A 57671-nucleotide genomic window follows, 5' to 3' on the forward strand; every position below is an offset into this window, starting at 1 on the left:
CTTAGGACAGCCCGCTTTTCCAATTGGAAGCATCAAAGCAAACGAGAAAATCGTCATGTAAATATGCATTAAAAGTATGTATTTTTATTGTTGTACTGTTGTTGAAATCATTGAAATCCGTCTACGCGTCGGTAGCTCAGCTGGATAGAGCAATGCCCTTCTAAGGCATGGGTCGGGGGTTCGAGCCCCTCCCGACGCACCACTCTCGCATTACTCTTCTAAATAATAATCACGTTATTTATGATGTTGGTAAACACCACATCGTCAGTTTGTCTTTTCATTTCCATCTTTCTTCAAATATTATTTTTCTCGTTGAGAAATGCTTAAACGCAGTCGTATCGTTGCTCGCCCCCGCGATCCAATGAAGAGAAATATTTTGATACCAATTACCGTTATTTTTCCGAAAATCTTTGCTATCGCATTCGACAATAAATCTGATATCTGTCGTTATCCTGCCACATCTCAATAGCACCAAATATTGGTTTTTAGCTTATGTTTCGTGCTAGTTCCCCTTAGATGCAATTCGTTACAACATTCCAATTACAGAGAATAGTAATGCGAAGTATTCTTATTTACACTTTAATTTATGGGTGTTTAATATCGATTCAGGTCCATCCCGGACTGATTGCATAGCGACCAGGAAAGCCTTACGTAATGAGGAAATTACGCAACGCTGCGTCTGCTAAGAGTAGGTCCCACTGATCTGTCCCAAGTCCCACACGGAAAGTTGCTTGCATATGATTTACAGCAGTGAAATAGCTACTTCCCCTTCTGTAGTTAACCCTGTTGCATCGTTTAAGCTGGTCTCTGTTAGCCGATTTTTGATGAATCTCAGTTACGCCATCGCGGTATTGACGGCGTCGTCAGGTGCAGCACATGCCGCGCCGCCACCAATATCGATACCCGCAAGCGCCGATGAAACCTTGGCAGGTCCAGATGCGTCCGACGGTCCGTTAGGATTTCTCAATAGTATTGGCCGCAGCAACACATTGCTGGGCAATATGTGGGGCTTACGCACGGTGTTGAGCAGCCGCGGTATTTCACTGACGGTACAGGAGACTAGCGAGTATCTGGGCAATACCACTGGCGGATCTAAAAAAGGTTTTGTGTATGACGGTCTGACGCAAGCAGTGATGCAGGTCAATACACAGCGGGCATTCGGTCTGTACGGCGGCTTGTTTAATATCAGCGGCCTGCAAATTCACGGAAATAATTTAAGTGCGAGTAACCTGCAAAGCTTGCAAACGGCGAGCGGCATTGAGTCCGATCGCGCAACGCGGCTGTGGGAACTCTGGTACGACCAAAAATTCCTCGATGAAGATCGCCTCGATATCAAAGTCGGGCAACAGAGTCTCGATCAGGAATTTATGGTCAGCACCAACGCCTTGTATTTCGTCAACACCATGTTCGGCTGGCCAATGTTGCCATCGGCAGACTTGCCGGGCGGCGGTCCGGCCTATCCGTTGTCAGCGCTCGGTGGTCGTATCAGCGTGCGTCCGGTGGATGGCGTGACCATACTTGCAGGCGTATTTAACGGCAGTCCGGTCTCGAACAATAATGGCGACCCGCAATTGCAAAATCGCCATGGCACCAGCTTCCCTCTTGGTAACGGCACGATGGCTATCATTGAGGCGCAATTTTCCTATCCGGCAGTCGGCAGCATGGTGCAAGCAGGAGAGTCACCGCCGCTCGGGTGGACTTATCGCATCGGTGCCTGGTACAACAGCCAGTCGTTTGCAGATCAACAGTTGAGTCAAGACGGCCTGTCGTTAGCGGACACCAACAGTAACGGTCAGCCGCGTCAGCATCGTGGCGACTATGCGATCTATGCCGTTGCCGATCATTTAGTCTGGCGCAACCAGCGCGATCCTAATCGTACTGTGGCTTTGTTTGCACGCATCATGGGCACGCCGTTAAGCGACCGCAACGTGATCGATTTCAGTCTCAACGCCGGGCTGATTTTCCACAGTCCATTCATCTATCGGACAACCGATACCTTCGGCCTTGGCGTCGGTTATGCCCATGTCAGCAAAAAAACCGCTGCGTTGGATCGTGCGAATAATCTCTACAACGGCACCAGCGACCCGGTCCGTAGTAGCGAATCCTTCGTCGAAATGACCTATCAATATCAAGTCACACCGTGGCTGCAATTGCAGCCCGATATCCAGTATGTTTTCAACCCGGGGGCAGGCGTCGTCAATCAGTACGATCCACTGCGTCGGGTCAAGAATGAATTGGTCCTCGGCTTGCGCACCAATATTTCTTTTTGACAGAATCGACTACAGACTTTATGAAAATTCATCAACTACACGACACGCCGATTTTTGTTAGTAGCCAATATCGGCCAGCCCCTGGCGTCGTCAAAGCGATTAGTTGGCTCGCGGTTCTGCTCAGTCTCAGCATGGCCTATATGGCTTGCGCTGCAGCGGCCGAACCCAAAGGGATGCTAGAAACCATCCACCGCCACAAAATACTGACCTCCACCATTCCCGATAATGGCGATGTCAATCCCTACGCGATTGTGGTCGCTCCAGCCTCGGTCGGAAAGATTGAAAAAGGCGACGTGCTGGTCGATAACTTCAACAATATTTCGAATCTGCAAGGCACCGGTACCACCATCATCAGCTATCGCCCGAGCACCAGGCAGACCACACTGTTTGCGCAAGTCCCGCAAAACCTCAAGGACTGCCCGGGTGGCGTTGGACTGACTACCGCCATGACGATGCTAAAAAGCGGCTGGGTGATCGTCGGCAGCACTCCCAGCACCGACGGCACTACCCGCACCAAAGGCGATGGTTGTTTGTTAGTTTTCGATGCCAACGGTCAGCACGTCGCGACCTGGTCCGGCCCGACCATCAACGGCCCGTGGGGCAATATGGTCACCGTTGATCATGGTGACAGCGCGACCTTATTTATCAGCATGGCTGGCTTCGACATCCCCGGCCCTGAAGTGGTGGACCCGGCTACGCACTATCCAGTCACCATACGCAAAGCGACTGTATTACGCCTTGAACTGGCGATTCCAGAAGGCAAGCCGCCTGTGTTGCAGAGTCAAACGGTGGTGGGCGATGGCTTTGCGCAACGTGCCGATCGCGATAACTTTCTGTTTGGACCGACCGGGTTAGCGCTGGGTAGTGACGATACGCTGTACGTCACTGACGGTTTGGATAACGAGATTACCGCCATTTCAGAAGCCAGCACCCGCACCACCAGCGCTCAAAAAGGCCGACTTGTAACCAAAGATGGACTGCTCGGATGGCCATTGGCGATGGTGATGACCCCCGCCGGACATTTGGTGGTCGCCAACGGCAAAAACGGTCAGGCAGTAGAAATCGATCCTATCTCTGGCAAGCAAATCTACGCCCACTGGCTAGACTCCAATCAGGCCCAGTCGCCGCCCGGCAATGGCGACTTGTTTGGACTAGCACTAACCCCGGATAACACCGGTATTTATTACGTTGAAGATGACGTGAATGCTTTGGTGTTAGGTTCACCTTAAAGGTATCGAGTGAGCAATAAGAACAACACCAACCACAGCCCGACCCGGCGTCGATTTCTGACCCGGACCGCGCTGGTCGCGGCGGCAGCCCCGGTTGCCACTACTACGCTAGCGTCAACTCTGTCCAAAACTGCGCCAGCGCCAGTACCGACCGAGCCTTTTTTTGGCAAATATCAGGCCGGTATTGCCACGCCCATGCAGCGTCATAGTTATTTCATGTCCTTCGATGTGATTGCCACCAAGCGCGAAGAATTGATCGCCTTGCTACGCACCTGGACCGATGCCGCAGCGGCAATGACGCGCGGTCCTGTGCAAGGCAATCCCAACGCAAAGACAGACGCCGATAGCATTCCAACCGATTCAGGCGATATTGTGGGACTGCCAGCGGCACGTCTGACGATTACGTTCGGCTTTGGCCCGAGTTTGTTCGAAAGCGAAGGCAATGATCGCTTTGGCATCGCCAAACAACGTCCCGCAGCGCTGGCCGACTTGCCGCGCTTTACCGGCGATCAGTTGATTGCTGAACATACCGGCGGCGATATTTCAATACAAGCCTGCGCCGACGATCTGCAGGTGGCAGAGCATGCCATCCGCCGTTTAGTCGGCCTCGCTTACGGCATTGCTAATATTCGCTGGGCGCAAATTGGATTTTCACCGGGCACTAAAACCGGCGAAACACCACGTAATCAAATGGGCTTTAAAGACGGTACCATGAATGTCCCGGCCCAAAATCCTGCCGCCATGAAACTGTTTGTCTGGGTCGGCGACGAAGGCCCGCGCTGGATGCAAGACGGGACATATATGGTCATCCGCCCGACCCGGATTGCGTTGGAACACTGGGATCGGATGAAATTAAGTTTTCAGGAAGAAACGGTGGGACGGCATAAATATTCCGGCGCACCGATAGGCAAACAGCATGAATTCGATCCCCTTGATCTGGACGCCACTGATAAGGACGGTAATCTCCTCATTGCCGAGAATTCGCATGCAAGATTAGCCGCGCCGCAGAGTAACGACGGCGCTCAAATTCTGCGCCGAGCCTACGCCTACGATAACGGCGTAGCGAAGATCGCGGAACGCTGGCCGCCGTGGCATCAGGCAATGACGTTTGATGCTGGCTTGCTATTTCAATGCTATCAGCGCGATCCTCGCACCGGCTTCACGAAGATTTTTGAAAATATGGCGAAGTTCGACATGTTGAATCAATTCACGACCCATATCGGGAGTGGGTTGTTCGCCTGTCCGCCTGGCGCTAAACCGGGTGAGTTTATCGGTCAGCAATTGTTCGTTTAACGCAGTTAGCGGTTGCTTTGGTAACCGCTAACCGGTCAGATTACAACGCGCCAGGTTGCGTTGCCGGGCTATTCCATCCAAGTCGGTTATAAATCTGATTGCGCACAATACCGATGTATTCATGCAGCGCCACATCGGTGACGAAAAAGTTATAACTAGTCGGCAGCATTGCAGTTTTGGCCGACAAATAATCCGCACGCACCGGTATCGCCATCACGCCAGCCTGTGCAAAATACCGCAAACTTCTTCCCATATGTAGCCCCGACGTCACCAGCAATACGGTATCGATGTTGCGCTCTTTCAGTAACGGCCCGGTCAATTGTGCGTTTTGCCAGGTATTCATACTGCTACTTTCCAGCAACAGGTCGGTCTGCGCCACGCCCAACGTTTGCAGATACGCGCCATACACCGCGGCTTCCGAGATGCCGTGACGCTGAGGATCGCCGCCGCTCACAATCACGGTGCAGTGCGCGCCAGTTTGCTTACATACGCCGTACATTGCGGCAGTTTTGGCGACACGACCGTAGGCGAATGCGCCGACTTCAATACTTTCTGTCAGCGGCAACTTTTCAGTCCCTGCGCCTAACAAAACGATGGCATTTTGTTTACCCCAATGAATCGGGGAGGGCGTTGCATACGGCGACTGCACGTACGTTAATAACCAAGTCGGGGCCAAGCCGCATCCGATGAAGATGAACAGCAGAAAGGTCGCAAGGTAAAGCGTGCGGCTAAACCACGTCCATTGAATGAGTCTGAACCCGGTCGCAATGACGATGAGTACAAATAGAAGAATGAGTGTCATGTATTTACCTTCCTGAAGGACGTTAATCAATATGGGTATTGTTTTTTGGCAATATTCTATATCGCGTTAAGATCGTTCACGCTTTTTATTCTTTCAGAGTCAGTAAACGCAAATGGCGATCTGCACTTTGAAAGTGAGACCGCTCATTTTTGATGAAAATAAATCCCACAAACCACTAATTAGAGCATCGCGAACTCTGGTTTTAGCGTCGCGTACAGCCGCCGATAACGCGCAAGACGCTGCGGTAATAACGCACTCAATGCCGCATCGGGCGCGATCTCCTCAGCGATAGGCGGCATCGTGCAAACGCTTTCAGCCGACTCCCCCGTCACAGCAAGTCGCGCCAACCGTGCCGCTCCGTAAGCTCCGCCAAAATCGCCATCTTTATGACGCAGCAAAGTAATTCCGGTCGCCGATGCAATCAATCGTGCCCAGAAGCGGCTGCGCGAACCGCCGCCGACAAACGACGCGTGCGTCACCACCGTGCCGGTCGAACGCAAGGCTTCGTAACCATCGGCCATCGCAAAGGCGACGCCTTCCATGACGCTATACGCCAACGCCGCACGGTCGGTCGTGCCACGCATGCCGAAGAAAACACCGGATGCTTGTGCATCATTGTGAGGAGTGCGCTCGCCGCTCAGATACGGTAAGAAAATCGGTGCCTGCACCGGATCGGCGGTTTCCGCCAGTTGTGCCAGTGTGCTTGCATCTTCTGTTTGCGTCAGGCGTGCGGCCCATGCCAGACTAGACGCTGCCGACAAAATGACGCTCATTTGATGCCAGCGTTGCGGCAGACAATGGCAAAACGCATGCACGGCTTGCTCGGGATTGGGCATATAGCGGTCGTTGCAGACAAACAAAACGCCAGACGTGCCGAGCGACAAAAATGCATTACCGGGTGCAATCGCACCGATGCCAATGGCGGTTGCCGCATTGTCGCCAGCGCCACCGGCGACCATCACCGGATTGCTCAAGCCCCAGTCATTGGCCAGAGCGCTGCGTAATTGCCCGGCAATCTGCGTACCCTCGATCAGCCGCGGCATATTGTCGCGGCTCAGCCCGGTGGCGGCCAGCATCACATCAGACCAATCCCGGTTTGCTACATCGAGCCACAAAGTCCCGGCTGCGTCCGACATATCGGAGGTGAACTCACCGATCAACAGATGCGCAATGTAATCCTTGGGCAGCAGCACTTTGTCGATTTTTTCAAATAGCGCCGGTTCATTTTTTCGTAGCCAAAGTAGTTTCGGAGCGGTAAAGCCGGGCATGGCCAGATTGCCGGTAATGGCGCGGCTCTCTGGTACCAGCGCTTCCAGTTCCAGGCACTCAGCATGGGCGCGCGTGTCGTTCCAAAGGATGGCCGGACGCAACACCTTGTGCGCGCTATCGAGCAGCGTAGCGCCATGCATCTGGCCCGATAAACCGATCCCGCGCAGCATGGCAAAAGTTGCCGGAGCAGCAGCGCGAACCTGACCGATCGCTTCCAGCGTGGCCCGCCACCAATCCTCAGGGTTTTGCTCTGACCAGAGCGGATGCGGATTGGACGCATTGAGCTTGATGCTCGCCGTCGCTAAAATCTGTTGCGCAGCATCAACCAGCGTGGCTTTTACTTCCGATGTGCCTAAATCGATTCCGAGATATGTCATTATTTTTTTCTGTAAAAAACCGTGTTATTCGCCACCGAATCGTGCTTCGGACTGCGCCCTGAATTCTTTCGGCGTGATGCCTTTTATATCCAAAAACCGACGATTAAAATTTGCCACGTTATTGAACCCGACTTCATAGCAAATATTGGTCACGTATTGATCTGAATTCATCAGCAACTGACAAGCTTTATTGACCCGAATCTGGTTCACAAAGTCAGTAAAACTATTACCCGTTGCTTTGCGAAAAAATCGTGAAAATTTGGCCGGTGACATATTCAATCTGGTCGCCAGTAAATCGGCAGAAATCGGCGTACGGTAATGCTCGGTGATGTAATTGAAGACCGTATTAATTTGCGCTAACGACGCATCGTCCTCAAACGATTGCATTTGCGAACTTGATAGCAGGCGATAAGTATTATTTTTCGCCAGCACGCCCAGCAAGTTTAAAAATTCGGCAAAGCGATTGACATCTTTTGCATCGCGGATACGATAAAAATCCTGCTCTGCCTGTTCGCTGATGTTGAAGAATTCAATGCCGTATTTGGCCCGTTCCAGCAGCGGCATGATTTCGCGCATTTCCGGAATATATTTGGCCGCCAATTCCAGCGGTGCGTGCGCAAACTGGATCGCCATATCGCGTGCATGGATACCTTCTTTAGGCACGTCGGTCGAAATCCAGTTATGCGGCAAACGCGGCCCGGTGAGGACCAGATTGCCGGGGCCGAATTCGCCGATATAGTCGCCTACGAACAGTTTTCCACTACTTTTGATAATGAAATGCAATTCGTAGACATCGTGGTAATGCCAGCGGATCAAAGGGTGCGGCACGCCATGTTCCAGAAACCGCAGAAATTCATTGAACTCGTGGTATTCAAGCTCGGGCGTGCGCAGGGGAAGTTTAGTAGCCAAGATCGTCTCTTCTATTGTGAATCCAAGAGTCAGGCAGACTCCCGCATTAACTCATTACATTACCGCCATCGACATTGAGCGTCTGGGCCGTAATATACGCAGATTCTGCACTGGCAAGAAAAATAGCTGCGCCAGCGACTTCATCCGGATGGCCCATGCGGCCTAGCGGCACGGCTTTACCGACGGCGATTTTTTTCTCACCCGGTTGCAACCCTTCATAGCGCGCAAACAAACTATCAACATGGGCCCACATCGGCGTGTCAACGACGCCCGGTGAAATGGCGTTGATACGGATGCCATGCGGAGCCATCGCCAGTGCTGCTGATTGGGTATAGCTGATCACAGCGGCTTTGGTCGCGCAATAGTGCGCAACTAACGCCTCGCCCCGACGTCCGGCTTGCGAGGCCATATTGATGATCGCGCCACGCGTGCCGCTGCTGACCATTTGCGCCAGCACTTTTTGCATGGTGAAGAACATCCCTTTGACGTTGACATCAAACATGCGCTGATACATGGTCTCGTCGCACTCGAGCAATGGAGCCATATCAAATATGGCAGCATTGTTAAAGAGAACATCGACCGGACCAAAGGCATGACTGGCCTGCTCAATGAGTGCTGCCACAGAGGCCGACTGGGTCACATCGGTCGGCACGTAGATCAGCGTATCTGGATGGCGCGCCATCAATGCCGCCAATTCTGTCGATGGAACAGCCGCGATATCGGCGACGCTACAACGCGCACCTTCATTCAGATACGCCGCCGCAACAGCTAAGCCGATACCACCATTTGCGCCAGTCAGGATGGCGTGTTTGTCTTGCAAGCGAGTCAGGCTGGTCATTACATAGTTCCTTTGAGTGAGAGGTAGACCCGGCGAATGGTCGCCTCAAGCGTTGGGTTGCCAGCGAGTGCGCCCCACAAAATGGCGCAAGCGCAAAAAGCCTGCACGCTGTCGACAGCGCTCAGAATGCCCTGGACCACGGCCACATCCATGGCCTGATCTCTATAAATAAACGCGATTTTTCCAGCAGCGCGGTGTTCCAGAAAATGCAGAAACAACGCAGGCAGCACGGCTGTGCTGTCAAACGGTTGCTGGACAGCTAGCCGCTCGGCGATAGTCGGCGCAATAAATCCGGGTATTTTGGCAAAGCCGTCGGCAGCAACGCGTTCGATGGTGTCTTTGATATACGGATTACTAAAGCGGTCCAATACCGTATCGCGATACTGTGCCAGATCAACGATGCTCGGCGACAAGCAAGGAATCACATCATCGGTGACGTAGGCTCTGCTCATTTTCTCGATGGCTTTGTCGGCTAATGCTTCATCGATGGTGTGGTAGCCCTTGATCGCTCCAGCCCATGAGATGCAGCTATGAGTGGCATTGAGGATGCGGATTTTTGCTTCTTCGTAGGGCAAGACGGAAGACGTCATTTCGACGCCGACTTTTTCCCATGCCGGGCGACCATTACAGAAATGATCTTCCAGCACCCATTGGCAGAAATCCTCGCCCATGATGGCGCAGGGATCATCGATACCGGTGGCGGCTAGTACGCGGCCTCGTACTTCGGCTGGCGGTTTAGGCGTGATGCGGTCCACCATGCCGTTAGGGCAGGTGGTGTTTTCTTTGACCCAAAGCAGTAATCCAGCGTCACCACGACGTTCCAGAAAATCGATCAGACCGGTTCTGAAATGATCGCCGTTGCTGCGGATGTTATCGCAGCACAGCAGCGTGACCGGACCGGCATCGTCGGCCATTCTGGCGCGCAAGATGTTGCCTATCGCGCCGTAAATCGTCAATGGCGTACCTTGCTTCAGATCGGAGTGCAAATCGGTAAAAGTGTCATCGAGTTGCTGATGCTCATTGAGGTAATAACCGGCTTCGGTGACGGTAAAGGAAATGATGCGCGTGTCCGGATGTCGGCCCGTTGCAATGACCGCATCCAATGCTGGCGTCCACGGCAGGATTTCGCTGATGGCGCGTATCCGTTCGTAAGAAAAGACGCCCGCCGGGGTCACGGTTTCTAGTGTGTATTGCCCGCCTTGTGCGCTCAGATCGCTTAACAGTTGAGGCATGTCCGGGCGGATATTACCGGCCGCCAGCGTCCATTTAGTGTCGCCACTGTCGATGATGCGATTGAGATACATAGCTTGATGCGCACGATGAAATGCGCCTAAGCCCAGATGCAAAATACGCTTGGTGGTTGCTGGATTGGTATGGGACATAAGACAGTTATCAGGTTGCTGTTGCATGAACTTTTCCTGCGCGATCAAAAATATGCATGTGTTGTGGATGTAAGAGCAGACTGACCCGGTCGCCGGGATTGAGTGCGCTGCGCTCATTGCGTCTGGCGACGATTTGCACGCCGTTTTCCATGGTCGAATAGATCAGCGTTTCTGCGCCCAGTGCTTCGACCACATCGACGGTAGCCTTGTAGCCCTCAGCCGACGCGCTGCCGAGTTCCACGTATTCCGGGCGAATGCCAACGAAGCCACCCTCCGGCAACGTCAAACCGGCAGGCGGATGCGGCAAGCCGGACAGCGGAATCACATTCATGCTCGGCGTGCCGATAAATTGGGCGACGAACTGATTGGCCGGGCGGTCGTAGAGTTCGAGTGGTGTGCCGACTTGTTCGATCAAACCGTCACGCAGAACCACGACGCGGTCTGCCAATGTCATCGCCTCAACTTGATCGTGCGTAACGTAAATGGTGGTCGCGCCCAGCTCTCGGTGCAGGCGGGCGATTTCGATGCGTGTTTGTCCGCGCAAGGCAGCATCCAGATTCGATAGCGGCTCATCGAACAAAAATACCTTAGGCGCACGCACGATGGCGCGGCCAATGGCGACGCGTTGACGCTGTCCGCCCGACAGTGCTTTGGGTGTGCGTTGCAGATACTCGGTCAGGTTCAGGATGCTGGCCGCTTTGTTGACCTTCTCCGCAATGATGGCCTTATCGACGCCAGCCAGTTTTAATGCAAATGACATGTTTTCAAACACGGTCATGTGCGGATACAGCGCATACGATTGAAACACCATCGCCAGATCGCGCTTGGAGGAGGGCAGGTTGGTGATGTCTTTGCCGTCCAGTGTCAGGCTGCCGCCATTGACCGGCTCCAGACCGGCGATCAGGCGTAGCAGGGTCGATTTGCCGCAACCGGAAGGGCCGACAAAGACGACGAATTCGCCTTTCTGAATTTCCAGATTAATGCCTTTAATGGCGTGGTGCGCGTCGAAATATTTATCGATTTTATTGAGTGTCAGGAATGCCATGATTGTGTCCTTAGAATTTTTTATTTGACCGCACCGAAGGTCAAGCCTTGCACCAATTGCTTCTGGCAGAACCAGCCAAAGACGATGATGGGCGCAATCGCCATCAAGGACGCAGCAGAGAGCTTGGACCAGAACAATCCTTCCGGGCTGGAATACGAAGCGATCAGCGACGCCAGCGTGCCGGCATTGGCTGCGCCCAGATTGAGCGACCAGAACGATTCGTTCCAGGACAGCACCAGACACAGCAAGGCGGTTGACGCCAGACCGCCCAGGCCCAAAGGCATGACGACGTAGCGGAACTCCTTCAAGATACTGGCACCGTCCATGCGTGCTGCTTCTAAAATTTCACGCGGGATTTCTTTGAAATACGAATACAGCATCCAGACCATGATAGGCAGGTTGGAAAACGTAAAAATGAGCGTGATACCCCAACGCGTATCGAGCAGGCCGAATTTTTGATACAGCACATAAATTGGCACTAGCACGCCAACTGCTGGCAGCATCTTGGTCGATAACATCCAGACCAAAATATCTTTAGAGCGCTTGGTCGGCGAGAACGCCATCGAATACGCCGCCGGTGCTGCAATGAGCAAACCAAGAATGGTCGAGCCGACGCTGGTAATGATCGAGTTCATCGCGTAGAGCAGGTAATTGCTGCGTGCCTGGACTTCGACGAAGTTCTCCAGTGTGGGTGAAAAGAACAGTTGCGCCGGTACGGCGATAGCCTGTAATTCCGTTTTAAATGCGGTTAATCCCAGCCAGAAAATCGGGAAAAACAGCAGTAAAGCCAGCACCCACGCCAGTCCTGAACGACCAATCAGGGCCAGTTTGAAGGCGGTGGTTTGCGTTACTTTCGGGACCGCAGGGGTTGCCGTTTTAGTGATTGTTTGCATGTCCGTCTCCTATTTTTCTAAGTTTTTGCCGATTAAGCGGATGAAGAAAATCGCAGCAATATTCGCCAGCAACACCGCAAACAAACCGCCAGCCGAGGCCACGCCGACATCAAAACTCGCCAGCGCTTGTCTGAAGATCAGGAAGGCGACGTTCGTGGTCTCGAAACCCGGACCGCCGCCGGTGGTGGTAAATATTTCCGCAAATACCGACAGCAGAAAAATCATCTCAATCATGATCACAACCGCAATTGAGCGTCCCAAATGCGGGATGTACAGATAGCGCAACTGTTGCAGATAGTTAGCGCCATCCATGCGTGCTGCTTCGAGTTGTTCGCGGTCCATCGATTGCAGGGCAGTCATAAAGATCAGACAGGCGAACGGCAGCCATTGCCAGGCGATCATCAAAATGATGGAGAACAGCGGGTATTCGGAGAGCCAGTCGATCGGCGTAAAACCCAGAAAATGACTGATCTGCGCAAACAGGCCGTAGATCGGATTCATCATCATGTTTTTCCACATCAGCGCGTTCACCGCTGGCATGACGAAGAAGGGCGACACCAGCAAGATGCGAACAAAGGCGCGGCCCGGGAATGGCTCGTTGATGAGTAACGCTAAACCAATACCGACCACCACCGTGATGCCCATCACTGAAAACAGGAGGACTAAGGTATTTTTTACCGCAGGCAAAAACGCCTCGTCGGTAAAGAAGTAAACATAATTATCAATCCCGGCAAACGCATGCGCGCCCGGTTCAAGCAGGTTGTAACGTAATAGGGAAAAATAAATCGTCATGACCAGCGGGACGATCATCCAGACGAACAGGGTCGCCATCGCAGGCGTAAGCAGCAACCGCGCTGTGAGTCGTTTCATGGTGTACTCGGGTAGAAAGGGTAGGGAAGTCGGAAGCAGGCGTTGAATTGCTTTGCCTGCTTCCTGCGGGCTATCGATAAACGTTTAAATATTTTTAAAAGTTTATTAGGACGTATCGACATTTGAGCTTAAGAAACTCCCCGTTCGTACTGAGTAGCCCATAGGGCGTATCGAAGTAGTTGCATGCATCGGCACATCTTCGATACGGCACTTTGTGCCTACTCAGTCCGAACGGTCTTTATGGTGCTTCACAAACTTTATATGTCTATACACCCTGGCAGTACTACCAAATTACTTGTAATAACCAGCCTTGCGCATTTCACGGTCCGCCGCTTGCTGTGAGATTTCCAGCGCCTTGTCGACAGTAACCTTGCCCAGCAATGCTGCGCTCATTTGTTGACCGACAGCTGCACCAATCGACTGGAACTCTGGAATTGCTGCGAACTGCACACCGACGTACGGAGATTTTGGCAAGGTGCTGTTGTTAGGGTCAGCAGAGTAAATCGCTTTTTGCTCAGCAGCGGCAAATTTAGCAACCTTCTGGAACTCTGGATTGGCGTAAGTCGATTTGCGTGTACCAGTCGGAACATTTGCCCAACCAGTTTCTTTAGCGACCAAGGCAATATATTCTTTCGAGGTTGCCCAACGAATGAACTTCTGTGCCGCTTCAGCGTGCTTTGAGCTCTTCGGAATTGCCAGCGCCCATGACCATAACCAGTTCGCACCACGGTCAGTGACTGCAACCGGGGATTGGGCGAAAGCCACTTTGTCAGCGACTGTGCTTTGTTTAGGATCGGTAATGAAGGAAGCCGCGATCGTGGCGTCAATCCAGATACCGCATTTACCTTGATTAAACAAAGCCAAAATTTCGTTAAAGCTGTTTGACGATGATCCCGGAGGACCGTAGTTTTTCAACAGATCGACGTAAAAGTTAACCGCCTTCTTCCATGGTTCGCTGGTGAATTGCGGTTTCCATTGCATATCAAACAGTTGACCGCCAAACGAGTTAGCCATGGTCGTGATGAAGGCCATGTTATCGCCCCAGCCCGGCTTGCCGCGCAAGCAAATACCATAGACGCCATTCGCAGGATCGTTGATCTTAGCGGCGACTTCGCGGATGTGCTCCCATGTCGGACGATCTTCAATCGTCATCCCGGCCTTCTTCACCAGATCGGACCGATACATAATCATCGAGCTCTCGCCATAAAACGGCGCGGCGTACAGCGTTTTGCCAACCGACAATCCGGCGCGGATCGATGGCAGCAGATCGTCAACATCGTAAGCCGCATCCGGCTTAAGCGGAATCAGCCAATCTTTCTTGCCCCAGATCGGCGCTTCATACATACCAATCGTCATGACATCGAACTGACCGCTGCCGGTTGCTATATCGGTGGTCACACGTGAACGCAAGACCGCCTCTTCCAGGGTGACCCATTTCAGTTTGATATCAGGATTGTCTTGTTCGAAGAATTTACTCAGTTTAGCCATTTCGATCATGTGACCGTTATTGACTGTAGCGACGACCAGATCGGTAGCGGCGAATGCGTTACCTGCGAATGCTGCGAATGCTGCGAGTATGCCGAGGCACAACGCACTTTTAGCGATGAGTTTCATACTTGTTTGTCTCCGTTAGATTTATTTTTTGACTACAGAGTCGATACTAGCATTGGGTTTTAATACTCTCTGATACTTTGGGGTCAAACTTCGATACTATTTTTCGATTATTAATATCGGGATGGGGGGATTGGTGGTTTTTGGGAGGTATTCATATCTGTCAGCGGACAATGTGTTTAGTTTGGTACATCCTCGGCTTGAAGTTGACTGACGTCTCATTTTGGCTGGAGTATTGAATATTGTTATTTATTTACATTGGAATTTCTACATGATTCGTCCCGAACGACTAACTGCTGAAATGGATGGCGATTTTGTAGTCTTTATGATTGGCATGCGCATCAATAAAATATGGAAAATTCACAAATGGCTTCCGGTAGTGCGGGCGATGCCTCGCATGCTGCGAGAACTCATGACTACGCCAGACTCAGGCTTGTTGTCCTACGAAATGTGGTTCGGACGTACGACCATCATGGTGCAATATTGGCGTTCGACTGAGCAATTGCTTGACTACGCAACCAACAAAGATGCAGAGCATCTTCCGGCGTGGAAGACGTTTAACCAATTGGTAGGCACGGACGGCGATGTCGGTATCTGGCATGAAACATACAAAATTTCGCCAGGCGCATTCGAAAATGTGTATGTGAATATGCCAGCTTTCGGACTGGGCAATGCCGGAACCTTATATCCAGCGTCAGGCAAAAGATCTGGTGCCAGAGACCGATTTCGAAGCGATGGATTATCCTGATTACATGTTCGCGAACAGTGTACGAAATGCGAAAATACATTCGAGAGTTTTACTCGCATATTTTGGTTTTATCAGGCTAATCTAATGTTGTGTATGACCCTGTTTTACTTGATCCAATAATAATTTTCGGTAATTACAAAATTCTTTTGCCCACCACGATACTTCCGTGTACTATGCGGGTCTTCGGAGTGTAGCGCAGCCCGGTAGCGCACCTGGTTTGGGACCAGGGGGTCCAAGGTTCGAATCCTTGTACTCCGACCATATTGAACAAAAACGGCCTGTCTTTTGACAGGCCGTTTTTGTTTTTACGGTCATATTTTTCATCCCTAATTCAATCTGCAATTTAAGTGACTGTTGAAAATAAACAGACCGCTGTTTTTCTCGCCAAATAAAAAGGCCGCGCAATTTTCATATAGAAAATTGCGCGGCCTTTTTTTAAATCAACTTACACCAATCGCTTAACGACCCCGACCGCCTGAGCGATGCGGTGCAGCAGGACGTGGCTGCGAAGTGCCGCCACCGCTTCTGGCTGGACCTGTGTTCGGCTTGGCAGGCGCTTTGCCTGCTGTGCGTTGGCCTTGTGAACGACCGCCGCCTCCGCCACCACCACGATTGCCACCACCACCACCACCGCCAGCACTGCGCAGTTGTATCGGTTGTGCACGTGCATTTGGGTCCGGTTCGAAACCGGCGATGATCTCTTTTGGTAATTCGCGCTTGATGAGTTTTTCGATGTCTTTCAACATTTGATGTTCATCTACGCACACGAGTGAAACCGCTTCACCGGTTGCGCCTGCGCGGCCTGTGCGGCCGATGCGGTGGACGTAGTCTTCTGGAATGTTAGGCAAGTCGTAGTTGACGACGTGCGGCAGTTGATCGATGTCGATGCCGCGTGCTGCGATGTCGGTTGCGACTAAGACTTGCAAGCTGCCGTCTTTGAATTCAGCCAGGGCTTTGGTGCGTGCCGACTGGCTTTTGTTGCCGTGGATCGCCATGCCGGTGATGCCGTCTTTGCCGAGCTGCTCGACCAATTTGTTGGCACCGTGTTTGGTGCGGGTAAACACCAATACTTGCGGCCATGAATGGGTCTTGATGAGATGCGCTAACAAGGGATGCTTGCGATCACGATCAACGGGATGGATTTTTTGCTGGATGACTTCGACGGTCGAGTTGCGACGCGCGACTTCGATCATGGCCGGTGAGTTCAGCAAGTTGTCGGCGAGGATTTTGATGTCGTCTGAGAAGGTGGCTGAGAACAATAAGTTCTGGCGTTTTTTCGGCAGGACGGCGAGGATTTTTTTGATGTCGCGGATAAAGCCCATGTCGAGCATGCGGTCGGCTTCATCCAAAATCAAAATCTCGACATGCGTGAGATTGACAGTGCCTTGTTGCATGTGGTCAAGCAGACGGCCCGGTGTGCAGACCAGAATGTCGACGCCATGCTTGAGAATTTTGATTTGCGGGTTGATGCCGACACCGCCAAAAATAACGGCGGAAGTGAGTGGCAAATACTTGCCGTACAAACGCACGCTTTCTTCGACTTGCGCGGCGAGTTCACGCGTCGGGGTCAGGATCAGAGCGCGTATCGGGCGCTGGGAGCCGGTTGGGTTGGTCGATGAGGTGGATAAGCGGTGCAGCACTGGCAGCGTGAAGCCAGCTGTTTTGCCGGTGCCGGTCTGCGCGCCTGCGAGCAAATCGCCGCCGGCGAGCACGGCAGGAATTGCCTGTGCTTGAATGGGGGTAGGGGTGGTATAGCCGTGTTCAGTGACAGCACGAACGATGGCTTCGGACAGGCCGAGTTCAGAAAATAACATGGTGGCTTTATAGAAAAAATATCGGCCTGTCGCCGCAAGGGCGCCAGTCGCAGGCAAACGGATTGGAGAATTCAGGAGTTGGTTAGGTTTGAAGTGAGGCACGTACTGCGATTTGCGCTCAATCAACTTAGCTTCCTTGCGGCGGAATTTGACTGGTGAAGACCGCGCTGCCGGAGTATAGCAGCGATAAGTAAGGCCGCGTAAGCGTTTACACGTCGTTACATCTACTTGGCTTGGGATTTCAGGAATTGGTTTTAATACAAAACGGCACCCTATTTTTATAGGATGCCGTTTGATGTTTGTTACTCGCTACTTGTTACTTATTTGCGTAAGGCGATAAAAAGCTGACCAATTGCGCAAAAATTTTAGGATTGCCAGCCAGAATATCGCCCTTGTAGAGGTAATCGGATTCGCCCGAAAAGTCACCGACGATGCCGCCTGATTCCGTAATTAGCAATGTACCGGCAGCGATGTCCCAAGGCTTCAGACCTTTTTCAAAGAAGCCATCAAGGCGACCGGCGGCGACATAGGCCAGATCAAGTGCGGCTGAACCGGGACGGCGCAGACCGGCGCAGTTTTGGGTCATGACGCGGAACATTTTGATGTATTCGTCCATGACCGGGCCATCAGTGACGCGGAACGGGAAACCAGTGCCGATCAGACAGTCAGCCACGCGCACGCGCTTGCCGACGCGGATACGCTTGTCATTGAGATACGCACCAGCGCCTTTGATGGCGGTGAACATGTCGTTGCGGGTGGGGTCGTAAATAACGGCCTCGGTGATCTGGCCGCGATATTGTCGCGCAATGGATACGCAGTATTGGGGAAAACCGTGGATGAAATTGGTGGTGCCGTCTAGTGGGTCGATGATCCAGACGTTTTCGTTATCGTCGTGCAGATTGGCAGAGGCGCCGGACTCTTCGGCCAGAATCGCGTGATCCGGATAGGCATTCTTCAGAATGTCGATGATGGCGTCTTCGGCAGCGCGGTCGACTTGGGTGACGAAGTCGTTATGGGCTTTTTTGCCGACTTCAAGCAAATCGAGGTCAAAGGAAGCGCGAGAAATAACTGCGGCACCGCGACGGGCGGCCTTGATGGCCGTGTTGAGGAAGGGGCTATTCGGATGCATATCTGGATTCGGTTCCGTTAAAATGGCGGCACTGCGCTTGGGAGTCAGAGAGACTCCGACAACAAAACCACCTAAATTGTTAATAATGAGCGATGCAGGCTGTCTTTGACGGTGCTCAATATCAGCTTTTCCCGAAAATTACCTGCGAATGGCGCTATTTTAAATGAACATGACACAAACCAACACGTCTCTTTTCAATCGCTTGCGCTTTGTGCTGGTGGACACCAGTAGTCCTGGCAATGTCGGCGCTGCTGCGCGTGCTATTAAAACGATGGGATTTTCTGAGCTGGTACTGGTTAATCCGCGTTATCCCGATGTGTTGCAACGTGACGAGGCCATTGCATTGGCGAGCGGGGCGCAGGATGTTTTGGCGTCTGCACGTATCGTCGAGACGGTTGAGCAGGCGTTGATTGGCTGCAATTTTGCTGCGGCGTTGAGTGCGCGTTTGCGTGAGTTCTCCCCGCCGGTGATCGCGCCACGGGCGTTGGCGACGCAACTTGCCGGGGACGCTACTCTTACGGGGGCTGTTTTATTTGGTAGCGAACGTTACGGTTTGCCGAATGAAATTGTTGAAAAATGTAATGTATTAATTAATATTCCCGCTAATCCGGATTATTCATCGTTGAATTTATCGCAAGCAGTGCAGGTGTTAGCTTATGAGTGTCGTGTTGCTGCTGGTGTAGAAAATCTTTCGGATGGGAGTAGTGAGATAGGTTTTCACGGCGATGCGGCCAATCTGGTTGAGATTGAGGGCATGTTTGCCCATCTCGAACAGGCGCTCATCGAAATCGAATTTCTTGACCCCGCACATCCGAAAAAACTGATGCCGCGTTTGAAACGTTTGTTTTCCCGGGCCGGGCTGGAGACCGAAGAGGTCAATATCCTGCGTGGGATAGCCAGTCAGATTTTGACCAAGCGGCGACGTCTTGATCGAGACGGAAAATAATGCGCAAAATTCCTGCACTCTATATGCGCGGTGGCACCTCGAAAGGGGTGTTTTTTCATGCCGATGATTTGCCGGACGATCCACGTCAGCGCGATGCGTTGTTATTGCGCGTCATCGGAAGCCCCGATCCGTATGGCAAGCATTCGGATGGCATGGGCGGAGCGACCTCTAGCACGAGTAAAGTCGTTGTGCTGTCACGCTCGCAACGGACGGGTATTGACGTTGAGTATTTGTTTGGCGCGGTGGCGATTGATGCGCCGTTAATTGATTGGTCAGGTAACTGCGGCAATTTATCTGCTGCGGTGGGGCCCGCAGCGTTGTACATGGGCTTGGTGCCACAGAATGGTCATTCTGATCAAAACTTCGCCACGATACGTATCTGGCAGCAAAATATAGGGCAGTTAATCGTGGCCCGGATGCCGATTCTCAGCGGACTGCCAGATGAGGGTGGCAACTTTCAAGAGGACGGAGTGGCGTTTGGCGGCGCTGAAATCTCGCTTGAATTCATTGAGAGTGACGAGCCAGTCATTTCTTTATTACCGACGACTAATATTGTTGACGTTCTCAATGTTCCTGAATTTGGCTGTATCGAAGCCACACTGTTGACGGCAGGCAATCCGACGGTGTTTGTTGATGCCTGCGCACTTGGTTTGACTGGACGGGAGTTGCCGGACGAAATCAATGCAAACACAGCCCTGCTAATGCGTTGCGAGGCTATCCGGGCGCATGCTGCGGTAGTGATGGGGGTGGCAGAGTGTGCCGAAAGTGCAACGCGGAATCGACCGGCTACGCCAAAATTGGCGTGGGTGTCGCCGCCAGCATCGTATGTCAGCAGTGCGGGTGTGACGATTCATGACGATCAGATTGATGTAGTGGGGCGCATTTTGTCGATGGGGAAACTGCATCACGCATTTACTGGTACCGGGGCAATTGCCCTGGCCGTTGCGGCGGCGCTGCCAGATTCAGTGGTTGCGCGCAATTTAGGTACGGGAAACGAAGATGAGAAACAGGCCCTGATTCGGATCGGGCATGTTTCTGGCAGGCTTATGCTGGGTGCTACCGTGAGACAGGAAGGGCGCAAGTGGCAAATGGAAAAAGCCATTTTGTCGCGTAGCGCCCGGTTGATTATGTCGGGCCAGGTACATCTTCCGTGATCGACTGTTTACATCCAGTTGCGTAATAACCCGACGACTAAGCCCTCTAGCGCAAAGTCATCCTTATCTTCGTCGATAATGATGGGTTCGAAATCAGGGTTTTCGGGTAAAAGTTGAATCACTGAGTCGGTCTTTTTATACGTCTTGACGGTGACGTCATCGCCTATCCGGGCGACTACAATTTGTCCGTTTTTGACATTTTGCGTTTTCTTAATTGCCAGCAAATCTCCATCCAGAATCCCTACATCGCGCATGGACAGGCCACGTACTTTGAGCAGGTAGTCTGGCTTGGCGCTAAATAAAGCCGGATCAACGTTATAGCTGGCTTCAATATGCTCTTGCGCAAGAATAGGGGAGCCAGCGGCAACCCGTCCAACCAATGGTAAATTAATCTGCAGCAAGGCTGGATGGGGCAATGTTCCCATGCCATCTCTGGACAGACCACGCGACGAGCTCGGGGCCTTAGCCAGTATGCGAATGCCGCGGGATGTGCCAGGAGAAATTTCGATTGCCCCCTTACGTGCTAGTGCTTGTAAATGCTCCTCAGCTGCATTGGGAGAGCGAAATCCGAATACCGTCGCGATTTCTGCCCGGGTCGGCGGAAAGCCGGTGTTTTCAATAGCGTCTCTTATCAGATCAAGAACTTCTTGCTGGCGGGTGGTTAATTTGATCATATTGGTGGCTATCGATAAATGATGGGGTGGTACAAGTATATGCAATTAACCTGTATTTTTGTACAGTAATTATGGGAATGCAAGCAATTTAGAAAGTTATATGCATCATATGAATAAACGTGTGACGACATTGAATTTTTAACCATTACACTGTATAGTGCTTGGTTTTCCTCTTCCCACACTCGTCTTGACGCCGAGGTGGGCTATTTCAACAGTCCAAAAAGGAGCTTACATGCGTCATTATGAAATCGTATTTATCGTCCACCCGGATCAAAGCGAGCAAGTGCCTGCAATGATCGAACGCTACAAGGGTATCGTCACAACACGTGGTGGTATCGTTCATCGCGTTGAAGATTGGGGCCGTCGTCAGTTGGCATATCTGATCCAGAAATTGGCAAAAGCACACTATGTTTGTTTAAACATTGAGTGCGATAGCGAAACACTGGCCGAAATCGAAACTGGCTTCAAATTCAATGATGCCGTTTTGCGTCACCTGACTGTCAAGCTGAAAAAAGCTGAAACTGGTCCATCGCCAATGATGAAGGCTGTGCAAAAGGAAGATGCTGCTAAAAGCCATCGTACTGAAGCACCAGCCGCCGCACCTTCGGCACCAGCAGCAGCTGCCTGATTTTCGATTAACTTGCATTCACATTTCCACATAAACCGGAGTGAACCAATCTAACAACGTGTTTCATTTGATCGCCGAAATCGCAGAACGCGAAGTATTGCGTTATACGCCGGCTGGTATCCCGATCGTTTCAGCAATATTGCTCAATCGCTCGTCGCCAAATGAAGCAGGGATACAACGTCAGGTTGAATTCGAAATTGCCGCGCTCGCCATTGGTGAGATTTCGGGAAGGTTCAATCAGACAATGTTGGGTGGTTTGTACTGGTTTGAAGGATTTTTGGCACGCAAGAGCCGTAATGGCCGAAGTCTGGTATTTCACATCACTGAATTTGCTGCAGCTGAAACTGCAGCCTAATTATTTATACAGGAGCCTCAAATGGCATTCGGTAAAAAGTTCGATAAAAGTAAATTAAAAAATAAGCGTCAACAACAAAACCCGCTGTTCAAACGGAAAAAGTTTTGCCGTTTCACAGCAGCTCACGTTGCCAGCGTTGATTACAAAGACGTCGATACGTTGAAAGATTTCGTTCAGGAAAATGGCAAAATCATGCCAGCACGCCTGACAGGTACTAAGGCAATTTATCAACGTCAGGTAGACACCGCGATCAAACGCGCACGTTTCCTTGCGTTGTTGCCGTACACCGATCTGCACAACGTTTAATTGACGACTTGAATTAGGAGAAAAATATGCAAATTATTTTGTTAGAAAAAGTCGTTAATGTCGGCAATCTGGGTGACGTCGTTAAAGTAAAAGACGGTTTCGCACGTAACTTTCTGATCCCGCAACGTCTGGCTCGCCGCGCTACAACCTCAGCTCTTGCTGAGTTTGAAGTCAAGCGTGCTGAACTTGAAAACATTGCAGCTGCAAAATTGGCTACTGCTCAAATCCAAGGCGAAAAACTGAACGGTTTGACCGTGAAGATTTCACAAAAATCAGGCGTTGATGGTCGTTTGTTCGGTTCAGTTACTAACGGTGATATCGCTGAAGCATTGACCAAGCAAGGTTTTGCTGTTGATAAATCGCAAGTGCGTTTGCCTGTTGGTCCGTTGAAGATTGTTGGCGACCACGCTGTTGCTGTGTCTTTGCATACTGACGTGTTGGTTGACGTTACTGTTACTGTAGTCGGCGAGCACGCTTAATTTATTAAGTTTGTAGCATACTTCTTGGAATAATAAAAAGCCGGGTTCGCCCGGCTTTTTATCGCCATTTTTATATATTCCAACAGAGTTAAGCATAAGCTTAGCGGGTATAATTCGCGCCATGCGTCCACCTTCATCAGATCCCCAGTTAGATTCTCTTCGTGTACCACCCCATTCAATCGAAGCGGAACAATCCGTTTTAGGTGGCTTGTTGCTCGATAATGCTGCCTGGGACAGAATTGCCGATTTTGTTCGCGCTGACGATTTTTATCGATATGATCATCGTATTATTTTTCAACATATTGTTAAGTTGATTAATAACAGCCGCCCGGCCGATGTCATTACCGTTTTTGAATCTCTCGGTAGCACTGGCAAGGCCGAGGAAGTTGGCGGTTTGACTTACCTCAACGCGCTGGCACAAAACACCCCATCGGCCGCCAATATTCGTCGGTACGCTGAAATCGTGCGCGACCGTGGTATCTTGCGCAAACTGATTACGGTTGCTGACGAAATTTCAGGGCAGGCCTTCAGTCCACAAGGCAAAGAAGTCAAACAAATGCTCGATGAGGCCGAATCGAAGATTTTTGCGATTGCCGAAGAGGGGTCACGCGGCGCGCAAGGATTCCAGGAAATTCAGCCTTTACTGACTCAAGTAGTCGAACGTATCGATGAACTGTATAGCCGTGATAATCAAAGCGAGATAACGGGTGTACCAACTGGTTTTGCCGATCTCGATAAAATGACGTCGGGCTTGCAGCCGGGCGATCTGATTATTGTTGCAGGTCGCCCATCAATGGGTAAGACCGCATTTTCTATCAATATCGGCGAGACTGTCGCGATCGAAAGTGGATTGCCAGTTGCCGTATTCTCAATGGAAATGGGCGGCACGCAGCTAGCGATGCGTATGTTGGGATCGGTGGGCCGCCTTGATCAGCATCGGTTACGTACCGGACGGTTGAATGATGAGGATTGGCCACGCTTGACGCATGCGATTCAGAAGATGAACGATGCGCAGCTATATATTGATGAAACCCCCGCCTTGAGCTCGATGGAGCTACGTGCGCGTGCCCGGCGATTATCGCGTCAGTGCGGCAAGTTGGGATTGATCATTATCGATTACCTGCAACTTATGTCAGGTAACAGTGCAGGTGAGAATCGCGCTACTGAAATATCTGAAATCTCCCGAAATCTAAAAGGTTTGGCCAAAGAGCTGCAATGCCCGGTCATTGCCTTATCGCAATTGAATCGCTCGCTAGAGCAGCGTCCGAATAAACGTCCCGTCATGTCCGATTTGCGCGAATCAGGTGCGATTGAGCAAGATGCCGATGTGATTTTGTTTATCTATCGTGATGAAGTGTATAACCCCGATTCACAAGAAAAGGGAACGGCAGAGATTATCATTGGTAAGCAGCGTAATGGCCCGATTGGAAGCGTCCGACTGACGTTTCTCGGGCAATACACCAAATTTGATAATTATGCCGGTGGCCTCGCAGCGCCTTATGGTGGCGATTAATCTTCCAATAGCAAATTGGCAATAATTTCCCCTTGGAGCTTTTAGTAATACAGTACAGATTCAACCAAGCTTTAATTAAGAAGAGAGAATAAATATGTTTGCACGATTAATGCCTACCGAGGGCAAATTTTTTGAGCTCTTTAATCAGCATGCCGAGTTGTGTGTGAAGGGCGCAAAAGAGATGGTGGCATTAATGACCAATTTCGACGATCTTGAAATTCGCGTCCATGCCATTGAGGGCATTGAAAAGCAAGCCGATAAGATCACCTACGCAGCGATTGATATGCTGCATAAAACCTTCATTACGCCGATTGATCGTGACGATATCCATACCCTGATTACGCGTATGGACGACATTCTGGATTTGCTGGAAGATGCGGCGCAAACCATTTCCCTGTACGACATCAAGGCCATTACGCCAGAAGCCAAGCGTCTCGCTGAGTTGTGCTTATCCTGCGCCGAAAGAGTCAAGGCTGCGGTGGCACTCCTGCACAACATGGACAATTCGACCAAGATTTTGGAAATCTGCGCAGAAATTGATCGCCTGGAGTCCGATGCGGATCACGTGATGCGTGCTGCGATGTCGAAGCTTTTCCGTGATGAGCCAGATGTGCGCACGCTCATTAAGCTCAAAGCGATTTATGAAATTTTGGAAACCGTGACAGATCGTTGTCAAGACGTTGCGAACATCATCGAAGGCATCATCGTAGAAAACGCTTAAGTCCTTCACCTCAGCCCGGAGAGATAACGGGCTGAGCCAGGGTGGGGCAGCTGATAACGACTGCCATGTGCGATTATCAAGATTTAATCTTCTCCATCGTACCGCCTCGATGTAATTCAAAACGACTCAATTTTCCATGCAAACTCTTCATATTAGTATTTACGTTCTTGCGTTCCTTGTTGCATTAGCGCTGGTGTTCGATTTCATGAACGGTTTTCATGATGCCGCCAATGCCATCGCAACCGTTGTCTCTACCGGGGTCTTGAAGCCGCAACAGGCCGTCGCAATGGCTGCCGTTTTTAACTTTGTCGCGATTGCCGTTTTTCAGTTGCATGTTGCCGCAACGGTAGGAAAGGGCACCATTCACGCTGAAGTGGTCGATCATTATGTTGTGTTCGGCGCACTGATCGGCGCGATCTGCTGGAACATTTTGACCTGGTACTACGGCATTCCCTCCTCTTCATCGCATGCCTTGATCGGTGGCTTAGTAGGCGCCGCTGTAGCGAAAGCCGGTACGGGTGCACTGATCTCTTCCGGACTCATTAAAACCATCGCCTTTATTGTCCTGTCACCATTGCTAGGCTTTATTTTCGGCTCCATCATGATGGTGTTAGTGTCCTGGGTTTTTGTGCGCTCAACACCGCGCAAAGTCGATAAATGGTTCCGTCGTCTGCAATTGGTCTCGGCCTCGATGTATAGCCTTGGTCATGGCGGTAATGATGCACAAAAAACCATCGGTATCATTTGGATGTTATTGATCGCCGCCGGTGTGTCGAATGGCGCTGATGCATTGCCGCCTTGGTGGGTCATTTTGTCTTGCTATAGTGCGATCAGTCTGGGGACATTATTCGGTGGCTGGCGTATCGTCAAAACGATGGGACAGAAGATTACCAAGTTGAAACCGGTTGGCGGTTTTTGTGCCGAAACTGGCGGCGCTATCACATTGTTCATGGCGACGATACTCGGCGTACCGGTATCGACCACGCACACTATTACCGGTGCAATCGTTGGCGTCGGCGCATCGCGCAGATTGTCTGCGGTACGCTGGGGCGTTGCGAGTAATATTGTATGGGCCTGGATTTTCACGATTCCAGCATCAGCATTTATTGCCGCTATTGCGTGGTGGATCGGGATGCATTTGTTGTGAGTATTTGATGGGTATTTGAATTAGCCATCGTTATTGAATAGGCCGTGCAAAGTAAATTTGCACGGCTCTTTTCATTGACAGGGCATAAATGAGCCTAGCATAAAAAGCAGAGCAATCTATTTCTATAAAAAGGGTATGCAGGGACAGGCATCAACACTGTTGCGATTTTGTACCCTAATTTGCACCCTGGATCCTCCAAACAAAAAGGCCAATCCGAAGATTGGCCTAACTCATTGATTCTATTGGTCGGGACGGAGTGATTCGAACACTCGACCCCTTGGACCCCATCCAAGTACGCTACCAGGCTGCGCTACGCCCCGACTAGCCTGCTATTATATCAGCGCAAAAGTGTTTTCAAACTACTCGGTTTGCGTAAATTTCAACTAAATGATGGCTTCCATTAATCGCTGAAGTTGTAATGACCATTTTCTCTTGAGCATCCTATGTCAATAAAAATCAGCCAGTATTTTGATGGTGGCGCCATCGTCGTTTTGCGTGCGGAGCAGCCGCAGCATATTGAACTCAATATCCGTAGCGATTCGCATGCGAATTTTACGCAGTGGTTTTATTTTCGTCTGCAAGGAGCACGTGGGGAGGCGTGCAATATTAGTTTGATGAACGCTGGTCAAGCCACGTACACCAATGGTTGGAAAGACTATCAGGCGGTTGCCAGTTACGATCGCGAGAACTGGTTCCGCGTACCGACGTCATTTGACGGCCAAGTGCTGAAGATTACGCATATACCTGAGAACGATAGCGTGTATTACGCTTATTTTGAGCCTTACACGTGGGAGCGTCATCTCGGTTTGTTGGGCCGTGCCGCGCAGTCTGCACTGGTGACGATTGAGGATTTGGGGAGTACGGTGGATGGCCGCGATATGAATTTGATGGTGATCGGAAACCCCTCTGCGGCAAAAAAAGTTTGGGTGATTGCGCGTCAGCATCCGGGCGAGACAATGGCTGAGTGGTTTGTGGAGGGCTTGGTGGATGCGTTGCTTGATGGGGCTAATCCGCTAGCGACGCGGGTACTGCAAGAGGCAGTATTTTATGTCGTGCCGAATATGAATCCCGATGGTTCTGTGCGCGGCAATTTGCGTACCAATGCGGCCGGTGCGAATTTAAATCGTGAATGGATGACGCCGTCGCTTGAGAAAAGCCCGGAGGTTTTTCTGGTGAAAAATAAAATCCATGCAATTGGTTGCGATCTGTTTTTGGACGTGCATGGCGATGAAGCGTTGCCGTATATTTTTGTTGCCGGGTCAGAAATGCTGGAAGGATTTACTGCTGAGCAGGCGATCGAGCAAAATAAATTCATTGCTAATTTCGAGAGTGCCAGTCCGGATTTTCAGAGTAAGTACGGTTATAGCTCTAGTAAATACAATGCAGATATGTTGGCGTTGGCATCGAAATATGTCGGACACACTTTTAAGTGTTTATCGCTGACGCTTGAATTGCCTTTTAAGGATAATGCGAATTTGCCCGACGCTAAAATAGGTTGGAACGGTGCTCGCAGTGCGCGGCTTGGTGCGGCGAGTTTGCAACCGATTTTGAAGGCATTTGAATAGATTCGGATCGCATAAATATGCAAAAAAATGCCGTCTTCCAGTTAAGGAAGGCGGCATTTTTTATTTCGGCAACTATTCTTATTCAATGAAAATGCGCCGATCCACTCGGTGGGGCATCTTCTGGCATTTCTGGATGGACCAGTTCGCCATCAGGATCCGGATAGAATGGGGAGCCGCAGTCATCGCAGAATTCCATCGCAAATAATTCCTCATGCTGAGAAATGTCGTTGATGCCGCATTCGCGCAGCAATGACAGAATTTGTTCTAGCGGTGTTTGTGTTTCAACCTCGGATGTCATCAGACTAGTTTCTTCTTCCGCTTCTTCCTGGCCGTAAAGTGGCCACACCACGCCATAAATGACGTCATTGGTTTGTCCAACGGAAAATCCGATCCGGTATTCGTCGACCCGATTACTTTCTGGTTGCTCACTGAATCGACCGATGGTGGCGTGCAAATCCTTGCTTTCGATTTCTAACGTGGTGGCAAGGTAATAGCTGGCCGCACGTAATGAGACCGGGCGAATTTGTTTGTCACCTTCACGGCAGGCGACAAAATACGCTTCTGGCAACAAAAGATCGATACCGCAACCGGGCAGCAGGCGACTGACATTGGGCGTTACCTGCGCTTGCCAATGCTCTAGCGCGATGGTTTTTTTTGCGATGCTGCTGGCATTACTGTTCCTCGCTCCTGGTTGCCAGCAAAATAATGGGTGCCCGCTTGGTATGACCAGCGTGGCTAATAAATAACGTGTATCGGCTAGAAATGGTGCAGTTTCGGGTGGATTCGGAATGCTGGGCACCGTTGTTTCGGTGAGAGCTGCATGTGTCATGCGCTGCATCAGTGTGTAGGTGTCGGCGTGGGAGCGCGGTAGTTGATCGATTGCGTACAAGGTGGGGATCAAGGTAGCACGGACGTCGGGGGCAAGTATGTGCGCGTGCAAATGGCTGCTCAGTGTCGTTAGCATGTCAGGTGGAATCGCACCGGCGGCAATCGAAAAACGGGTCCAGGCTAAGATCGGCATGGCGATTAATAAAGTGTCATAACTGACGCCGTCATGTTCTATCGTTGATGATTCACTACAGGCCTCTACCGCGTCCATCAAGGCGTCGTAGGCATCGGCATCGTCTGGAAATAATTGTTCCAGTGCGCTATCGATAGGTTCCTGGTGATGGCTTTTGAGAAGTTTGTTGATATGAATGTCGAGTTCATGTTCCCAGGCGCGTTGCTCCATGCGGCTGGAGGCGAGAACTAAGGCTTGTGCTAGTTCAGTCAGTCGGTGGCTGTCGGTGGAGAACTTACGAGATGTTTTTGACGGACGGCGCATGATTGTATGTGTGGCTTAGCGTGTTGAAATGAGGCAGGATGTCTGCCGGGTTGGATAGCCTATTGTAGTGGAGTAGTGGATGCAGAAAACGAAAAAAACGCCGGACTAAGTAAATAGTCCGGCGTTTTTATTTGCTACCGTAGCAATACTTCTTATAGCTTCATCGGTACGCTATGCAACGCTTTTTGCTCTTTTATGCTGCCAGTAACTGACGCAGCACGAATGGCAGAATACCGCCGTGCTTGTAGTAATCGACTTCTATTGGTGTATCAATACGCAGCAGAACCTTGACTTCTACGGTGTCGCCATTGGCACGATGAATCACCAGAATGGCATCTTGCTGTGGTTTGATTTCGCCGTCGATACCTTTGAGGTCAAAGGTTTCGTTGCCGGTAATCCCTAGTGTGTCAACGCTGTCGGTGCCGATAAACTGGAGTGGCAAGACGCCCATGCCGACCAGATTCGAGCGGTGAATACGCTCAAACGAACGCGCGAAAACAGCTTTCACGCCGAGTAGTTGCGTACCTTTGGCTGCCCAGTCGCGTGACGAACCTGTGCCGTACTCTTCACCAGCGAAGACCATGGTTGGAATGCCGTCTTTTACGTATTGCATCGCTGCGTCGTAAATTGGCATTTCAACAGCGGCTGGCTGATGCAGCGTGATACCGCCTTCAACCCGTGAACCGTCTGGCGTTGCCGGGATCATCAAGTTTTTGATACGAACGTTGGCGAACGTGCCGCGCATCATGATTTCGTGGTTACCGCGACGTGAACCGTAGGAGTTGAAGTCTGCCTTCAGTACGCCGTTTTCGGCCAGCCATTTACCGGCGGGGCTCGATTCTTTGATCGCACCGGCTGGTGAGATATGGTCGGTGGTGATGGAGTCGCCAAATACGCCCAAAGCGCGTGCACCGGTAATACCAGTTGCGGCGGCTTTTGGCTCCATTGTGAAGTCGTGGAAGAACGGCGGTTCCGCGATGTAAGTCGAGGTTGGCCAATCGTAGACCTGACCTTGGGCCACGCCTTTAATGCCTTCCCACAGCTTGCCCGGTGCGCCTTTGACGTCTGCGTAGTTAGCCTTGAAGGTCTTGGCATTCATCGCAAATTTCATCAGCTTGGCAACTTCTTGCGAGGTCGGCCAGATGTCGCCCAGATAGATATCTTTGGCTTTGCCATCTTTACCTTTACCTCTGCCGACGGGTTCCGTCATCAGGTCGCGGGTCATATTGCCGGCGATGGCATAGGCCACAACCAACGGTGGTGATGCCAGGAAGTTGGAGCGAATATTCGGATGAATCCGTGCTTCAAAGTTGCGGTTACCAGACAGGATTGCGGAGGCGACGATATCGTTCTTGACGATGGCTTCGTTCATTGAAGGTGTCAAATCGCCAGCGTTACCAATACAGGTAGTGCAACCGTAGGCGGTGACGCCGAAACCGAGTTTTTCCAGGTAGGGCAGCAGGCCAGCCGCGGTCAGGTATTCAGTCACAACGCGTGAACCAGGGGCGAGTGAAGTCTTGATGTGCGGCGATACTTTGAGGCCAGCTTCAACCGCTTTTTTTGCCAGCAAACCGGCTGCCAGCATGACGCTTGGATTCGATGTGTTGGTGCAAGAAGTGATGGCGGCGATCAATACATCGCCATTCATGACGCCTACGCCATTGGCATCAACGTATTTAGCGTCGAGGTCTTCTGCTTTTTTGTTGAAGCCGCTTTCTGCTGCTGACTTGCTGAATAGTTCAGCAAAGTTGTTTTTGACATTGCCGATTTCGATACGGTCTTGCGGACGCTTCGGACCTGCCAGCGATGGTGCGACTGTGCCCAAATCAAGCGCAATAACAGTGGTGTAATCGATGTCGCCTTCTTTAGGAATACCGAACAGTTTTTGTGCGCGGAAATAACCTTCGAAAGCGTTGATTTCTGCCTTGCTGCGGCCGGTACCTTTGAAGTACTCAATCGTTTGTTCGTCGACCGGAAAGAAGCCCATCGTTGCGCCGTATTCCGGAGCCATATTGGCGATGGTTGCGCGGTCAGTCAGGCTCAGCGATACAGTGCCTTCGCCGAAGAACTCAACAAACTTGCCGACAACTTTAGCTTTACGCAGCAGTTCAGTGATGGTCAGAACCAAATCGGTAGCGGTAACGCCTTCACGCAATTGGCCTGTCAGATTGACACCGACGACGTCAGGCGTGAGGAAGTAGACCGGTTGGCCCAACATACCCGCTTCAGCTTCGATACCGCCAACGCCCCAGCCGACTACGCCGATACCGTTAATCATGGTGGTGTGGGAGTCTGTGCCGACTAATGTGTCAGGGTAGAAAATGTCGCCCTTTTTATGCACGCCGCGTGCGAGGTATTCCAGATTAACCTGGTGGACGATGCCGAAGCCTGGTGGGACTACACCGAAGGTATCAAATGCTTGCATGCCCCATTTCATGAACTGATAGCGCTCGTTGTTGCGCTGAAATTCCAGTTTCATGTTCAGGTCAAGCGCTTTCTTTTCACGGAAATGATCGATTTGTACGGAGTGATCGACGACCAGATCAACCGGTACCAATGGCTCGATATTCTTTGGATCTTTACCGAGTTGGGCGGCGACATTACGCATGGCGGCCAGGTCGGCCAGCAGTGGTACGCCGGTGAAATCTTGCAAGACGACGCGAGAAACCACGAAAGGAATCTCTTCGGTGCGCGCACCGGTTGCGCTCCATGCTGCTAGTTGCCGGACGTGTTCTTCAGTTACTTTCTTGCCGTCGCAATTACGTAGCACTGATTCCAGCACGATACGGATAGACACCGGCAAGCGTGAAATATTGATGCCGAGTTTTTTTTCAAGTGCAGGCAAAGAATAGAACTTGCCTTTCTTGGTGTCGGAAATTTTAAATTCCTTGAGCGTGTTCAACGTGTTGCGAGACATGATTTCTCCTTAATTTACCATTCGAGTAAAACGTTACTTTAGTGCTTTTTTTTGTTCGTCTTCGGTGTAACTGGTGTGTGGTCGACGTCGTTTTTAAATCGCAACCTTGGCGGATGCGCTTTAAAAACATCGCTCTCTGTACACTTTTCTGCGGGTTCTTAAAAATACTTTTAAGTAACCTGTGCTGCTTAAAAACTATTGCAATGTCGCGCCGATCTGACCTGGTAGGCGCGATGTTATTACAGGCTAGTTAGCCGTGCGCCGGCGCGCCTAAAAGACTGGCAGCGGCGGGGGCATCAGCTTGCTCCGACGATATACATTCGTTGGCGAGTTGATGACCTTGTTTTGAGTCAAGCAACATGCCTTTAGCCGGGATGCCTATCCATACAAAGCCGTATTTGTGATTTTCAAAACGGGAGGCACCCGTTGTTGTCGCCACGCTAGTGAGGCGATGCAATGTTTTGCCCCAGCGTAGCGCGATATGTTTTGGGTCTTCAATATTGCGATAAATCGTCAGTTTGTTGCCTAGTTCGCAGTTGTATTCAATGGCGACTGAAGTTTTGACATCGGGCGTGCCTTCGTCTTCGCCATCATCTACCTCGGCTACCGGAGCGGCAGCTTTCTTTACGACCTTTTTCTTGATGACCTTCTTTGTTGGAGTTGTTGTGGTTTGAGCGATAGACACGAGTGGCGCTGTGATCATGAAACCGGCGCACAACAGACTGAGAATAGATAAGGATTTTTTCATTTTTTCTGAACTTGGTCAGTTAATTCAATTGATGGGCGCGCTACGATATTGGTTACGTCAAAAAAGTGCAATGTTTAGTTGGTAACTAAGTTGTTAAATAACGTAACCGCAAACGAGGGCAGTGTTATGCCATTGTTTTTTGCGCGTTGCAAAATGGTCCAGTAATAACGATAGCTGGCGCGATCATGCAACGTGCCTAGATGCTGTATCGGTCCCCAAGATGCTTTTTGGGCGGCATATAAAATGGCAGCCGCTTCGCTCACTTCTGTCTGAGTTGGCGAGAAGGCATGCAAGATGTGATGTATCTGTTGCGGGTGAATGCTCCACATCCGTGTATAGCCGAACTCTATCCTTGCGCGTTGCGCATCATCAGCTACCACGGCGCTGTCGTGAATTTCTGTAGTGACATTGTGCGAAGGCGTTTTGCCATGCGCATGACAAGCAGCGGCAATATCGAGCTTGGCGCGGGTCACTAAGGGATGCGTGAATTGACCGGGTGAGCGCATCGCGGCACCGGGAATTGCGCCGTAATGTGCAGACACAAAATCCATGATACCGAACGATAGCGACTGTACTTGGGGCAGGGCAGCGATTGCAGCAACATCGGCCAAAGCGCCGTGCGTTTCGATGAGAACATGCACCGGTAGCGCTGGTCGTCCTGCCTGGTTGCTGTGAAGATTGATTAAGTCGATGGCAGTACTGACATCCTTCAGACTCTCAGCCTTCGGCAACATCAGATAGGCGAGACGCGTTGACGCAATCTTGCAGATGATCTCTACATCCTGCTCAAAAAAACTGCTGGTCACATCATGCACGCGTGCGCCGATACGATCAAAACGGTTGTCTTCGCTGGCAATCACGCTTGCAACAAGTTGCGCATGGGCTGCTTCATCGCCAGCGGCGGCACCATCTTCGCAGTCAAATGTGATATCGAATACTGGGCCGAGTTCTTGCTGGAGCAGAACCGACTTGCGCATGAGCTTTTCAGCACCGGCATAGTGGTCACAAGCCGGTAAGGAGACCGGTTGTTGCTTGCCTAGGAATAAAACCTCGGTAGGGTGCATGCGGCTTAGCTTGACTTGAATGGGCTTGAATTGGGGGTATTGCCTAACTACAGTAAATCTGAAAGTAGAACTGACGCAGACTTTTGTTTGCGTCAGTATCTAATGCGTGTCCGAACTAAAAGTGCACACACGCAAGGCCGGGATTAACCAACCAGATGTTTAACGCCTTCACGCTCTTCCAGAAGTTCGTTCAGCGTCACGTTGATACGTTCTTGCGAGAATGCGTCGATTTCCAAGCCTTGAACGATGGTGTACTCACCATTTTCGGTTGTGACCGGGAAACCAAACATGGTGCCTTCAGGAATGCCATATGAGCCATCCGATGGAACACCCATCGTGGTCCATTTACCATTCGTACCCAGGATCCAGTCACGTACGTGATCAATTGCTGCGTTTGCGGCCGATGCTGCCGACGACAAACCGCGTGCTTCAATGATGGCCGCGCCGCGCTTGCCAACGGTTGGCAGGAACACATCTTTGTTCCATTCATGGTCGTTAATCAAGTCTTTAACCGATTGTCCGTCAACTGTCGCATAGCGATAGTCAGCGTACATGGTTGGCGAGTGATTACCCCAGACGAACATTTTTTCGATAGCTGCAACTGGCTTGCCAGATTTTGCCGCAACTTGTGACAAGGCACGGTTGTGATCTAAGCGCAGCATGGCAGTGAAGTTTTTCGCTGGCAGGTTAGGAGCCGACTTCATCGCGATGTAAGCGTTGGTGTTGGCTGGATTGCCGACGACCAATACTTTAACATTGCGTGAGGCAACTGCATCTAACGCTTTACCTTGTACTGTGAAAATTTGTGCATTGGCTTCGAGCAGATCTTTACGCTCCATGCCAGGACCGCGAGGACGTGCGCCAACCAGCAGGGCAACATCGATATCCTTGAATGCGGTAAGCGGGTCGCTGTGGGCAGTAACACCGGCGAGCAGCGGAAACGCGCAATCGTCGATTTCCATGATCACGCCCTTCAGTGCTTTCTGGGCTTTCTCATCAGGAATTTCAAGCAATTGCAAGATGATCGGCTGATCTTTGCCAAGCAAGTCGCCATTAGCGATGCGGAATAGTAGGGAATAACCGATTTGACCAGCGGCGCCGGTTACGGCAACACGCATTGGGGTTTTAGCCATGTTGAATCTCCAGAGTGGTAATGAAAGCGATATATCTGTAGTGCCAGAAACTTCTTATGATACCGTCGAAAGCGGTGTGCGTCAGTTTGTTTTGGCGAGAAATTCGGCTGCCAAAAGCAATGTTGACGTGTCACCGAAAACGTATTGGGTATGACATCGTTGTAATGCCCAGCCTGATAAAGATGACAAATATTGCAGGGGACATCTCGTCTTACAAAGTAATAACAACAATTTTCGGCGAGTGTATGCGTGCGTAGTAAGTCTGTCAATGACTATCTTATATCTTATATAAGACATGTTAATTGTGGATTCTGTACTGGACTATGGCATGGGTTTTGTGTTGAAATCATAGGTTATGAGTTCCACGCCACCGAATATGATTAGTAGTGACCCAGCCAACCCCGGCAGCGCTGCTGTCTCCGCAGTATCCCCCACCTTTAGCCCCCTTTATCAGCAGATCAAAGCGCTTATTTTGCAGCGCTTGCAATCTGGCGAGTGGAAGCCGGGCGAGCTTATTCCTAGTGAAGTAGAGTTAGGTAGTCGATTTAAAGTTAGTCAGGGGACCGTTCGCAAAGCAATCGATGAGCTGGCAGCGGAAAATCTGGTGATTCGACGCCAGGGAAAAGGTACATTTGTTGCGACGCACCACGAAGCGCAGGCGCAGTTTAGATTTCTACGTCTGATGCCCGATGATGGTCAGCCAAAACCGGCAGAAAAATCTGTTATTGAGGTCAAGCGTCTACGGGCTCCAGCCGAGATTGCGCGCCTGTTGGGCATGAAGTCCGGAGATTCTGTAGTATTCGTCAAGCGTGTGATGTCGTTTGAAGGTGTGCCGACCATTCTTGAAGAGTTATGGTTGCCCGGTGTGATATTCAAAGGCTTGACATTGGAGCGTTTGGTTGAGTATCGGGGGCCGATGTATGGTTTGTTTGAGACGGAATTTGCTACACGGATGATCCGTGCGACAGAGCAAATTCGGGCTGCTAGTGCCGATGAGGAGGTGGCCCAACTGCTCAACGTGCCGTCTTTGTCGCCATTGTTGAGTGTTGAGCGAGTATCGTTTACTTATGGTGATAAGCCAGTAGAGGTGCGGCGTGGTTTGTATGTCACGGCGCATCATCATTACCAGAATGAATTAAATTGAGGCATTTCATTTGGGTTGTACGAAAAGCCAAAACCAGCAATTGATTTATCGTGTGAAAAGGTGATTTTCGTTGATTTGGCTGCGCAGAATCCATCCAATAATGTAGTCAAAATTGGTCCGGAAATCTGATGAGTAAATAGTAAATGGGTGGAATTCCTAATAACTATTGGTGTGCTGCACCAAAATAAGCGAAAATTGCGCAATTGTTTTAAAACTGAGGAGAACCCCCGTTATGTCTGAAGCCGAAGCCGAAAAAAAACAGCGGCCACAATTTCGAAATATCAATATCAATCAAATTATCGGTTACCGCCTGCCATTGGCCGGCTTTATCTCGATTCTGCACAGAATTAGTGGCTTGCTGATGTTTTTGCTGCTGCCTTTTATTCTTTTTCTGCTCGATACAAGTCTGGTGTCTGAGAGTTCATTCGAATACCTCAAGGGCATTACGTCCAACTGGTTCATCAAACTCATCATTTTGGCGCTTTCATGGGCTTATCTGCATCACTTTTGCGCAGGCATTCGTCATTTGGTGATGGATAACCACATTGGTCTCGACAAAGATAGCGCACGCAAATCGGCAGTCGGTGTATTTGCAGTGAGCTTGCCGCTGGCGCTCGTGGTTGCATTGAAACTGTTCGGAGCATTTTAAACATGGCAAATAACAATATTGGATCTAAACGTCTGGTCGTCGGCGCGCATTACGGCCTGCGCGATTGGTTGGCGCAGCGCGTAACCGCAGTGGTGATGGCGTTGTATACGGTTATTTTGTTGATTTCGTTTTTAAGCGCGACTGATTTCAGCTATCAGGGTTGGGCCGGTATGTTTGCTCATCAATGGTTCAAGCTGGCGACCTTCGTTGCCTTGGCAGCGTTGTTCTTTCATGCCTGGATTGGTGTACGCGATATCTGGATGGATTACGTTAAGCCGGTCGCCGTGCGACTGGTATTGCAAGTTGCCACTATTTTGTGGCTGGTCGGTTGTGCCGGATGGGCGGCGCAGATTTTGTGGAGAGTGTAATCGTGGCAGCTATTAAATCCACAATTCCTACACGCCGCTTTGATGCGGTAATCGTTGGGGCCGGTGGTTCCGGTATGCGTGCTTCGCTGCAGTTAGCGGAAGCTGGTTTAAATGTCGCCGTGTTGTCTAAAGTTTTTCCTACGCGTTCGCACACTGTTGCGGCACAAGGCGGTATCGGTGCTTCGCTGGGAAATATGTCTGAGGACAACTGGTACTGGCACATGTTTGACACGGTCAAAGGTTCGGACTATCTGGGTGATCAGGATGCGATCGAATTTATGTGCCGTGAAGCGGCGAAAGCCGTGTATGAATTAGAGCATCTCGGCATGCCGTTCGACCGTAATGCCGATGGCACGATTTATCAGCGTCCGTTCGGTGGACATTCGGCCAATTTCGGCGAAAAGCCGGTTGCCCGTGCTTGTGCTGCAGCCGACCGTACCGGTCACGCGTTGTTGCACACACTGTATCAACGCAATGTTCGCGCTAAGACCCACTTTTTTGTTGAGTGGATGGCAATCGATTTGATCCGCGATGCTGACGGCGATGTGCTCGGCGTGCTTGCGCTTGAGATGGAAACTGGCGAAATGATGATGCTCGAAGCCAAGACAACTGTCATGGCAACCGGCGGTGCGGGCCGTATTTGGGCTGCATCAACTAATGCGTTTATCAATACCGGTGACGGTATGGGTATGGCGGCGCGTGCAGGTATTCCACTGGAAGATATGGAATTCTGGCAGTTTCACCCGACTGGTGTTGCTGGCGCTGGTGTACTGATTACCGAAGGCGTGCGCGGTGAGGGCGGTATCCTGATCAACGCCAATGGTGAGCGGTTCATGGAGCGTTATGCCCCAACGCTGAAAGACTTGGCCCCGCGTGACTTCGTATCGCGTTCGATGGACCAGGAAATCAAAGAAGGTCGCGGTTGCGGTCCAAACAAGGATCACGTCATGCTGGATCTGCGCCATATCGGTGCCGATACCATCAAAAAGCGTCTTCCATCGATTCTGGAAATCGGCCACAAGTTTGCTAACGTCGATGCGCTCAAAGAGCCTATCCCGGTCGTTCCGACCATCCATTACCAAATGGGCGGTATCCCAACCAACGTGTACGGTCAGGTAGTGGTGCCTAAGGACGGCATTCCGAACGCGATTGTGAACGGTCTGTATGCGATAGGCGAATGTGCCTGTGTATCAGTGCATGGCGCAAATCGTCTCGGTACTAACTCGTTGCTGGACTTGGTTGTGTTCGGTCGTGCGGCCGGTAACCATATTGTGGACAGCAAGCTCAAAGAGCGTAGCAACAAGCAGCTTCCGGCTGGTGCGATGGATGTTTCTTTGGCACGTGTTGCAAAACTGGAAGCCAGTACCGGTTCTGAGCGCGTTCAAGATGTTGCCAACGATATTCGCAAGACGATGCAGCATTATTGCGGCGTCTTCCGTACTGACGAATTGCTGCAACAGGGCTACAAAGAAATCATGATTCTCGATGAGCGTCGCAAGAATGTGGCATTCAAAGATAAATCGAAAGTCTTCAACACCGCTCGGGTTGAAGCGCTGGAACTCGATAACATGATCGAAACGGCTAAAGCCACCATCACAGCGGCTGCTGCACGTAAAGAGTCACGCGGCGCGCATGCGCATCGGGATTACGAAAAGCGTGACGATGAAAACTGGATGAAGCACAGCTTGTGGTACTCCGAAGGTAATCGACTAGACTACAAGCCGGTCATTACCAAGCCCCTGACGGTCGATACGTTCAAGCCAAAACCACGAACTTTCTAAAAGGTCTAGCCATGTCACGTACAGTTAAATTTCAAATCTATCGCTACGATCCGGACAAGGATGCGAAGCCGTATATGCAAGACCTGACAGTTGAGTTGTTGCCGACTGACAAAATGTTGCTCGATGCATTGCAACGCATCAAAGCCGATGTCGATGATTCGTTAGCTCTGCGTCGCTCTTGCCGGGAAGGCGTTTGTGGCTCGGACGCCATGAATATCAATGGCAAAAATGGTCTGGCATGCACCACGAATCTGAATGAATTGTCGGAGCCGATCATCTTGCGGCCCTTGCCGGGCTTGCCAGTGATTCGCGATCTGATTGTCGATATGACGCAGTTCTTCAAGCAATACGATTCGGTCAAGCCTTACTTGATCAACGATAGCATTCCGCCGGAAAAAGAACGCCTGCAAACACCGGAACAACGTGAAGAGCTGGACGGTTTGTACGAATGTATTTTGTGCGCTTGCTGTTCAACTTCTTGCCCGTCCTTCTGGTGGAATCCAGACAAGTTTGTCGGCCCTGCCGGCTTGCTGCAAGCCTATCGTTTCATCGCTGATAGCCGTGATGAAGCCACTGGCGCGCGTCTGGATAATCTTGAAGATCCGTATCGCTTGTTCCGCTGTCGTTCGATTATGAATTGCGTCGATGTCTGCCCTAAGGGATTAAACCCAAATGCAGCGATTGGCAAGATTAAAGAACTGATGGTTCGTCGCGCAGTTTAAGCATTGCTAAGTCAGGCGGGAGTGGCAGATATGCTCCCGTCTGATTTGCTGAAAATGCTGCTGACGTTGCATGAAGTTACTCACTTTTATAGTCGCAGTCTGCACTAAATAGAATAAATTACATCATGACCACTACGCATCAAGCTGATCCGGCAAAACGTGCAAGATTGCGCTGGCGTGCGCGCCGTGGCCTATTGGAAAATGATCTGATATTGACCAGATTTCTGGATGCAAATGAGGCAACCATCACGGACGATGATGTCGACGCATTTACGCGGTTGATGGAGTTGACTGACATTGATCTAATGAATTTGCTGATGGGGCGCAACGAGCCCGAAGGTGAGGTCGATTTGCCCCAGGTTCATGCTTTGATAGCGCGACTACGCGTAATCTGAGCTGAGATTAAGCCGCCACTGGCCCTTCGCCAGTGAATGCAGTCGCTTGCATGCGGTGACGCAGGACGTATGCGCATCTTTTGTTTTTTTGATTCAAGCATCACCTGTTAAAGAGGAAAAAGTCATGACCAACGCTGATAAAAAAGCCACGCTATCGTTTTCCGATGGTAGCCCATCTGTCGAGTTTCCAATTTACAAAGGGACCGTTGGTCCTGATGTTATCGATATTCGCAAGTTATACGGCGCAACCGGGAAGTTTACTTATGACCCGGGCTTCATGTCGACCGCTGCATGTAATTCGTCAATTACCTATATTGATGGTGACAAAGGCGAGTTACTGTATCGCGGTTATCCGATTGAGCAATTGGCCGTCAATTGCGATTTTTTGGAAACCTGCTACCTTTTGCTGAATGGCGAATTGCCGACAGCCGCGCAAAAAGAAACTTTCGATGCAACCGTGACCGCGCACACAATGGTGCACGAACAGATGCAATTCTTTTTCCGCGGTTTCCGTCGTGATGCGCATCCGATGGCCGTGTTAGTTGGTACAGTTGGAGCGTTGTCATCGTTCTATCATGACTCGCTAGACATTACCAATCCGCGTCACCGTGAGGTTTCGGCTATTCGTTTGATTGCCAAACTGCCAACACTGGTCGCGATGGCATATAAATACAACGTCGGTCAGCCATTCGTGTACCCACGTAATGACTTGTCGTACAGCGCTAACTTCATGCACATGATGTTCTCCACGCCGTGTGAAGAATACAAAGTCAATGATGTGTTGGTACGCGCTTTGGATCGTATTTTGATTTTGCACGCTGATCACGAGCAGAATGCATCGACTTCGACAGTGCGTCTGGCCGGTTCCAGTGGTGCCAATCCATTCGCCTGTATCGCTGCAGGTATTGCTTGTTTGTGGGGTCCGGCACATGGCGGCGCCAACGAAGCGGCACTCAATATGCTCAAGGAAATTGGATCGGTCGATAACATTCCTGAATTCGTTAAGCAAGTTAAAGACAAAAATTCGACTGTCAAGTTGATGGGCTTCGGTCACCGTGTCTACAAGAACTACGACCCGCGTGCGAAATTGATGCGTGAAACTTGCTACGAAGTATTGGCTGAACTGGGCTTGGAAAACGATCCTTTGTTCAAATTGGCGATGGCATTGGAAAAAGTAGCGCTTGAAGACGAATATTTCGTTTCCCGCAAACTGTATCCAAACGTCGACTTTTATTCAGGTATCGTGCAGTCGGCGTTAGGTATTCCTGTGTCACTGTTTACTGGAATCTTCGCAATGGCGCGCACAGTAGGTTGGATTGCGCAATGGAATGAAATGATTTCAGATCCAGAACAAAAAATTGGCCGTCCACGCCAATTGTTTATTGGGTCACCAGCGCGTGATGTCACACCAATGGCTGAACGGTCTGAAAGTAAGTGAAGTAAATAATAAAAAAGCGAATCTAAGATTCGCTTTTTTATTGCTTGATGGTTGCGTAATGGTAGTTATGCTATGCTACCGGACCAATAAGTTTCAATTGGATTGCAACGGATAGCTTTAAAGTTTTGTACTGCTTCGATAACAGAGTTGTAGCAAACATGACAAGATCAAAAAGTGTGAGCATACGATTGGAACACCTTGGGTTGGCTAAAAAGAATACAGTAACAGGCAGTCGTAATTTAATCCCTTCCCCACAACTTGATGTGCAATCCGCTAACCGGTCAGGCCGTGTCGCGGAAGGTTATGTTAACCCGCTAATCTCGCGTTACGCGAAGAAAGGTGAGCAAGATGATGCAGCAATATCGCTCCAATTCATATCTCTTCGGAGGTAACGCACCGTACATCGAAGAGCTGTACGAGTCTTACCTCGACAATCCCGGATCTGTTTCAGATAACTGGCGTTCATATTTTGACGCCATGCAACATGTGCCTGCAGTCGATGGCACTGATAAACCTGATGTTGCGCACGCGTCGGTTATTGCGTCGTTTGCCGAACGCGCAAAGCATGGTCCTATTCGTACAATTTCTGCTTCAGCTGATGCTGAAATGGGTCGTAAGCGCGTCGCAGCTACCCAACTGATTGCAGCCTACCGTTACCTCGGTTCGCGCTGGGCAAATCTGGATCCACTGCAACGTCAAGAACGTTCGGTCCTACCAGAATTGGACCCAACTTTTTACGGCTTTACCGATGCGGACATGGACATTGTCTTCAACATCAGTAATACCTACTTCGGTACCGAAACCTCCACGCTACGTGATTTGCTCAATTCCTTGCGGGATACTTATTGCCGCTCGATTGGCGCTGAGTTCATGTACGTCAGTGATCCTACCGAAAAGCGCTGGATCCAGGAACGTCTGGAATCGACCCGTTCGGCACCGACCTTCACTGTAGAAAAGAAAAAACACATTCTTGAACGCCTGACCGCAGCAGAAGGTCTGGAACGTTACCTGCACACACGCTATGTCGGTCAAAAGCGTTTCTCGCTTGAGGGCGGTGAGAGTTTCATCGTTTCACTGGATGAAACGATACAGCGCGGCGGCGAAAAAGGTATTCAGGAAATGGTAATCGGGATGGCCCATCGCGGTCGTCTGAACGTTCTGGTCAATACACTGGGCAAGATGCCGCAAGAATTATTTGCCGAGTTTGAAGGTAAACACGGCGACGATTTGCCATCTGGCGATGTGAAGTATCATCAAGGCTTCTCCTCCGATATCACCAGCCCGGGCGGACCAGTCCACTTGTCGCTGGCATTTAATCCGTCGCATCTTGAAATCGTCAACCCGGTGGTTGAGGGTTCGGTTAAAGCCCGTATGGAACGTCGCGGCGACAAGGATGGCGCGCAAGTCTTGCCTATCCTGGTGCATGGCGATGCAGCCTTTGCCGGGCAGGGCGTTGTGATGGAAACCTTGAATCTGGCGCAAACGCGCGGTTACGGCACTGGCGGTACTGTGCATATCGTGATCAACAATCAGATCGGATTTACCACTTCAGACCCACGCGATTCACGCTCAACGCTGTATTGCTCCGACGTCGTCAAGATGATCGAAGCGCCGGTATTGCATGTCAATGCGGATGATCCGGAAGCGGTGGTATTCGCAACCCAGATCGCGCTCGATTATCGGGTCGAGTTCAAGAAGGACATCGTTGTAGACATCATTTGCTACCGTAAACTTGGTCACAACGAACAAGACACGCCAGCGTTGACGCAACCGCTGATGTACAAAAAAATTGCCCAGCATCCAGGTACGCGTAAAGTTTACGCAGACAAGTTGACTGCGCAAGGCACGATCGCCCCGGATGAAGGCGATGCGATGGTCAAGGCCTATCGCGATGCGATGGATGCCGGTAAGCACACGGTTGATCCGGTCATCACCAACTTCAAGAGCAAATATGCGGTTGATTGGCTGCCATTCCTGAATCGTAAATGGACTGACGCCGCCGATACTGCCGTGCCACTGGCTGAACTCAAGCGTTTGTCCGCACGGATTACGACTGTTCCTGAAAACTTCAAGGTACATGCCTTAGTTGAAAAAGTACTCAATGATCGCGCCACCATGGGTCGGGGTGAACTCAATCTCGATTGGGGTATGGGCGAACATCTGGCATATGCGTCACTGGTTTCTTCCGGTTACGCGATTCGCTTGACGGGTCAAGATGCTGGTCGCGGCACTTTCGTTCATCGTCACGCGGTATTGCATGATCAAAACCGTGAGCGTTGGGATGCTGGTAGTTATATTCCGCTGCAAAATGTCTCAGATCAACAAGCGCCATTCAATGTGATTGACTCAGTGTTGTCGGAAGAGGCGGTACTCGGTTTTGAGTACGGCTACTCGACTGCTGAACCAAACACGCTGACTATCTGGGAAGCGCAATTTGGTGACTTTGCCAATGGTGCACAAGTCGTTATCGACCAATTCATCAGCTCTGGCGAAGTGAAATGGGGCCGTGCTTCTGGTCTTGTCATGATGCTGCCGCACGGTTATGAAGGTCAGGGACCAGAGCATTCATCGGCACGTCCGGAACGCTTCTTGCAATTATGTGCAGATAACAACATGCAAGTAGTGCAACCGACTACGTCGGCGCAGATTTTCCATCTGTTACGTCGCCAGATGATTCGCTTGTTCCGTAAGCCGTTGGTGATCATGACGCCGAAGTCCCTGCTGCGCAATAAGGATGCTGGCTCGCCATTGTCTGATTTTGCCAAGGGCTCTTTCCAGACTGTCATTGGTGAAGTTGATACCAAGATGGATGCTAAGAAGATCAAGCGCGTTATCGCCTGCTCGGGCAAGATTTATTACGATCTCGTCAATGCCCGCAAAGAGCGCGGTCAAACTGATACGGCCATTATTCGTCTTGAGCAACTGTATCCATTCCCGCATAAGGCATTTGCTGCCGAGTTGAAGCAATTCCCTAACTTTAATGAATTGGTATGGGCGCAGGACGAACCCCAAAATCAAGGGGCATGGCTACAGATTCAACACAATATTTTTGAAAATCTGGGTGATGGTCAAAAGCTTGCCTATGCAGGTCGTCCAGCCAGCGCATCGCCTGCCGTGGGTTACTACGACAAGCATTACGCGCAGCAAAAAACATTGCTCGATACCGCATTTTCGAAGCTCAAAGGCTTTGTTCTTACCAAATAACTGAATACTGAAACAAAGGCGTGCCGGACCACTGTGACACCGTGATAAATGGCACGCCTGATTCAATCCCAATACGGAGAATTTCATGGCACTTATAGAAGTTAGAGTCCCCCAACTATCAGAATCAGTCGCTGAAGCGACCATGTTGCAATGGCATAAAAAAGTTGGCGACCCAGTCGCACGCGACGAGAACATGATCGATATCGAAACAGATAAGGTCGTTCTTGAGCTGCCAGCACCAATGGATGGCGTGATTGTACAAATCATCGAACCCGATGGCGCAACCGTAGTTGCAGGTCAGCTCATCGCGATGATCGATACTGACGCTTCGGCTAAAGTCAGTCCGATGGAGGTATCTGCATTACACGTGCCACAAACTGATGCAATCAGTACACCTGTCGCTGCCGCAGAATTGTCCAGCAATACGGCAGCCGGTATCGCCATGCCAGCAGCAGCTAAATTGTTATCAGAAAACAATCTGAGCGCTACGCAAATCGCAGGTAGCGGCAAAGATGGTCGTGTTACTAAAGGCGATGTCCTCAATACCCTGGCGGCAAAACCTGCTGCACAAGCTCCAGCTCCAGCGCCAGCACCTGTTGCGGTCGCAGCCAAACCTGCATTGCAACAAGTTGCGTCACCAAAAGCAAAACTGGAAGAGCGCCCGGAAGAGCGCGTGCCAATGAGCCGTTTGCGTGCGCGTATCGCTGAGCGTTTGCTTCAATCGCAAGCGACTAATGCGATTTTGACGACATTCAATGAAGTCAACATGCAGCCGATTCTCGATTTGCGTGCCAAGTACAAAGATAAGTTCGAGAAAGAGCATGGCGTAAAGCTTGGCTTTATGTCGTTCTTCGTTAAGGCCGCTGTTGCTGCGCTCAAGCGTTACCCTATCGTCAATGCTTCGGTTGATGGTAACGACATCGTTTATCACGGCTATTTCGATATCGGTATTGCTGTGGGCTCACCACGTGGTCTTGTTGTCCCGGTATTGCGTGACGTTGATCAAATGTCGATTGCTGAAATCGAAAAGAAAATTGGCGAATTCGGCGCGAAAGCACGCGATGGTAAGTTGACGATGGAAGACCTGACCGGCGGTACGTTCTCGATTTCTAATGGTGGTACGTTTGGTTCGATGCTGTCGACGCCGATCATTAACCCCCCGCAAGCTGCGATTTTGGGTGTGCATGCCACCAAAGACCGTGCTGTGGTCGAAAAAGGACAGATCGTCATTCGTCCTATGAACTATCTGGCGATGTCTTACGATCACCGGATCATTGATGGTCGTGAGGCAGTATTGGCGTTAGTTGCCATGAAGGATGCACTGGAAGATCCAGCACGTTTGTTGCTAGACTTGTAATTAAAAAACAATTGCGCTTTGATGCCGGTCGAACGGATGCTCTTCATGAGATTCACGACGGCCTCAAGTGCATTGTTTTTGTAGTAGTAATGAATACCGAATTTACTAAATAAATGACTAAGCGCCTTTATCTAAAGTATCGCGTGATGCTTTTGACGCTAAGAGCACTGTAAAAAAATCGAAGGAAAACTATGAGCAAGCAATTTGATGTCATCGTCATCGGTGGCGGTCCTGGCGGTTATATCGCAGCAATTCGCGCTGCCCAACTTGGTTTTAGCACCGCTTGTATCGATGAGTGGAAAAATGCCAATGATGGCCCGGCACCGGGCGGGACCTGTACCAATGTAGGTTGCATTCCATCGAAGGCACTTCTGCAATCTTCCGAGCACTTCGAACATGCGGGCCATGCTTTTGCCGATCACGGTATCGATATCAAGGGGCTGAGCTTGAATCTGCCACAGATGCTGGCGCGTAAAGATACGGTGATTAAGCAAAATAACGAAGGTATCTTGTATTTGCTGAAAAAGAACAAAGTCACCTTTTTTCATGGCCGTGGTTCGTTCGTCAAAGGTGATGCTAACGGTTATGAAATCAAGGTTGCAGGCAAGACCGAAGAATCCATCAGCGCCAGGCACATCATTCTGGCGACTGGCTCCAACGCCCGTGAATTACCGGGCACAGCCTTTGACGAGAAACTGATTCTCTCCAATACCGGTGCATTGGCAATTGGGGCCGTACCGAAAAAACTCGGCGTTATTGGCGCTGGTGTGATCGGTCTGGAAATGGGCAGCGTCTGGCGTCGTCTGGGTGCTGAAGTGACCGTACTCGAAGCACTGCCAGCTTTCCTCGGCGCAGTCGACGACCAAATTGCCAAAGAAGCCGCAAAATTATTCGCAAAACAAGGCCTGAACATTAGTCTTGGCGTAAAAATCGGCGCCATAACTACTGGCAAAAAAGACGTCACGGTGGAATACACAGACGCCAAAGGCGAAGCCAAAAAAGCTGTATTCGACAAGTTAATCATCTCGATTGGCCGCACCCCAAACACCATCGGGCTCAACGCTGAAGGCGTTGGCTTGCAACTTGACGAACGTGGCTTTATTAACGTTGACGGCGACTGCAAAACCAATCTGGCAAATGTCTGGGCGGTGGGTGATGTTGTGCGTGGACCAATGCTTGCGCATAAAGCGGAAGAAGAGGGCGTTGCGGTAGCCGAGCGTATCGCCGGTCAACATGGTCATGTTAATTTCAATACCATTCCCTGGGTCATTTATACATCCCCTGAAATCGCCTGGGTTGGAAAAACCGAGCAGCAATTAAAAGCCGAAGGCGTCGCCTATAAGGCCGGTACGTTCCCGTTCCTGGCCAACGGTCGGGCCCGTGCACTGGGTGATACTTCCGGTATGGTGAAGTTTTTAGCCGATGCCAAGAGCGATGAAATTCTAGGTGTTCACATCATCGGTCCAATGGCTTCCGAGTTGATTTCCGAAGCTGTTGTTGCAATGGAATTCCGCGCCTCCGCTGAAGATATTGCCCGTATCTGTCATGCGCATCCGTCATTGTCAGAAGCGACGAAAGAAGCGGCGTTAGCCGTTGATAAGCGTTCCCTGAATTTCTAGGAAATCACGATGCGTCATTTGTTTCTGCTGCCTTTACTGTCTACTGTATTTTTTGCCGGTTGCGCGACAACGGGATCAAATGATGGACGTATCATGATTGAAACTCGCTCGCAAGGGCAGCCGCTCTCAGCGACGAGTTGTATGTTAAATACCGACAGCGGGACATGGAAATTAACCACGCCTGATGACGTCTTTATACCGGTTACAGATGGCGATTTGCATGTTGTTTGTAGCAAGAGCGGTTATCGCGATACAGAAACTATCCTCAAGGCGCCTCCGGGTATCAGTTTTCCGTACATGGGGATTGGTGCTGGTACTGGAGGTGCAGGCTTTGCAGCGCTCAAGAATTTTCCGGTCGACGGTGGTAAAACCAGTCCTTATCCTGGCCGGGTGACGGTTGAGATGGAACCATTGTAGATATTCCAGTAATCCGCTTTGTAAGTCAGAACGCCAGACTTTCGATTTAGCGTGGGTGAGCAAAGGCTCGCCCATTTTTGTTTTTACCTATATTTGTAAATTGTGCGCTCACCAACGAGTGGCAAGTTTGGCAGCGTAGGCATTGAAGATTGACACTATGAACGTTCTGGAATTTTACGAACAGACGCTGACCCAGCGCGGATTTACTTCCGATGCTGCGCAATTACAGGCTGTAGAACGGCTGCAACAAGCCTACGATGAATGGGTGGGCTTCAAAAACCAGCGTTCAAACTCTTTCAAACGTTTAATTAATCGTCCCGATGTCCCGCGTGGCATCTATATGTGGGGCGGCGTTGGTCGGGGTAAGTCGTTTCTGATGGATAGTTTTTATTCAGTGGTCCCGGTAGTGCGCAAAGTCCGTTTGCATTTTCATGAATTCATGCGTGCCGTACATCGCCAACTAGACGAGTTGAAGGGCGTTGAAGATCCCTTGGATGAAGTCGCCAAACGTATCGCAAAAAAATATCGATTGATTTGTTTCGATGAATTTCATGTCTCCGATATTGCCGACGCCATGATTTTGTATAACTTGTTGAGAGCGTTATTTGATAACGGTGTGTCATTTGTGATGACCTCCAATTATGAGCCAGGCACGCTCTATCCCGATGGCTTGCATCGCGATCGGATGTTGCCGACGATCAAACTCCTGCGCGATAAGCTCGATGTGATGAACATTGATGCAGGGATTGATTACCGCAGGCGCGCCATGGATCTGGTCGATAGTTATTACACCCCCCTCAATGGCGATAGCGATCGCTCCTTGCGCCATGCCTTTAGCGGCATTGCCGAAGTCGCCGATGAAGACCCTATCGTCGATATTGAAGCCCGCAAGATCAAATCATTGCGGCGCGCTGGCGGCGTTATCTGGTTTGATTTTGCAACACTGTGCGGTGGCCCCAGATCGCAGAATGATTATCTGGAAATTGCTAGTCGCTTCCATACGGTGATATTGTCCGGTATCCCGCAAATGTCAGCCGCGATGTCCTCTGAAGCACGCCGTTTTACGTGGCTGATTGATGTATTTTATGATCATAAGATTAAGTTAATTATGTCAGCTGCAGTCGCGCCTGAAGAGCTGTATACCGAGGGTATGCTGTCCAATGAGTTTCATCGGACCGTCTCACGTATTAGTGAAATGCAATCTCTGGAATATATGGATTCAGAGCAGCGCGCCAAAGCGGATGCGATTGCGTAAGCGTGGTGCCAGCATCAATTGTGGCGTTGAATAATCGTATCATCCTAGAAATGGCAGTAGCGTGGCTGCCGTTTCTAGGATAATGCAGTACCGTAAAGAAATGGATCGAACCCCATGAAAATAGCCCCTTATGTTGTTCATAACCAACCCCCTGCGACGCAAGTCATCGGTGTTTGTCAGCGCTTCTCGTCAATGCTCACATTGGCTGCTGTGTTGATGTTGGGCGGCGGTGTAACCGGTCCTGCATGGGCGCAAGCCGGTAGCGTCATGCCTGTCGTCTCGGTTGATCCCAATACAGTATTAGATGCATCGATACCCGCCGCAGATTTTGTGGCACATCATCCAATCGGTTCGGTAAGTTCGGTGGTTGGCGCCGATGCAGTTCTAACCGACGTCAGTAAGGCACGTGCTGAGGTTGAACTGCGTAACCTCAATGAACAACGCATTTGCTATAAAAAGTTTTTTGTTAATCATTGTTTAAACGCTGCTAAAGAGCAGCGCCGTCTGGCATTAAAGCAAATTCGGCCTCTTGAAGTAGAGGCCAATGCCTTTAAGCGCCGTGCCACTGCGGATGATCGTGACAAAGCGTTGGCCGATCAGGCGATTAAAGAGGGGATCGAAGCACCGAAACGTGCGCAAGACCAACAAGAAAAACAAAGCTCAACTGCACGTAATGTAAAAGAAGCTGGCGAAAAAGCGGCTACCGTTGAAGCTAATACAAAATTGCATGCAGGTGAGGCAGAAAAACGTGTTTCGGATAATGCAGCGAAATTGCAGCGTATTGAGCAAACTGAGGCTGCGAAATCGTCTGAGCGCGCTGCTAATAGAGCTGCATTTATCAAAAAAGGTCAGGATGCTGCGGAACGTCAACGTGAAGTAGCCGAGAAGAAGGCCGAAAAAGAACGTCAGTTGGCTCAAAAGAAGGCATCCCAGGCACCAGCTGTACCCGCCCAGCCCTGAAGCTAGAGAACGATGTGGTAAATGAAATGGCCCAGATAATGACTGGGCCGTTTTTTTACATAAAGATTTTCCGATGTGCTGGTCCGTTTCTACTTTGATCTTATATTGGCGCATTCGCCCGGGTAGATTAAACTGCGTTGTTGTTATGCGTATTTTGAAATTCGGGGTAACTCAACGTCAATTCAGCGACGTTTGATGAGAAAGTCATGGCTAAGGACGTAAATGTTTTATGGCTTTTGTAAAGTTATACGTAAAAATTATCTCTGTTCGTTTTGAGATAATTCTCTAAAATTCATTGAATTTGATTGCTGGGATGTGACTATGCTAGATCGGGAAGATATTCACCGCCGCATTATTGCGCTTGAAGTTGAACATCGCGATCTTGATGCGGTGATTGATGTGATGGCGAACGATCTGCGGCGTGAAGAGTTACAATTGCGACGCCTGAAGAAGCGGAAACTACAATTAAAAGATCATATTACGCTGCTAAGAATGCAATTAATTCCCGACATTCCTGCATAACTACACAAGGCTGCTCATGCTCACTCATTTTCACTCATGCCAGAGCAGCTATATAGTCCATTACCTCTGCAAATGTTGTTCATTTTGTTCCTGAGTTGTCCCAAATCTGATTACCGTAAGTTACCTTGACCGAAGAACGATCCTCCTCCCTTGCCGCAAACCACCCGCCCGTTCCCGCTGGCACGCACGACGCCGACATTGATCAATTATTTGGTCCTGTCGGACCTCTAGGACAAGTTGTCGGTGGCTTTCGCCCTCGGCTAGCCCAAACCGATATGGCGAAAGCAATTGCCGAAGCCATTGCCCAACAAACAACACTGATTGCGGAAGCCGGTACCGGGACGGGTAAAACCTTTGCCTATCTGGTCCCGGCGTTGTTATGGGGCGGCAAAGTCATCATCTCTACCGGCACCAAAAACTTACAAGATCAGTTATTTTCGCGTGATATTCCTACCGTACGCAAAGCGCTCAGTGCGCCAGTATCGATCGCCCTGTTAAAGGGCCGCGCCAATTATGTGTGCCATTTCCATCTTGAGCGGACGTTGCAAAATGGCCGGATGACCTCACGCGAGGATACCGGCCATTTGCGTGAGATTTCACGCTTCATGAAGACCACCAGTTCAGGCGATAAGGCCGAGCTGGCAAAAGTCCCGGAAACCGCCTTGATCTGGAATCTGGTGACCTCAACCAGAGATACCTGCCTTGGTGCGGAATGCCAGTATTACCAGGATTGCTTCGTCATGAAGGCGCGCAAAGAGGCGCAACAAGCTGACATCGTCGTGGTCAATCATCACCTGTTCTTTGCCGATGTCGCCCTAAAAGATACTGGCGTAGCCGAATTGCTCCCGTCAGCGAACACCATCATTTTTGATGAAGCCCATCAATTGCCAGAAGTTGCCACTTTATTTTTCGGCGATACGGTGTCGACGTCGCACATTCTTGAACTATGCAGGGACGTGTTGGCCGAAGGTCTGTCGCATGCCCGCGATGGTGCTGACTGGGCCAAGGTCGTCATGCCAGTCGAAAAGGCTGCCCGTGATTTACGTCTGGCATTTCCCCAAGACGTAGTGCGTTTATCGGTGAGCCAGATCGCGCCATCAAGCATCTTCTTCCCCGCGTTGGAGACCTTGCGTCAAGAGTTCGACGGTATGATAGCGACGCTGGAAAAACAAGCTGAGCGTGCTGAGACCATCGAACAATGCCGTACCCGCGCCGTTGAGCTCGGCATGCGGCTCGATGCCTGGAACAAGCAAGAGTCAGCGACCAAGAGCACCAAGCCCAAAAACAGCATCAAGGACGCCGTGCATGGCGACGCCGAAGGGCGCGTGCTCTGGGTCGAGGCATTTTCTACATCATTGCAACTGCATCAGACTCCGCTCTCGATTGCCCCTATTTTCAATAAGCAGCGCGAAGGTACGCCGCGGACCTGGATTTTTACGTCGGCCACGCTAGCGGTAAAAAATGACTTCAAGCATTACGCCGCACAAATGGGGTTGACCGGTGAGCCTGCTCAGTCCTGGCCCAGTCCGTTTGCGTACAACGAACAAGGTTTGCTGTACGTTCCACAAAACTTGCCGCAACCAAACTCGCCCGACTATACCGATGCGGTGATCGATGCCGCGCTACCGGTCATTGAGGCCGCTGGCGGTCGTACTTTCCTGCTCTGCACCTCGCTGCGTGCGGTTAATCGTGCAGCGGAACGATTGCGTGCAGAGTTTGAAGAGCGCAAATTGCCATTTCCATTATTGGTGCAGGGCGAGGCGGGCCGTACAGAATTATTGGACCGTTTTCGTGCCGCCGGTAATGCAGTATTGATCGGCAGTCAGAGTTTCTGGGAAGGCGTTGACGTTCGTGGCGAAGCGTTGTCGCTCGTCATTATCGACAAACTCCCATTTTCTCCGCCAGACGATCCAGTCTTGGCCGCACGCATTGAGGCGTTGGAAAAGAAAGGCATGAATGGCTTCATGGACCACCAATTGCCCGCCGCAATTATTAATTTGAAGCAGGGCGCAGGTCGGCTGATCCGGGATGAGAGTGATCGCGGTGTGTTGATGATTTGCGATCCACGCTTGATTTCCAAAGGGTATGGCAAGCGTATCTGGCAAAGCTTGCCGCCATTCAAACGCACCCGCGAACTGAGTGTTGTTACCGAATTCTGGCGTGGTGCACCGCCGACAGACGAAAACAGTTAGTCGCCATCGATGCGCAATGAGGTTGTATTTCGCGATGAAGGATATAGGATTTGTAGGTCACCTCAGGATCTAAACTCGCTTGATAAGCGGTGTCATTCTCCTGTAATAATGCTGACTTATTGTCTATATTGATCCGTGGAAACACGATGATTATTTAATTCTTGGGTAGATAGAGAGGATGGTATGTTTGCAGCAGTTGATTTAGGTTCTAACAGCTTTCGTCTACATATAGGTAAATACAATGGCGATGCCATTCGTGTCATTAAAAGCGCACGCGATCCGATCCGCTTAGCAGCGGGTCTGGATAGCAAAGGAAATCTGACCGAGGTAGCGATGCAGAGCGCGCTTGATTCGCTCACGCGTTTTCGCGGCATCCTCGGGGATTACCAACTTGAAGCGGTCCGTGTTGTGGCCACCAATACACTACGTATCGCAAAGAACGCAGCCGCATTTTTGCCAGCAGCGGAAGCCGCGATCGGATACCCGATAGAAATTATTTCTGGCGAGGAAGAGGGGCGTCTGATTTATATGGGCGTCTCCAGTATGCTGCGTTTGCCGAATGAAAAACGGCTGGTACTCGACATCGGTGGAGGGTCGACCGAGTTGATTCTGGGGCGTGGCCAGCAAATCGAAAGAGTGGAATCATTTGGTATCGGCACCGTCAATCAAAGTCTGGCGTTTTTTGCTGATGGTAGTATCACCGCCGCTGCGTATGACGCCGCTATTCTTTCGGCGCGCAGCCACTTTGAAGACGCCGCACCACCGTATCGCCCACAAAACTGGACGAATGCTTATGGTTCATCCGGCACGATACGCGCCATTGCTGAGACCATCGACAAAAATAATCTCGGAGACAAGCGTTTATCCTACAAAAGCCTGGAGGCATTAAAGGCACGCTTTATCCAGATGGGCCACGTCACTCGGATTGACATGGTTGGTATGAAGCCGGATCGGGCCGCCGTGATGGTTGGCGGCGTTGCGGTATTAAGCGGCTTGATGCAGGAGCTGTGTATTGAAGTCCTCAACCCAATTGAAGCCGGCTTACGCATGGGCGTCATGTGGGATCTGCAATTGCGTGACACCCGTTTAGATCGCCGGGAGCAATCGGTGCGTGATTTTTCTCAACGATTTCATGTCGATCAATTGCGTGCCAATCGTGTCGCTGAAACTGCCAGCGCGCTGTTTGGTTTACTCAAGCCGAATGATGACGGACTAGAAAAATATCTGCACTGGAGCGGATTGCTACACGAAGTCGGTCTGGTGGTATCGCAAAGTGGCTATCACAAACATGCTGCCTATTTAATTGCGAATGCCGATTTGCCAGGTTTTACAACCCGCGAGCAAAAGAATATGAGCCAATTGATCCTTGGGCAAAAAGGGAACTTGCGCAAGATTAGTGAAAGTTTGTTGGATGCCGATTTTTCCAAAGCGGTCCTGGCACTACGACTCGCCGTCATGTTTTTACACTCACGTATAGAGGTCAATTTGGGTGAGTTGCGCGTCAAGATGAAGAGCAAAATTGAGCTCGACATCAAACGTGAATGGATTGCTGACCATCCGACTGCGACTTATTGGATGGAAAAAGAGCGGGACTGGTGGCGTGAAATTGGTGTTGAGTTTGCGATCAAACGTACCTGACTTTTGTTCTGTATTATCTCTATTCGAACGACAAATCCCGCCTGACTTCATTTCGGGCGGGATTTTTTTATGGCATCTAACGGTCACAGGTAAATCGATATATATTGCTAATTTTAATTAAATTGCATATATTATTTATACTATTTAATTTTGGGAGTTGTTATGGCTACGAAAGCATCTGTAAAACCGGTTAAACCTGCGGTCGCTGCGACAAAAAAATCAGCACCGAAAGCCAGTGTGGATAAAGTTATGCCAGCAGTTAAGCCGGCAGTTAAGTCGAAGCCTATCCCTGCTGTATTGAAGAAACCTGTATCAGTGAAGAAGGTAGTGCCAGCAACTACGGTTACGGTTCCACCAAAAAGTGGCGCAATTATAGTGCCGCCAAAATCGGTCCCAACTCTGGCTGCAGCCCGTGCTAAACCGGTTCCAGAGCAAAAAATAAAAACCAAAAAAGTGAAGTTGGTGCGCGATAGTTTCACTATGCCGGAAGATGAATATCAAGTATTGAATGACGTTAAAAAAGCCTGCCTGAAGGCAGGCATGGCAGTGAAGAAAAGTGAATTGCTTCGGATTGGCGTGGCGCTGATCAAAGGTCTGGATAATGCCAAATTGAAGGCCGCGATTGCCAGCCTGCCATTGGTGAAGGCCGGGCGTCCGAAGAAGGACAAGTAAATGTCGTGGTAGTGCAGCATCCGGCATGTGTTTCTTTACGTGTCAAATTGATCTTCTGCAATATCAAAAAAATCAGCCTATAGGCTGATTTTTTTATTTCTCCCTCCCTTTTTTTCGTCAGAAAATTTCATAATAAAAAGTGCTGATATGCATTTTTTCGATCATCTTTTAGAGAAAATTATTGGCTCAAAAGTTATTTTTTGAAAGTCAGAGTTTTCCCACTAAATTAATCTTCGGCGCAATTGAAATGGCCTGATATCTGCTCAGTAATGGCATTTTTTACGTGACGGATCGCCTGAAATGATGCGTGAACATACAAGTCAAAAAAGAAGCAAAAGAGCTATTTCTGATGATCTTGATTACTGCTATCGAGTAATCGTCATACCGCATTTATCGTTTAATTAGGAAGGTCCACATTCATGCGAAATAACATACCTCAAACTACCTATCACCCAAAAAATAATTGCCGTCATTTAAATAATATGCATGGACATATAAGTCCTCGTAAAATTCAGCAATTTTATGACCGTATTTCAGGGACGAAAAATATAGGTGTGCAACGACCTGCGCGTGCCCGTGCATCGCTGTCAGCCTTTCAGGAAGGTCGCGAACTCATATCGGCTAGTGCTATCAATGCCGAAGAACTACGAGAGCGTCTTGGGATGCAAAGTACCACTCCGACATACCAACAATCTAAGGCCGCGTTTTATCTGCACGTATATGGAGTTTTAGGAGGTATTCTTCCGGCCGCAAATCAGATTCCTGTTAGCTCTGCTGCAGAGGCCTACAGGGAAAGATTTACGTCGTATTTTCCGGCGCCACGCGTGACCAGGCACGCAGGGCCAGCATCACCGGCCTCAGATAAAAACCAATCATCCAATAACAATCAAGGTGAGAAAACGGTATCCGTTTCTTTAGCATCGAATAGAACCGAGCATGCTAAAACAGACGCTGACCGTCTGTTTAGTGCACCAAAGAAATTGCGCCATGCGCGCTCGGCTGTCGCTTCTCCCGCCACCATCTCGGAGATTCAGGATGATTTGAAGCAAGCCAACCCAATTATTGCAACGACAAACAAGCGTGCTCCTACGCCATCTGCAGCGGTATTGACATCACCATCAAAGTCTCTTTCTTCGATACCTTTTGCATCTTCTGAAGCGCCTTCAGGAACCCAGCCTTCGCCGATACTTTCTGAATCAAACTGGATTCCTCGTATTACTAATAATTGCTTTTTACGGAGCTTTTACCACTATTTACGTGAAGATTACGGAAGTTGGGCCGAAGTAATGGATACGTCAGAAGTACTGGTGTTGTTGCGCGCCAATCTGGTGGCTCACAATAATAATTTAACGAAACGTACGCAAGACTTTATGCCAGTCGATGTCACGACCCTCGATCAGATCGAGCTTAATCGTTTGATGCGGCCTTTGATGCGTAGTTGCGGTTTTTATGAAGGCACGCGATTCGAACCCATCGATACCGTATTTCAGCAACAAACGGTGGCAATACTACTGGCCACGCTGATTGCTCCTGCCGGTGTACAAGAACCGTTTTCACTCGGCGGTTTTTCTTTTTTACAGGCCGCACGACAAGGGCTGACTGTCGAGGAGACCAAACAGGCTTTTGTGCAACATATTCAATTACAACATCCTGGTCTGACCCTGGAAGATGCGCAATGGGTTGGCTATTACATACTGAGTAGTTATGAGCCTTTGCTCATGCGTAGTGATACCCCGGGTGACATGGTCTATCAAGGATTTCCATGGGCCAAACTGCAAGTGGCTCTGGATACAGCCCATGAACTTAGTCTGGAGCCGCAGCAATACAGTAAAGAGATTCTAGGGAAAATGGTACTGGCATTACGTTCACTGATTGAGAACAATACCCAATGGAAGGATACCGCGGCGTTATCCGAGATATACAGTGGCATGCGGTATGCCGATGCGATAGGTAAGATCGATTTACTTGCACCGAAAGAAAATGCGACAGCAACAATCGTTACAGCTATGCGTGTTCTGGATGAGGCGCATCGTCCGGCGCGCACGGGATCGTTAAAACAGTGGGCAGGACCGATCGATCTGATTAACTCGGACGCAGCCACCCGGGCTCAGCTTGGGCGGAAAATGTTGTTGGCGCGTGGCATTCCACCGGATGAAAAGGTCACCCTTTACCATGCAGATTTGGA

At 50.3% G+C, this 57671-nt stretch carries 49 protein-coding genes and 3 tRNA genes (1 of these 52 running past the window's edge); 34 read left to right on the top strand and 18 right to left on the bottom strand.

What is annotated here, in order from left to right:
* Positions 1-125: 125 nt before the first annotated feature.
* From ACVBEF_RS02995 to ACVBEF_RS03010, 4 genes are all read left to right on the top strand, one after another.
* A tRNA-Arg gene (locus tag ACVBEF_RS02995) sits at positions 126-202 on the top strand.
* 622 nt (positions 203-824) lie between these two features.
* Positions 825-2270 carry a carbohydrate porin gene (locus tag ACVBEF_RS03000; RefSeq protein ID WP_447122461.1) on the top strand — a complete coding sequence of 482 codons (1446 nt, stop codon included), beginning with the start codon at positions 825-827 and terminating at the stop codon, positions 2268-2270.
* A gap of 20 nt (positions 2271-2290) precedes the next feature.
* Entirely contained in the window at positions 2291-3499 is a 1209-nt protein-coding gene (locus tag ACVBEF_RS03005; protein WP_447122462.1) for a hypothetical protein, read from the top strand.
* Positions 3500-3508: 9 nt separating this feature from the next.
* Positions 3509-4792: a Dyp-type peroxidase gene (locus tag ACVBEF_RS03010; RefSeq protein ID WP_447122463.1), complete on the top strand. Its 1284-nt coding sequence runs from the start codon at positions 3509-3511 to the stop codon at positions 4790-4792.
* A 40-nt stretch (positions 4793-4832) separates the two neighbouring features.
* On the opposite strand, the gene ACVBEF_RS03015 is transcribed toward ACVBEF_RS03010, so the two are convergent.
* From ACVBEF_RS03015 to ACVBEF_RS03055, 9 genes are all read right to left on the bottom strand, one after another.
* The gene (locus ACVBEF_RS03015; protein ID WP_447122464.1) at positions 4833-5594 is read right to left on the bottom strand and encodes a YdcF family protein; all 762 of its coding nucleotides are present in this window, start codon (positions 5592-5594) and stop codon (positions 4833-4835) included.
* 179 nt (positions 5595-5773) lie between these two features.
* Positions 5774-7240 (bottom strand): xylulokinase, encoded by a 1467-nt coding sequence (xylB, locus tag ACVBEF_RS03020; RefSeq protein ID WP_447122465.1) that lies wholly within the window; start codon positions 7238-7240, stop codon positions 5774-5776.
* Positions 7241-7264: 24 nt separating this feature from the next.
* Positions 7265-8149 (bottom strand): helix-turn-helix domain-containing protein, encoded by an 885-nt coding sequence (locus ACVBEF_RS03025; protein WP_447122466.1) that lies wholly within the window; start codon positions 8147-8149, stop codon positions 7265-7267.
* Positions 8150-8195: 46 nt separating this feature from the next.
* The gene (locus ACVBEF_RS03030; RefSeq protein ID WP_447122467.1) at positions 8196-8987 is read right to left on the bottom strand and encodes an L-iditol 2-dehydrogenase; all 792 of its coding nucleotides are present in this window, start codon (positions 8985-8987) and stop codon (positions 8196-8198) included.
* Complete coding sequence (dalD, locus tag ACVBEF_RS03035; protein WP_447122468.1) at positions 8987-10396, bottom strand: D-arabinitol 4-dehydrogenase; 1410 nt, start codon at positions 10394-10396, stop codon at positions 8987-8989. The genes ACVBEF_RS03030 and dalD overlap by 1 nt, the downstream gene beginning before the upstream one ends.
* On the bottom strand, positions 10380-11414 hold the full coding sequence (locus ACVBEF_RS03040; protein ID WP_447122469.1) for an ABC transporter ATP-binding protein: 1035 nt from the start codon (positions 11412-11414) through the stop codon (positions 10380-10382). The genes dalD and ACVBEF_RS03040 overlap by 17 nt, the downstream gene beginning before the upstream one ends.
* Before the next feature lie 20 nt (positions 11415-11434).
* The gene (locus ACVBEF_RS03045; RefSeq protein WP_447122470.1) at positions 11435-12307 is read right to left on the bottom strand and encodes a carbohydrate ABC transporter permease; all 873 of its coding nucleotides are present in this window, start codon (positions 12305-12307) and stop codon (positions 11435-11437) included.
* Between the two features lie 9 nt (positions 12308-12316).
* Positions 12317-13177, bottom strand: a complete 861-nt coding sequence (locus ACVBEF_RS03050; protein ID WP_447122471.1) for a carbohydrate ABC transporter permease — start codon at positions 13175-13177, stop codon at positions 12317-12319.
* 291 nt (positions 13178-13468) lie between these two features.
* Positions 13469-14791 (bottom strand): ABC transporter substrate-binding protein, encoded by a 1323-nt coding sequence (locus tag ACVBEF_RS03055; protein ID WP_447122472.1) that lies wholly within the window; start codon positions 14789-14791, stop codon positions 13469-13471.
* A 268-nt stretch (positions 14792-15059) separates the two neighbouring features.
* On the opposite strand from ACVBEF_RS03055, the gene ACVBEF_RS03060 reads away from it, so the two are divergent.
* Together ACVBEF_RS03060 and ACVBEF_RS03065 are read left to right on the top strand one after the other, a co-directional pair.
* A complete protein-coding gene (locus ACVBEF_RS03060) occupies positions 15060-15536 on the top strand; it encodes a DUF4188 domain-containing protein (protein WP_447122473.1) in 477 nt (158 codons plus the stop codon).
* A 184-nt stretch (positions 15537-15720) separates the two neighbouring features.
* Positions 15721-15797: transfer RNA gene (locus ACVBEF_RS03065), tRNA-Pro, on the top strand.
* Positions 15798-15994: 197 nt separating this feature from the next.
* On the opposite strand, the gene ACVBEF_RS03070 is transcribed toward ACVBEF_RS03065, so the two are convergent.
* Entirely contained in the window at positions 15995-17350 is a 1356-nt protein-coding gene (locus tag ACVBEF_RS03070) for a DEAD/DEAH box helicase (protein WP_447122474.1), read from the bottom strand.
* A 316-nt stretch (positions 17351-17666) separates the two neighbouring features.
* On the bottom strand, positions 17667-18479 hold the full coding sequence (locus ACVBEF_RS03075) for an inositol monophosphatase family protein (RefSeq protein ID WP_447122475.1): 813 nt from the start codon (positions 18477-18479) through the stop codon (positions 17667-17669).
* Positions 18480-18642: 163 nt separating this feature from the next.
* Between ACVBEF_RS03075 and ACVBEF_RS03080 the strand changes: the two genes are divergently transcribed.
* Both ACVBEF_RS03080 and prpF read left to right on the top strand, forming a co-directional pair.
* Complete coding sequence (locus tag ACVBEF_RS03080) at positions 18643-19425, top strand: RNA methyltransferase (RefSeq protein WP_447122476.1); 783 nt, start codon at positions 18643-18645, stop codon at positions 19423-19425.
* Complete coding sequence (gene prpF / locus ACVBEF_RS03085; RefSeq protein WP_447122477.1) at positions 19425-20579, top strand: 2-methylaconitate cis-trans isomerase PrpF; 1155 nt, start codon at positions 19425-19427, stop codon at positions 20577-20579. The genes ACVBEF_RS03080 and prpF overlap by 1 nt, the downstream gene beginning before the upstream one ends.
* A gap of 8 nt (positions 20580-20587) precedes the next feature.
* Here prpF and lexA read toward each other — a convergent pair whose 3' ends face one another.
* Positions 20588-21253, bottom strand: a complete 666-nt coding sequence (lexA, locus tag ACVBEF_RS03090) for a transcriptional repressor LexA (protein WP_447122478.1) — start codon at positions 21251-21253, stop codon at positions 20588-20590.
* A gap of 232 nt (positions 21254-21485) precedes the next feature.
* On the opposite strand from lexA, the gene rpsF reads away from it, so the two are divergent.
* The 7 genes from rpsF (at position 21486) to ACVBEF_RS03125 (ending at position 26402) form a co-directional block, all read left to right on the top strand.
* A complete protein-coding gene (gene rpsF, locus ACVBEF_RS03095; RefSeq protein WP_447122479.1) occupies positions 21486-21881 on the top strand; it encodes a 30S ribosomal protein S6 in 396 nt (131 codons plus the stop codon).
* 40 nt (positions 21882-21921) lie between these two features.
* A complete protein-coding gene (gene priB, locus ACVBEF_RS03100; RefSeq protein ID WP_447122480.1) occupies positions 21922-22236 on the top strand; it encodes a primosomal replication protein N in 315 nt (104 codons plus the stop codon).
* Positions 22237-22257: 21 nt separating this feature from the next.
* A complete protein-coding gene (gene rpsR, locus ACVBEF_RS03105) occupies positions 22258-22542 on the top strand; it encodes a 30S ribosomal protein S18 (protein ID WP_108439014.1) in 285 nt (94 codons plus the stop codon).
* Between the two features lie 26 nt (positions 22543-22568).
* Positions 22569-23021, top strand: a complete 453-nt coding sequence (gene rplI, locus ACVBEF_RS03110; protein WP_447122481.1) for a 50S ribosomal protein L9 — start codon at positions 22569-22571, stop codon at positions 23019-23021.
* A gap of 121 nt (positions 23022-23142) precedes the next feature.
* The gene (locus ACVBEF_RS03115; protein WP_447122482.1) at positions 23143-24534 is read left to right on the top strand and encodes a replicative DNA helicase; all 1392 of its coding nucleotides are present in this window, start codon (positions 23143-23145) and stop codon (positions 24532-24534) included.
* A 94-nt stretch (positions 24535-24628) separates the two neighbouring features.
* Positions 24629-25255, top strand: a complete 627-nt coding sequence (locus ACVBEF_RS03120) for a DUF47 domain-containing protein (RefSeq protein WP_447122483.1) — start codon at positions 24629-24631, stop codon at positions 25253-25255.
* A 136-nt stretch (positions 25256-25391) separates the two neighbouring features.
* Positions 25392-26402, top strand: a complete 1011-nt coding sequence (locus ACVBEF_RS03125) for an anion permease (protein ID WP_447122484.1) — start codon at positions 25392-25394, stop codon at positions 26400-26402.
* 243 nt (positions 26403-26645) lie between these two features.
* Here ACVBEF_RS03125 and ACVBEF_RS03130 read toward each other — a convergent pair.
* A tRNA-Pro gene (locus ACVBEF_RS03130) sits at positions 26646-26722 on the bottom strand.
* Between the two features lie 123 nt (positions 26723-26845).
* Between ACVBEF_RS03130 and ACVBEF_RS03135 the strand changes: the two genes are divergently transcribed.
* Positions 26846-27967, top strand: a complete 1122-nt coding sequence (locus ACVBEF_RS03135) for a M14 family metallopeptidase (protein WP_447122485.1) — start codon at positions 26846-26848, stop codon at positions 27965-27967.
* 82 nt (positions 27968-28049) lie between these two features.
* On the opposite strand, the gene ACVBEF_RS03140 is transcribed toward ACVBEF_RS03135, so the two are convergent.
* The 5 genes from ACVBEF_RS03140 to ACVBEF_RS03160 form a co-directional block, all read right to left on the bottom strand.
* The gene (locus tag ACVBEF_RS03140) at positions 28050-29291 is read right to left on the bottom strand and encodes a DUF2863 family protein (protein WP_447122486.1); all 1242 of its coding nucleotides are present in this window, start codon (positions 29289-29291) and stop codon (positions 28050-28052) included.
* 193 nt (positions 29292-29484) lie between these two features.
* A complete protein-coding gene (gene acnA, locus ACVBEF_RS03145) occupies positions 29485-32208 on the bottom strand; it encodes an aconitate hydratase AcnA (protein ID WP_447122487.1) in 2724 nt (907 codons plus the stop codon).
* 250 nt (positions 32209-32458) lie between these two features.
* Complete coding sequence (locus tag ACVBEF_RS03150; RefSeq protein ID WP_447122488.1) at positions 32459-32956, bottom strand: hypothetical protein; 498 nt, start codon at positions 32954-32956, stop codon at positions 32459-32461.
* A 74-nt stretch (positions 32957-33030) separates the two neighbouring features.
* Positions 33031-34020 carry an HpcH/HpaI aldolase/citrate lyase family protein gene (locus tag ACVBEF_RS03155; protein WP_447122489.1) on the bottom strand — a complete coding sequence of 330 codons (990 nt, stop codon included), beginning with the start codon at positions 34018-34020 and terminating at the stop codon, positions 33031-33033.
* A gap of 143 nt (positions 34021-34163) precedes the next feature.
* Positions 34164-35153, bottom strand: coding sequence for a malate dehydrogenase (locus ACVBEF_RS03160; protein WP_447122490.1), 990 nt, complete (start codon positions 35151-35153; stop codon positions 34164-34166).
* A 355-nt stretch (positions 35154-35508) separates the two neighbouring features.
* On the opposite strand from ACVBEF_RS03160, the gene ACVBEF_RS03165 reads away from it, so the two are divergent.
* The 18 genes from ACVBEF_RS03165 to ACVBEF_RS03250 form a co-directional block, all read left to right on the top strand.
* The gene (locus ACVBEF_RS03165) at positions 35509-36297 is read left to right on the top strand and encodes a GntR family transcriptional regulator (protein WP_447122491.1); all 789 of its coding nucleotides are present in this window, start codon (positions 35509-35511) and stop codon (positions 36295-36297) included.
* Positions 36298-36529: 232 nt separating this feature from the next.
* Positions 36530-36946, top strand: coding sequence for a succinate dehydrogenase, cytochrome b556 subunit (gene sdhC, locus ACVBEF_RS03170; RefSeq protein ID WP_447122492.1), 417 nt, complete (start codon positions 36530-36532; stop codon positions 36944-36946).
* A gap of 2 nt (positions 36947-36948) precedes the next feature.
* Positions 36949-37314, top strand: a complete 366-nt coding sequence (gene sdhD, locus ACVBEF_RS03175) for a succinate dehydrogenase, hydrophobic membrane anchor protein (protein ID WP_447122493.1) — start codon at positions 36949-36951, stop codon at positions 37312-37314.
* Positions 37315-37316: 2 nt separating this feature from the next.
* On the top strand, positions 37317-39095 hold the full coding sequence (gene sdhA / locus ACVBEF_RS03180) for a succinate dehydrogenase flavoprotein subunit (protein ID WP_447122494.1): 1779 nt from the start codon (positions 37317-37319) through the stop codon (positions 39093-39095).
* Positions 39096-39106: 11 nt separating this feature from the next.
* Positions 39107-39817 carry a succinate dehydrogenase iron-sulfur subunit gene (locus ACVBEF_RS03185; RefSeq protein ID WP_447122495.1) on the top strand — a complete coding sequence of 237 codons (711 nt, stop codon included), beginning with the start codon at positions 39107-39109 and terminating at the stop codon, positions 39815-39817.
* Between the two features lie 125 nt (positions 39818-39942).
* Positions 39943-40212, top strand: coding sequence for an FAD assembly factor SdhE (locus ACVBEF_RS03190; protein WP_447122496.1), 270 nt, complete (start codon positions 39943-39945; stop codon positions 40210-40212).
* A 124-nt stretch (positions 40213-40336) separates the two neighbouring features.
* Positions 40337-41650, top strand: a complete 1314-nt coding sequence (gltA, locus tag ACVBEF_RS03195; protein ID WP_447122497.1) for a citrate synthase — start codon at positions 40337-40339, stop codon at positions 41648-41650.
* 348 nt (positions 41651-41998) lie between these two features.
* Positions 41999-44854, top strand: coding sequence for a 2-oxoglutarate dehydrogenase E1 component (locus tag ACVBEF_RS03200; protein ID WP_447122498.1), 2856 nt, complete (start codon positions 41999-42001; stop codon positions 44852-44854).
* Positions 44855-44939: 85 nt separating this feature from the next.
* Positions 44940-46211 (top strand): 2-oxoglutarate dehydrogenase complex dihydrolipoyllysine-residue succinyltransferase, encoded by a 1272-nt coding sequence (gene odhB, locus ACVBEF_RS03205; RefSeq protein ID WP_447122499.1) that lies wholly within the window; start codon positions 44940-44942, stop codon positions 46209-46211.
* Between the two features lie 191 nt (positions 46212-46402).
* On the top strand, positions 46403-47830 hold the full coding sequence (gene lpdA, locus ACVBEF_RS03210) for a dihydrolipoyl dehydrogenase (protein WP_447122500.1): 1428 nt from the start codon (positions 46403-46405) through the stop codon (positions 47828-47830).
* A gap of 93 nt (positions 47831-47923) precedes the next feature.
* Entirely contained in the window at positions 47924-48247 is a 324-nt protein-coding gene (locus ACVBEF_RS03215; protein ID WP_447122501.1) for a hypothetical protein, read from the top strand.
* Positions 48248-48404: 157 nt separating this feature from the next.
* Complete coding sequence (gene zapE / locus ACVBEF_RS03220) at positions 48405-49502, top strand: cell division protein ZapE (RefSeq protein ID WP_447122502.1); 1098 nt, start codon at positions 48405-48407, stop codon at positions 49500-49502.
* 114 nt (positions 49503-49616) lie between these two features.
* Entirely contained in the window at positions 49617-50462 is an 846-nt protein-coding gene (locus tag ACVBEF_RS03225) for a hypothetical protein (protein ID WP_447122503.1), read from the top strand.
* A 321-nt stretch (positions 50463-50783) separates the two neighbouring features.
* Positions 50784-50984 carry a YdcH family protein gene (locus tag ACVBEF_RS03230; protein WP_447122504.1) on the top strand — a complete coding sequence of 67 codons (201 nt, stop codon included), beginning with the start codon at positions 50784-50786 and terminating at the stop codon, positions 50982-50984.
* 125 nt (positions 50985-51109) lie between these two features.
* Positions 51110-53176: an ATP-dependent DNA helicase gene (locus ACVBEF_RS03235; RefSeq protein ID WP_447122505.1), complete on the top strand. Its 2067-nt coding sequence runs from the start codon at positions 51110-51112 to the stop codon at positions 53174-53176.
* A 183-nt stretch (positions 53177-53359) separates the two neighbouring features.
* Complete coding sequence (locus tag ACVBEF_RS03240) at positions 53360-54814, top strand: Ppx/GppA phosphatase family protein (protein WP_447122506.1); 1455 nt, start codon at positions 53360-53362, stop codon at positions 54812-54814.
* 162 nt (positions 54815-54976) lie between these two features.
* Positions 54977-55486 (top strand): hypothetical protein, encoded by a 510-nt coding sequence (locus ACVBEF_RS03245; RefSeq protein ID WP_447122507.1) that lies wholly within the window; start codon positions 54977-54979, stop codon positions 55484-55486.
* Positions 55487-55905: 419 nt separating this feature from the next.
* Positions 55906-57671, top strand: partial view of a type IV pilus assembly protein FimV gene (locus tag ACVBEF_RS03250; RefSeq protein WP_447122508.1) — the 5' end (the start) only. The gene runs 3391 nt beyond the window's last position; 1766 of the gene's 5157 nt are visible here — the first part of the coding sequence; its start codon is at positions 55906-55908; its stop codon lies beyond the right edge, outside the window.

Source organism: Glaciimonas sp. GG7 (assembly GCF_052976905.1).

Bases quoted from the DNA above. Each gene is read 5' to 3' on its own strand.
- ACVBEF_RS03000 (WP_447122461.1), top strand. From the start codon at position 825: ATGAATCTCAGTTACGCCATCGCGGTATTGACGGCGTCGTCAGGTGCA.
- ACVBEF_RS03005 (WP_447122462.1), top strand. From the start codon at position 2,291: ATGAAAATTCATCAACTACACGACACGCCGATTTTTGTTAGTAGCCAA.
- ACVBEF_RS03015 (WP_447122464.1), bottom strand. From the start codon at position 5,594: ATGACACTCATTCTTCTATTTGTACTCATCGTCATTGCGACCGGGTTC.
- xylB (WP_447122465.1), bottom strand. From the start codon at position 7,240: ATGACATATCTCGGAATCGATTTAGGCACATCGGAAGTAAAAGCCACG.
- ACVBEF_RS03030 (WP_447122467.1), bottom strand. From the start codon at position 8,987: ATGACCAGCCTGACTCGCTTGCAAGACAAACACGCCATCCTGACTGGC.
- dalD (WP_447122468.1), bottom strand. From the start codon at position 10,396: ATGCAACAGCAACCTGATAACTGTCTTATGTCCCATACCAATCCAGCA.
- ACVBEF_RS03040 (WP_447122469.1), bottom strand. From the start codon at position 11,414: ATGGCATTCCTGACACTCAATAAAATCGATAAATATTTCGACGCGCAC.
- ACVBEF_RS03045 (WP_447122470.1), bottom strand. From the start codon at position 12,307: ATGCAAACAATCACTAAAACGGCAACCCCTGCGGTCCCGAAAGTAACG.
- ACVBEF_RS03050 (WP_447122471.1), bottom strand. From the start codon at position 13,177: ATGAAACGACTCACAGCGCGGTTGCTGCTTACGCCTGCGATGGCGACC.
- ACVBEF_RS03055 (WP_447122472.1), bottom strand. From the start codon at position 14,791: ATGAAACTCATCGCTAAAAGTGCGTTGTGCCTCGGCATACTCGCAGCA.
- ACVBEF_RS03060 (WP_447122473.1), top strand. From the start codon at position 15,060: ATGATTCGTCCCGAACGACTAACTGCTGAAATGGATGGCGATTTTGTA.
- ACVBEF_RS03070 (WP_447122474.1), bottom strand. From the start codon at position 17,350: ATGTTATTTTCTGAACTCGGCCTGTCCGAAGCCATCGTTCGTGCTGTC.
- ACVBEF_RS03075 (WP_447122475.1), bottom strand. From the start codon at position 18,479: ATGCATCCGAATAGCCCCTTCCTCAACACGGCCATCAAGGCCGCCCGT.
- ACVBEF_RS03080 (WP_447122476.1), top strand. From the start codon at position 18,643: ATGAACATGACACAAACCAACACGTCTCTTTTCAATCGCTTGCGCTTT.
- prpF (WP_447122477.1), top strand. From the start codon at position 19,425: ATGCGCAAAATTCCTGCACTCTATATGCGCGGTGGCACCTCGAAAGGG.
- lexA (WP_447122478.1), bottom strand. From the start codon at position 21,253: ATGATCAAATTAACCACCCGCCAGCAAGAAGTTCTTGATCTGATAAGA.
- rpsF (WP_447122479.1), top strand. From the start codon at position 21,486: ATGCGTCATTATGAAATCGTATTTATCGTCCACCCGGATCAAAGCGAG.
- rpsR (WP_108439014.1), top strand. From the start codon at position 22,258: ATGGCATTCGGTAAAAAGTTCGATAAAAGTAAATTAAAAAATAAGCGT.
- rplI (WP_447122481.1), top strand. From the start codon at position 22,569: ATGCAAATTATTTTGTTAGAAAAAGTCGTTAATGTCGGCAATCTGGGT.
- ACVBEF_RS03115 (WP_447122482.1), top strand. From the start codon at position 23,143: ATGCGTCCACCTTCATCAGATCCCCAGTTAGATTCTCTTCGTGTACCA.
- ACVBEF_RS03120 (WP_447122483.1), top strand. From the start codon at position 24,629: ATGTTTGCACGATTAATGCCTACCGAGGGCAAATTTTTTGAGCTCTTT.
- ACVBEF_RS03125 (WP_447122484.1), top strand. From the start codon at position 25,392: ATGCAAACTCTTCATATTAGTATTTACGTTCTTGCGTTCCTTGTTGCA.
- ACVBEF_RS03135 (WP_447122485.1), top strand. From the start codon at position 26,846: ATGTCAATAAAAATCAGCCAGTATTTTGATGGTGGCGCCATCGTCGTT.
- ACVBEF_RS03140 (WP_447122486.1), bottom strand. From the start codon at position 29,291: ATGCGCCGTCCGTCAAAAACATCTCGTAAGTTCTCCACCGACAGCCAC.
- acnA (WP_447122487.1), bottom strand. From the start codon at position 32,208: ATGTCTCGCAACACGTTGAACACGCTCAAGGAATTTAAAATTTCCGAC.
- ACVBEF_RS03150 (WP_447122488.1), bottom strand. From the start codon at position 32,956: ATGAAAAAATCCTTATCTATTCTCAGTCTGTTGTGCGCCGGTTTCATG.
- ACVBEF_RS03155 (WP_447122489.1), bottom strand. From the start codon at position 34,020: ATGCACCCTACCGAGGTTTTATTCCTAGGCAAGCAACAACCGGTCTCC.
- ACVBEF_RS03160 (WP_447122490.1), bottom strand. From the start codon at position 35,153: ATGGCTAAAACCCCAATGCGTGTTGCCGTAACCGGCGCCGCTGGTCAA.
- ACVBEF_RS03165 (WP_447122491.1), top strand. From the start codon at position 35,509: ATGAGTTCCACGCCACCGAATATGATTAGTAGTGACCCAGCCAACCCC.
- sdhC (WP_447122492.1), top strand. From the start codon at position 36,530: ATGTCTGAAGCCGAAGCCGAAAAAAAACAGCGGCCACAATTTCGAAAT.
- sdhD (WP_447122493.1), top strand. From the start codon at position 36,949: ATGGCAAATAACAATATTGGATCTAAACGTCTGGTCGTCGGCGCGCAT.
- ACVBEF_RS03185 (WP_447122495.1), top strand. From the start codon at position 39,107: ATGTCACGTACAGTTAAATTTCAAATCTATCGCTACGATCCGGACAAG.
- ACVBEF_RS03190 (WP_447122496.1), top strand. From the start codon at position 39,943: ATGACCACTACGCATCAAGCTGATCCGGCAAAACGTGCAAGATTGCGC.
- gltA (WP_447122497.1), top strand. From the start codon at position 40,337: ATGACCAACGCTGATAAAAAAGCCACGCTATCGTTTTCCGATGGTAGC.
- ACVBEF_RS03200 (WP_447122498.1), top strand. From the start codon at position 41,999: ATGATGCAGCAATATCGCTCCAATTCATATCTCTTCGGAGGTAACGCA.
- odhB (WP_447122499.1), top strand. From the start codon at position 44,940: ATGGCACTTATAGAAGTTAGAGTCCCCCAACTATCAGAATCAGTCGCT.
- lpdA (WP_447122500.1), top strand. From the start codon at position 46,403: ATGAGCAAGCAATTTGATGTCATCGTCATCGGTGGCGGTCCTGGCGGT.
- ACVBEF_RS03215 (WP_447122501.1), top strand. From the start codon at position 47,924: ATGATTGAAACTCGCTCGCAAGGGCAGCCGCTCTCAGCGACGAGTTGT.
- zapE (WP_447122502.1), top strand. From the start codon at position 48,405: ATGAACGTTCTGGAATTTTACGAACAGACGCTGACCCAGCGCGGATTT.
- ACVBEF_RS03225 (WP_447122503.1), top strand. From the start codon at position 49,617: ATGAAAATAGCCCCTTATGTTGTTCATAACCAACCCCCTGCGACGCAA.
- ACVBEF_RS03230 (WP_447122504.1), top strand. From the start codon at position 50,784: ATGCTAGATCGGGAAGATATTCACCGCCGCATTATTGCGCTTGAAGTT.
- ACVBEF_RS03240 (WP_447122506.1), top strand. From the start codon at position 53,360: ATGTTTGCAGCAGTTGATTTAGGTTCTAACAGCTTTCGTCTACATATA.
- ACVBEF_RS03245 (WP_447122507.1), top strand. From the start codon at position 54,977: ATGGCTACGAAAGCATCTGTAAAACCGGTTAAACCTGCGGTCGCTGCG.